63 protein-coding genes, 1 tRNA gene and 1 riboswitch (1 of these 65 running past the window's edge) are annotated in these 52868 nt (G+C 66.1%); of the genes, 33 read left to right on the top strand and 31 right to left on the bottom strand.

What is annotated here, in order from left to right; translation table 11 throughout:
- Window positions 1-374, bottom strand: the beginning of a protein-coding gene (locus ACSSV8_RS00320; RefSeq protein WP_454281144.1) for a class II aldolase and adducin N-terminal domain-containing protein. The gene continues 382 nt to the left of window position 1, outside the view; 374 of the gene's 756 nt are visible here — the first part of the coding sequence; its start codon is at window positions 372-374; the stop codon falls past the left edge of the window.
- Window positions 371-814 carry a VOC family protein gene (locus tag ACSSV8_RS00315; RefSeq protein ID WP_454281143.1) on the bottom strand — a complete coding sequence of 148 codons (444 nt, stop codon included), beginning with the start codon at window positions 812-814 and terminating at the stop codon, window positions 371-373. The genes ACSSV8_RS00320 and ACSSV8_RS00315 overlap by 4 nt, the downstream gene beginning before the upstream one ends.
- A gap of 69 nt (window positions 815-883) precedes the next feature.
- Between ACSSV8_RS00315 and ACSSV8_RS00310 the strand changes: the two genes are divergently transcribed.
- From ACSSV8_RS00310 to ACSSV8_RS00240, 15 genes are all read left to right on the top strand, one after another.
- A complete protein-coding gene (locus ACSSV8_RS00310; protein ID WP_454281142.1) occupies window positions 884-2347 on the top strand; it encodes an AMP nucleosidase in 1464 nt (487 codons plus the stop codon).
- A 135-nt stretch (window positions 2348-2482) separates the two neighbouring features.
- Window positions 2483-2770, top strand: a complete 288-nt coding sequence (locus tag ACSSV8_RS00305) for an HU family DNA-binding protein (protein WP_354539741.1) — start codon at window positions 2483-2485, stop codon at window positions 2768-2770.
- 211 nt (window positions 2771-2981) lie between these two features.
- Entirely contained in the window at window positions 2982-3191 is a 210-nt protein-coding gene (rpmC, locus tag ACSSV8_RS00300; protein WP_354539742.1) for a 50S ribosomal protein L29, read from the top strand.
- A gap of 3 nt (window positions 3192-3194) precedes the next feature.
- The gene (gene rpsQ, locus ACSSV8_RS00295; protein ID WP_210877704.1) at window positions 3195-3425 is read left to right on the top strand and encodes a 30S ribosomal protein S17; all 231 of its coding nucleotides are present in this window, start codon (window positions 3195-3197) and stop codon (window positions 3423-3425) included.
- 78 nt (window positions 3426-3503) lie between these two features.
- Window positions 3504-3872 carry a 50S ribosomal protein L14 gene (gene rplN, locus ACSSV8_RS00290; RefSeq protein WP_354539743.1) on the top strand — a complete coding sequence of 123 codons (369 nt, stop codon included), beginning with the start codon at window positions 3504-3506 and terminating at the stop codon, window positions 3870-3872.
- Window position 3873: 1 nt separating this feature from the next.
- Window positions 3874-4185 (top strand): 50S ribosomal protein L24, encoded by a 312-nt coding sequence (gene rplX, locus ACSSV8_RS00285; protein WP_354539744.1) that lies wholly within the window; start codon window positions 3874-3876, stop codon window positions 4183-4185.
- Window positions 4178-4741, top strand: a complete 564-nt coding sequence (rplE, locus tag ACSSV8_RS00280; RefSeq protein WP_354539745.1) for a 50S ribosomal protein L5 — start codon at window positions 4178-4180, stop codon at window positions 4739-4741. Before rplX ends, rplE begins: the two co-directional genes overlap by 8 nt.
- Before the next feature lie 19 nt (window positions 4742-4760).
- Window positions 4761-5066: a 30S ribosomal protein S14 gene (gene rpsN / locus ACSSV8_RS00275; RefSeq protein ID WP_354539746.1), complete on the top strand. Its 306-nt coding sequence runs from the start codon at window positions 4761-4763 to the stop codon at window positions 5064-5066.
- Between the two features lie 13 nt (window positions 5067-5079).
- The gene (rpsH, locus tag ACSSV8_RS00270) at window positions 5080-5472 is read left to right on the top strand and encodes a 30S ribosomal protein S8 (protein ID WP_454281141.1); all 393 of its coding nucleotides are present in this window, start codon (window positions 5080-5082) and stop codon (window positions 5470-5472) included.
- A gap of 13 nt (window positions 5473-5485) precedes the next feature.
- Window positions 5486-6019 (top strand): 50S ribosomal protein L6, encoded by a 534-nt coding sequence (gene rplF, locus ACSSV8_RS00265; protein ID WP_354539748.1) that lies wholly within the window; start codon window positions 5486-5488, stop codon window positions 6017-6019.
- A gap of 11 nt (window positions 6020-6030) precedes the next feature.
- Entirely contained in the window at window positions 6031-6390 is a 360-nt protein-coding gene (gene rplR / locus ACSSV8_RS00260; protein ID WP_354539749.1) for a 50S ribosomal protein L18, read from the top strand.
- A gap of 13 nt (window positions 6391-6403) precedes the next feature.
- Complete coding sequence (rpsE, locus tag ACSSV8_RS00255) at window positions 6404-6970, top strand: 30S ribosomal protein S5 (protein WP_354539750.1); 567 nt, start codon at window positions 6404-6406, stop codon at window positions 6968-6970.
- A gap of 13 nt (window positions 6971-6983) precedes the next feature.
- Window positions 6984-7172, top strand: coding sequence for a 50S ribosomal protein L30 (gene rpmD / locus ACSSV8_RS00250; protein ID WP_354539751.1), 189 nt, complete (start codon window positions 6984-6986; stop codon window positions 7170-7172).
- A 232-nt stretch (window positions 7173-7404) separates the two neighbouring features.
- Complete coding sequence (locus ACSSV8_RS00245) at window positions 7405-7839, top strand: GFA family protein (protein ID WP_454281140.1); 435 nt, start codon at window positions 7405-7407, stop codon at window positions 7837-7839.
- A 137-nt stretch (window positions 7840-7976) separates the two neighbouring features.
- The gene (locus tag ACSSV8_RS00240) at window positions 7977-8615 is read left to right on the top strand and encodes a MarC family protein (RefSeq protein WP_454281139.1); all 639 of its coding nucleotides are present in this window, start codon (window positions 7977-7979) and stop codon (window positions 8613-8615) included.
- On the opposite strand, the gene ACSSV8_RS00235 is transcribed toward ACSSV8_RS00240, so the two are convergent.
- Window positions 8599-9306 (bottom strand): vWA domain-containing protein, encoded by a 708-nt coding sequence (locus tag ACSSV8_RS00235; RefSeq protein ID WP_354539754.1) that lies wholly within the window; start codon window positions 9304-9306, stop codon window positions 8599-8601. The genes ACSSV8_RS00240 and ACSSV8_RS00235 overlap by 17 nt on opposite strands.
- A 133-nt stretch (window positions 9307-9439) precedes the next feature.
- Here ACSSV8_RS00235 and ACSSV8_RS00230 point away from each other — a divergent pair, with 133 nt between their 5' ends.
- From ACSSV8_RS00230 to rplT, 3 genes are all read left to right on the top strand, one after another.
- Window positions 9440-10069 carry a 2-hydroxychromene-2-carboxylate isomerase gene (locus ACSSV8_RS00230; RefSeq protein ID WP_354539755.1) on the top strand — a complete coding sequence of 210 codons (630 nt, stop codon included), beginning with the start codon at window positions 9440-9442 and terminating at the stop codon, window positions 10067-10069.
- A gap of 124 nt (window positions 10070-10193) precedes the next feature.
- A complete protein-coding gene (gene rpmI / locus ACSSV8_RS00225; RefSeq protein WP_354539756.1) occupies window positions 10194-10394 on the top strand; it encodes a 50S ribosomal protein L35 in 201 nt (66 codons plus the stop codon).
- 14 nt (window positions 10395-10408) lie between these two features.
- The gene (gene rplT / locus ACSSV8_RS00220; protein WP_454281138.1) at window positions 10409-10774 is read left to right on the top strand and encodes a 50S ribosomal protein L20; all 366 of its coding nucleotides are present in this window, start codon (window positions 10409-10411) and stop codon (window positions 10772-10774) included.
- 62 nt (window positions 10775-10836) lie between these two features.
- Here rplT and thiC read toward each other — a convergent pair whose 3' ends face one another.
- Window positions 10837-12651 carry a phosphomethylpyrimidine synthase ThiC gene (gene thiC / locus ACSSV8_RS00215; protein WP_454281137.1) on the bottom strand — a complete coding sequence of 605 codons (1815 nt, stop codon included), beginning with the start codon at window positions 12649-12651 and terminating at the stop codon, window positions 10837-10839.
- A 101-nt stretch (window positions 12652-12752) separates the two neighbouring features.
- Window positions 12753-12873, bottom strand: a riboswitch (TPP riboswitch).
- A 129-nt stretch (window positions 12874-13002) separates the two neighbouring features.
- Here thiC and ACSSV8_RS00210 point away from each other — a divergent pair.
- Complete coding sequence (locus ACSSV8_RS00210; RefSeq protein ID WP_454281136.1) at window positions 13003-13860, top strand: NAD-dependent epimerase/dehydratase family protein; 858 nt, start codon at window positions 13003-13005, stop codon at window positions 13858-13860.
- Window positions 13857-14462, top strand: a complete 606-nt coding sequence (locus ACSSV8_RS00205; protein ID WP_454281135.1) for a sugar transferase — start codon at window positions 13857-13859, stop codon at window positions 14460-14462. The genes ACSSV8_RS00210 and ACSSV8_RS00205 overlap by 4 nt, the downstream gene beginning before the upstream one ends.
- 56 nt (window positions 14463-14518) lie before the next feature.
- On the opposite strand, the gene ACSSV8_RS00200 is transcribed toward ACSSV8_RS00205, so the two are convergent.
- From ACSSV8_RS00200 to rimO, 7 genes are all read right to left on the bottom strand, one after another.
- Entirely contained in the window at window positions 14519-15277 is a 759-nt protein-coding gene (locus ACSSV8_RS00200; protein ID WP_454281300.1) for a TIGR02186 family protein, read from the bottom strand.
- Complete coding sequence (locus ACSSV8_RS00195; RefSeq protein WP_354539762.1) at window positions 15274-16194, bottom strand: sulfite exporter TauE/SafE family protein; 921 nt, start codon at window positions 16192-16194, stop codon at window positions 15274-15276. The genes ACSSV8_RS00200 and ACSSV8_RS00195 overlap by 4 nt, the downstream gene beginning before the upstream one ends.
- Window positions 16195-16330: 136 nt before the next feature.
- Window positions 16331-16732, bottom strand: coding sequence for a GNAT family N-acetyltransferase (locus ACSSV8_RS00190; RefSeq protein WP_454281134.1), 402 nt, complete (start codon window positions 16730-16732; stop codon window positions 16331-16333).
- On the bottom strand, window positions 16722-17291 hold the full coding sequence (gene tsaB, locus ACSSV8_RS00185) for a tRNA (adenosine(37)-N6)-threonylcarbamoyltransferase complex dimerization subunit type 1 TsaB (RefSeq protein ID WP_454281299.1): 570 nt from the start codon (window positions 17289-17291) through the stop codon (window positions 16722-16724). The genes ACSSV8_RS00190 and tsaB overlap by 11 nt, the downstream gene beginning before the upstream one ends.
- Complete coding sequence (locus ACSSV8_RS00180) at window positions 17278-17841, bottom strand: NifU family protein (protein WP_354539764.1); 564 nt, start codon at window positions 17839-17841, stop codon at window positions 17278-17280. Before ACSSV8_RS00180 ends, tsaB begins: the two co-directional genes overlap by 14 nt.
- A 99-nt stretch (window positions 17842-17940) precedes the next feature.
- On the bottom strand, window positions 17941-18396 hold the full coding sequence (locus ACSSV8_RS00175; RefSeq protein WP_354539765.1) for a universal stress protein: 456 nt from the start codon (window positions 18394-18396) through the stop codon (window positions 17941-17943).
- A 66-nt stretch (window positions 18397-18462) separates the two neighbouring features.
- Window positions 18463-19836, bottom strand: coding sequence for a 30S ribosomal protein S12 methylthiotransferase RimO (rimO, locus tag ACSSV8_RS00170; protein ID WP_454281298.1), 1374 nt, complete (start codon window positions 19834-19836; stop codon window positions 18463-18465).
- Window positions 19837-19942: 106 nt separating this feature from the next.
- Here rimO and ACSSV8_RS00165 point away from each other — a divergent pair, with 106 nt between their 5' ends.
- Both ACSSV8_RS00165 and ACSSV8_RS00160 read left to right on the top strand, forming a co-directional pair.
- On the top strand, window positions 19943-21886 hold the full coding sequence (locus tag ACSSV8_RS00165; RefSeq protein ID WP_454281133.1) for an AsmA family protein: 1944 nt from the start codon (window positions 19943-19945) through the stop codon (window positions 21884-21886).
- 45 nt (window positions 21887-21931) lie between these two features.
- The gene (locus ACSSV8_RS00160) at window positions 21932-23128 is read left to right on the top strand and encodes a class I SAM-dependent methyltransferase (RefSeq protein ID WP_454281132.1); all 1197 of its coding nucleotides are present in this window, start codon (window positions 21932-21934) and stop codon (window positions 23126-23128) included.
- On the opposite strand, the gene ACSSV8_RS00155 is transcribed toward ACSSV8_RS00160, so the two are convergent.
- Both ACSSV8_RS00155 and ACSSV8_RS00150 read right to left on the bottom strand, forming a co-directional pair.
- Window positions 23104-24270, bottom strand: coding sequence for a geranylgeranyl reductase family protein (locus ACSSV8_RS00155; protein ID WP_454281131.1), 1167 nt, complete (start codon window positions 24268-24270; stop codon window positions 23104-23106). The two genes, ACSSV8_RS00160 and ACSSV8_RS00155, sit on opposite strands and share 25 nt — an antisense overlap.
- Before the next feature lie 4 nt (window positions 24271-24274).
- Complete coding sequence (locus ACSSV8_RS00150) at window positions 24275-24730, bottom strand: Lrp/AsnC family transcriptional regulator (RefSeq protein ID WP_354539769.1); 456 nt, start codon at window positions 24728-24730, stop codon at window positions 24275-24277.
- Between the two features lie 119 nt (window positions 24731-24849).
- On the opposite strand from ACSSV8_RS00150, the gene ACSSV8_RS00145 reads away from it, so the two are divergent.
- Both ACSSV8_RS00145 and ACSSV8_RS00140 read left to right on the top strand, forming a co-directional pair.
- Window positions 24850-25896 carry a Glu/Leu/Phe/Val family dehydrogenase gene (locus ACSSV8_RS00145; RefSeq protein ID WP_454281130.1) on the top strand — a complete coding sequence of 349 codons (1047 nt, stop codon included), beginning with the start codon at window positions 24850-24852 and terminating at the stop codon, window positions 25894-25896.
- A 55-nt stretch (window positions 25897-25951) separates the two neighbouring features.
- Window positions 25952-26881 (top strand): orotidine 5-phosphate decarboxylase, encoded by a 930-nt coding sequence (locus tag ACSSV8_RS00140; RefSeq protein WP_454281129.1) that lies wholly within the window; start codon window positions 25952-25954, stop codon window positions 26879-26881.
- Window positions 26882-26887: 6 nt separating this feature from the next.
- Here the strand turns inward: ACSSV8_RS00140 and ACSSV8_RS00135 are convergent, their stop codons facing one another.
- The 6 genes from ACSSV8_RS00135 to ACSSV8_RS00110 form a co-directional block, all read right to left on the bottom strand.
- The gene (locus tag ACSSV8_RS00135) at window positions 26888-27853 is read right to left on the bottom strand and encodes an ABC transporter ATP-binding protein (RefSeq protein WP_454281128.1); all 966 of its coding nucleotides are present in this window, start codon (window positions 27851-27853) and stop codon (window positions 26888-26890) included.
- A complete protein-coding gene (locus tag ACSSV8_RS00130) occupies window positions 27850-28839 on the bottom strand; it encodes an ABC transporter ATP-binding protein (protein WP_454281127.1) in 990 nt (329 codons plus the stop codon). The genes ACSSV8_RS00135 and ACSSV8_RS00130 overlap by 4 nt, the downstream gene beginning before the upstream one ends.
- Before the next feature lie 334 nt (window positions 28840-29173).
- Complete coding sequence (locus ACSSV8_RS00125) at window positions 29174-30121, bottom strand: ABC transporter permease (protein ID WP_454281126.1); 948 nt, start codon at window positions 30119-30121, stop codon at window positions 29174-29176.
- On the bottom strand, window positions 30118-31104 hold the full coding sequence (locus ACSSV8_RS00120) for an ABC transporter permease (RefSeq protein ID WP_454281125.1): 987 nt from the start codon (window positions 31102-31104) through the stop codon (window positions 30118-30120). Before ACSSV8_RS00120 ends, ACSSV8_RS00125 begins: the two co-directional genes overlap by 4 nt.
- 52 nt (window positions 31105-31156) lie before the next feature.
- On the bottom strand, window positions 31157-32734 hold the full coding sequence (locus ACSSV8_RS00115) for an ABC transporter substrate-binding protein (RefSeq protein WP_454281124.1): 1578 nt from the start codon (window positions 32732-32734) through the stop codon (window positions 31157-31159).
- A gap of 263 nt (window positions 32735-32997) precedes the next feature.
- Window positions 32998-33192: a SlyX family protein gene (locus ACSSV8_RS00110; protein ID WP_454281297.1), complete on the bottom strand. Its 195-nt coding sequence runs from the start codon at window positions 33190-33192 to the stop codon at window positions 32998-33000.
- A 114-nt stretch (window positions 33193-33306) separates the two neighbouring features.
- Here ACSSV8_RS00110 and hisS point away from each other — a divergent pair, with 114 nt between their 5' ends.
- The 3 genes from hisS to hisG are packed head-to-tail and all read left to right on the top strand — an operon-like array spanning window position 33307 to window position 36694.
- Window positions 33307-34917, top strand: a complete 1611-nt coding sequence (gene hisS, locus ACSSV8_RS00105) for a histidine--tRNA ligase (RefSeq protein ID WP_454281123.1) — start codon at window positions 33307-33309, stop codon at window positions 34915-34917.
- Complete coding sequence (locus ACSSV8_RS00100; protein ID WP_454281122.1) at window positions 34917-36002, top strand: ATP phosphoribosyltransferase regulatory subunit; 1086 nt, start codon at window positions 34917-34919, stop codon at window positions 36000-36002. Before hisS ends, ACSSV8_RS00100 begins: the two co-directional genes overlap by 1 nt.
- The gene (gene hisG / locus ACSSV8_RS00095) at window positions 35999-36694 is read left to right on the top strand and encodes an ATP phosphoribosyltransferase (protein WP_454281121.1); all 696 of its coding nucleotides are present in this window, start codon (window positions 35999-36001) and stop codon (window positions 36692-36694) included. Before ACSSV8_RS00100 ends, hisG begins: the two co-directional genes overlap by 4 nt.
- 54 nt (window positions 36695-36748) lie before the next feature.
- On the opposite strand, the gene ACSSV8_RS00090 is transcribed toward hisG, so the two are convergent.
- From ACSSV8_RS00090 to ACSSV8_RS00080, 3 genes are all read right to left on the bottom strand, one after another.
- Entirely contained in the window at window positions 36749-37345 is a 597-nt protein-coding gene (locus ACSSV8_RS00090) for an outer membrane protein (protein WP_354539781.1), read from the bottom strand.
- 297 nt (window positions 37346-37642) lie between these two features.
- Window positions 37643-38332 (bottom strand): outer membrane beta-barrel protein, encoded by a 690-nt coding sequence (locus ACSSV8_RS00085; RefSeq protein WP_454281120.1) that lies wholly within the window; start codon window positions 38330-38332, stop codon window positions 37643-37645.
- Window positions 38333-38444: 112 nt separating this feature from the next.
- Window positions 38445-38870: a DUF1489 family protein gene (locus tag ACSSV8_RS00080; protein WP_454281119.1), complete on the bottom strand. Its 426-nt coding sequence runs from the start codon at window positions 38868-38870 to the stop codon at window positions 38445-38447.
- Window positions 38871-38968: 98 nt separating this feature from the next.
- Between ACSSV8_RS00080 and ACSSV8_RS00075 the strand changes: the two genes are divergently transcribed.
- From ACSSV8_RS00075 to ACSSV8_RS00065, 3 genes are all read left to right on the top strand, one after another.
- A complete protein-coding gene (locus ACSSV8_RS00075) occupies window positions 38969-41245 on the top strand; it encodes an adenosylcobalamin-dependent ribonucleoside-diphosphate reductase (protein ID WP_454281118.1) in 2277 nt (758 codons plus the stop codon).
- A 341-nt stretch (window positions 41246-41586) separates the two neighbouring features.
- On the top strand, window positions 41587-41985 hold the full coding sequence (locus ACSSV8_RS00070; protein ID WP_354539785.1) for a hypothetical protein: 399 nt from the start codon (window positions 41587-41589) through the stop codon (window positions 41983-41985).
- A 90-nt stretch (window positions 41986-42075) separates the two neighbouring features.
- Window positions 42076-42522: a hypothetical protein gene (locus tag ACSSV8_RS00065; protein WP_454281117.1), complete on the top strand. Its 447-nt coding sequence runs from the start codon at window positions 42076-42078 to the stop codon at window positions 42520-42522.
- Here the strand turns inward: ACSSV8_RS00065 and ACSSV8_RS00060 are convergent.
- The 4 genes from ACSSV8_RS00060 to ACSSV8_RS00045 form a co-directional block, all read right to left on the bottom strand.
- Window positions 42509-43801, bottom strand: coding sequence for a tyrosine-type recombinase/integrase (locus tag ACSSV8_RS00060; RefSeq protein WP_454281116.1), 1293 nt, complete (start codon window positions 43799-43801; stop codon window positions 42509-42511). The genes ACSSV8_RS00065 and ACSSV8_RS00060 overlap by 14 nt on opposite strands.
- An 11-nt stretch (window positions 43802-43812) precedes the next feature.
- Window positions 43813-44193, bottom strand: a complete 381-nt coding sequence (locus ACSSV8_RS00055; protein WP_454281115.1) for a hypothetical protein — start codon at window positions 44191-44193, stop codon at window positions 43813-43815.
- A 145-nt stretch (window positions 44194-44338) separates the two neighbouring features.
- Window positions 44339-44413: transfer RNA gene (locus ACSSV8_RS00050), tRNA-Gln, on the bottom strand.
- Window positions 44414-44493: 80 nt separating this feature from the next.
- Entirely contained in the window at window positions 44494-44985 is a 492-nt protein-coding gene (locus ACSSV8_RS00045) for an SH3 domain-containing protein (protein ID WP_454281114.1), read from the bottom strand.
- A gap of 109 nt (window positions 44986-45094) precedes the next feature.
- Here ACSSV8_RS00045 and ACSSV8_RS00040 point away from each other — a divergent pair, with 109 nt between their 5' ends.
- The 3 genes from ACSSV8_RS00040 (at window position 45095) to ggt (ending at window position 49038) form a co-directional block, all read left to right on the top strand.
- A complete protein-coding gene (locus ACSSV8_RS00040; protein ID WP_354540639.1) occupies window positions 45095-46081 on the top strand; it encodes a 2-hydroxyacid dehydrogenase in 987 nt (328 codons plus the stop codon).
- 4 nt (window positions 46082-46085) lie between these two features.
- On the top strand, window positions 46086-47186 hold the full coding sequence (locus ACSSV8_RS00035; protein ID WP_354540638.1) for a THUMP domain-containing class I SAM-dependent RNA methyltransferase: 1101 nt from the start codon (window positions 46086-46088) through the stop codon (window positions 47184-47186).
- A gap of 82 nt (window positions 47187-47268) precedes the next feature.
- Entirely contained in the window at window positions 47269-49038 is a 1770-nt protein-coding gene (gene ggt, locus ACSSV8_RS00030) for a gamma-glutamyltransferase (protein WP_454281113.1), read from the top strand.
- Between the two features lie 5 nt (window positions 49039-49043).
- On the opposite strand, the gene ACSSV8_RS00025 is transcribed toward ggt, so the two are convergent.
- From ACSSV8_RS00025 to ACSSV8_RS00005, 5 genes are all read right to left on the bottom strand, one after another.
- Entirely contained in the window at window positions 49044-49445 is a 402-nt protein-coding gene (locus tag ACSSV8_RS00025) for a helix-hairpin-helix domain-containing protein (protein WP_454281112.1), read from the bottom strand.
- Window positions 49446-49477: 32 nt separating this feature from the next.
- Window positions 49478-49681 (bottom strand): hypothetical protein, encoded by a 204-nt coding sequence (locus ACSSV8_RS00020; protein WP_454281111.1) that lies wholly within the window; start codon window positions 49679-49681, stop codon window positions 49478-49480.
- A 114-nt stretch (window positions 49682-49795) separates the two neighbouring features.
- Window positions 49796-50182, bottom strand: a complete 387-nt coding sequence (cueR, locus tag ACSSV8_RS00015) for a Cu(I)-responsive transcriptional regulator (protein WP_454281110.1) — start codon at window positions 50180-50182, stop codon at window positions 49796-49798.
- Window positions 50179-52635 (bottom strand): heavy metal translocating P-type ATPase, encoded by a 2457-nt coding sequence (locus tag ACSSV8_RS00010; protein WP_454281109.1) that lies wholly within the window; start codon window positions 52633-52635, stop codon window positions 50179-50181. The genes cueR and ACSSV8_RS00010 overlap by 4 nt, the downstream gene beginning before the upstream one ends.
- A 26-nt stretch (window positions 52636-52661) precedes the next feature.
- Window positions 52662-52868: hypothetical protein (locus tag ACSSV8_RS00005; protein WP_454281108.1), on the bottom strand; the 207-nt coding region annotated here is incomplete at its 5' end.

The following is a 52868-nucleotide window of genomic DNA, read 5'->3' as shown; positions in this document are numbered from 1 at the left end:
GGCAGGCGGCTGTCGGCAAGGCTGGCCAGAACCGTGGCGTGGATCGAGTGGACATGCATGGCGCAGCGCGCTTGGCGGCAATGCCGGTGCAGCCCGCCATGCAGCCCCCAGGCGGTCGGGTCCGGGGCGCCGGGCCGGCTCAGCGTCTTGGGATCGTTCGCATCCACCTCGATCAGGTCGCTGGCGCGGATGCGGGCGAAATGCATCTGGTTGGGGTTCATCAGGAAGCGCGTGCCATCCTCGTTGACCGACAGGCTGAAGTGGTTCGCCACCGCCTCGTGCATGTCGAGCCGCGCGGTCCAGCGGAACGCGGCGGCGAGGTCCACCCGTTCCTGCCAGTGGTCCATGTTGGGGCGCAGGTTGGTCACGGTCATGTGTCGCTCCTTTCAAGATCGGTCAGCGGGCGCGAGGCGACCCAGGCATAGCCTGCGGGGCTGAGGATGCAGCATTCGCGCAACCCGTGGGGCTTGTTGGCGGGCGCTTGCAGGACATGGCCGCCTGCGGCGTCGGCGCGCGCGGCGGCCGCGTCCGGGTCAGTGTCAAATAGATGCAGCGACGCGCCTGCACCGCGCGGTGCGTTCTCGGGCAGAAGCGCATGCAGCGGATGGCGGGCATAGGTCGCATCTGCGTGCAGTTGCAGGACCTCGTCACCATAGGTCAGAATGGCGAAATCGGCGCTGAGGCGATGCGCCCTCATGTCGAAGACGGCCCCGAGGAACGCCGCCTCGGCGCGCACGTCCCGCACCAGAAGGTTGAGGCCGAGGCCGCGCAGGCGGCTGCCGAAATCGGCGGGAGAGATCGTGTCATAGTCCATGGATCGGCAGCTTGATTGCGGCTGTGGCCCGTGTCAACCTGCGCCCGACTCCTCTGGAAGGACCGCCCCATGAATCCCCCGTTGCTCCGCCCGCCCGCGCGGGCACCGCAAAGCTTTACCGAGGCGCGTCCGGCGGTGGATATGCTCTGTGCGCTTTACGCCGAGGCGGTGGCGTTTCTCACCGCGCGCTTTGACGAGGCGTTGCACGGCGTTTTGCCCGCCGCCCGCGTGCGCGCCTTTTACCCCGAGATACGCCTTGTCACCACGAGCCATGCCAAGATCGACAGCCGGCTCAGCTTTGGCCATGTCTCGGGTCCCGGCACCTATGCGGCGACGATCACGCGGCCCGATCTCTTTCGGGGCTATCTCGAACAGCAAGTGGCGCTCTTGCTTGAAAACCATGGCGTGCCGGTGACGGTGGCGGTCTCGGACACGGCGATGCCGGTGCATTTCGCCGTCGCTGCGGGCGAGGGGCCGGGTGTGCCGCAGGAGGGGGCGGCGGAATTCCCGCTGCGCGATCTTTTCGACGTGCCCGACCTTGCGGCGATCAACGACGACATCGTCAATGGCACATGGGTGGGGACGGGCGCGCGCCCGCTTGCGCCCTTCACCGCGCAGCGGGTGGATTACTCGCTGGCGCGGCTCGCGCATTACACCGCGACCGATCCGGCGCATTTCCAGAATTACGTGCTGTTTACGAACTATCAGTTCTACGTCTCGGAATTCGAGGCCTTCGCCCGCCGCGCGCTGGCCGATCCGGCCAGCGGCTATACCGCCTTTGTCAGCACCGACAATGCCGAGATCACAGACCCCGATGCAGCCCTGCCCGCGCCCGAGCGCCTGCCGCAGATGCCCGCCTATCACCTCAAGCGCGCGGATGGGTCCGGCATCACGCTGGTGAATATCGGAGTCGGCCCGTCGAACGCCAAGACCGCGACCGATCATGTTGCCGTGCTGCGGCCCCATGCCTGGGTGATGGTCGGCCATTGCGCGGGGCTGCGCAATTCGCAATCGTTGGGGGATTTCGTGCTGGCCCATGCTTATTTGCGCGAGGATCGCGTGCTCGATGCCGACCTGCCCGCCTGGGTGCCCATTCCGGCGCTGGCCGAAATCCAGATCGCCTTGCAAGAGGCGGTGGCGGCGGAAACCCAGCTTGAGGGGTTCGACCTCAAGCGGATCATGCGCACCGGCACCGTGGCCAGCGTGGACAACCGCAACTGGGAATTGCGCGACCAATCGGGGCCGGTGCAGCGCCTGAGCCAGTCGCGCGCCATCGCGCTGGACATGGAAAGCGCCACCATCGCGGCCAACGGGTTTCGCTTCCGGGTGCCTTACGGCACGCTGCTTTGCGTGTCGGACAAACCCCTTCAGGGCGAGTTGAAACTGCCCGGCATGGCCTCGGATTTCTATAAATCGCAAGTCGCACGCCACCTGATGATCGGGATTCGCGCCATGGAATCACTCCGCCGGATGCCGCTGGACCGCATCCACAGCCGCAAATTGCGCAGCTTTGAAGAGACGGCCTTTCTCTGAAAGGGCAAAAAACCGCACAAAATAAGTGGAAAGCCCTTGCTTTTGCCCACCAGACGTTGTGTTTGACCACATCATGACGTTTAATTGACGGTGCGAGGCCCCAGTTACGGGCAGTGATACGAAGGAGACCTGAAAATGGCGAAACCGATGACCAAGACCCAGCTTGTGGCCGCGCTGGCGGAAGAGATGGGCAGCGACAAGAAATCCGCCGGCGGCGCGCTCGATGCCGTCGTGGCGATCATCACCCGCGAAGTGGCGGCGGGCGGGGCGGTCACGCTTCCGGGCGTGGGCAAGTTCTATTGCCGCGAGCGCCCCGAGCGCATGGTGCGCAACCCCGCCACCGGCGAGCAGATGAAAAAGCCCGCTGACAAGCAGGTGAAGGTAACCGTCGCCAAGGCGCTCAAGGACAGCGTCAACGGCTGAGACCCCGCGCCGCCCGGCCTGACCGGGCGGCCCGATTCGCGCGGGGGCGCAATTCAACGCTTGCCCTTCGCGCGCACCTCTTCTATAGCAACAAAATTCGCGTCGCCCCGCCTGTCGGGGATTCGCGTGTTGAAATCCCATCCACCGGGGAACAGGTGACCCTGAGCCAACCGTCAGGGGCCAACCGGTGTATTGAGAAAAGGAAAAGGCGATGAACGCCAGCGAACTGCGTGACAAGACCCCGGATCAGCTCCGGGACGAGCTTGTCCGGCTCAAGAAAGAGCAATTCAACCTGCGCTTCCAGGCGGCCACCGGCCAGCTTGAGAATGCAGCCCAGATGCGCCGCGCCCGCCGCGATGCGGCCCGCGTCAAGACGATCCTCAATGAAAAGGCCCGTGTGGCCGCCGTGCAGGGAGCCTGACCCATGCCCAAACGTATCCTGCAAGGCACCGTCACCTCGGACGCCAACGCCCAGACCGTGACCGTCTCGGTCGAGCGTCGCTTCAAGCACCCCGTGCTTCAGAAGACGATCCGCAAGTCCAAGAAATACCGGGCCCACGACGAGAACAACACCTTCAAGAAGGGTGATGCGGTGCGCATCATCGAATGTGCGCCGAAATCCAAGACGAAACGCTGGGAGGTGCTGGAGGCGTAAGCCGTCAGCGCCTTTCGACATTATCGAAACCCTGGGGACAAGGCATTGCATCGCCCCCCATAGGTCGGGAGAAACCAAATGATCCAGATGCAGACCAATCTGGATGTAGCTGACAACTCCGGCGCGCGCCGGGTTCAGTGCATCAAGGTTCTCGGCGGTTCGCACCGTCGATATGCCTCGGTCGGCGACATCATCGTGGTGTCGGTGAAAGAGGCCATTCCGCGCGGTCGCGTGAAAAAGGGCGACGTGCGCAAGGCCGTCGTCGTGCGCACCGCCAAGGAAGTCCGCCGTGAAGACGGCACCGCCATCAAGTTCGACCGCAACGCCGCCGTGATCCTGAACAACGCGGGCGAGCCTGTCGGCACCCGTATCTTCGGGCCGGTCGTGCGCGAATTGCGCGCCAAGAACTTCATGAAGATCATCTCGCTCGCCCCGGAGGTGCTGTAAGATGGCCGCAAAACTCAAAAAAGGTGACACAGTCATCGTCCTTGCCGGCAAGGACAAGGGTCAGAAGGGCATGATCACCAGCGTCGATCCCAAGGCCGGCAAGGCCGTGGTCGAAGGCGTGAACATGGCCATTCGCCACACCCGCCAGAGCCAAACGAGCCAGGGCGGCCGCATCCCCAAGGCGATGCCGATCGACCTCAGCAACCTCGCCATGCTCGACAAGAACGGCAAACCCACGCGCGTCGGCTTCAAGATCGAAGGCGACAAGAAGGTGCGTTTCGCCAAGACCACGGGGGACGTGATCGATGCTTGATACCGCAACCTATACCCCGCGCCTCAAGACGCATTTCCGCGAGGTCATCAAGCCTGCTCTGAAAGAAGAGTTCGGCTACAAGAACGACATGCAGATCCCGCGTCTGGACAAGATCGTGCTCAATATCGGCTGCGGTTCCGAAGCGGTGCGCGATTCCAAGAAAGCCAAGTCGGCGCAGGAAGACCTGAGCACCATCGCGGGCCAGAAGGCCGTGACCACCATTGCGCGCAACTCGATCGCGGGATTTCGTGTCCGCGAAGGGATGCCGCTGGGAACCAAGGTCACGCTGCGTGGCAACCGGATGTATGATTTCCTCGATCGCCTGATCACCGTGGCCATGCCGCGCATCCGCGACTTCCGCGGTGTGTCGGGCAAGGCCTTCGACGGGCGCGGCAACTATGCCATGGGCCTCAAGGAACACATCGTTTTCCCCGAAATCAACTTCGACAAGGTCGACGAAGTCTGGGGGATGGACATCATCATCACAACCACGGCGCAGACCGACGCTGAAGCCAAGGCGCTGTTGAAGCTTTTCAACATGCCCTTCAACAGCTGAGCCGGGGGAGGATAGATTAATGGCTAAGAAATCCATGGTCGAGCGCGAGAAGAAGCGCCAGAAACTGGTGGACCGTGACGCCGCCAAGCGCGCCGCGCTCAAGGCGATCATCAGCGATCAGTCCAAGCCGATGGAAGAGCGTTTCCGCGCCTCTCTCAAGCTTGCCAAATTGCCGCGCAACGGGTCGGCCACGCGCCTGCACAACCGCTGCCAGCTTACGGGTCGTCCGCACGCCTATTATCGCAAGCTCAAGATCAGCCGGATCATGCTGCGCGAGCTGGGTTCCGCCGGGCAACTGCCCGGTGTCGTGAAATCGAGCTGGTAAGGAGGGCAGAGACATGAACGATCCTATCGGCGATATGCTCACCCGTATCCGCAACGCCCAGATGCGCGGCAAGTCCACGGTGATGACCCCCGGCTCGAAGATGCGCGTGCGCGTTCTCGATGTTCTGGCCGCAGAGGGCTATATCCGCGGTTACGAGATGAGCACCGATGAAAATGGCCATTCCGCCATTGAAATCAGCCTCAAGTATTTCGAGGGCACCCCGGTGATCCGCGAGATGAAGCGGGTCTCCAAACCCGGTCGCCGCGTCTATCTGGGCGTGCGTGACATTCCGTCGGTCCGTCAGGGCCTCGGCGTGTCGATTGTCTCCACCCCCAAGGGTGTGATGTCGGATGCAAGCGCGCGCGCAGCCAATGTTGGCGGCGAAGTGCTCTGCACGGTATTCTGAGGAGGCGCTGCAAATGTCTCGTATCGGCAAACAACCCGTGGCCCTGCCGGATGGTGTCTCGGCCACGATCTCGGGCCAGACCGTCGAGGTGAAGGGGCCCAAGGGCACAAAGACCTTCACCGCGACCGACGATGTGACGATCACCGTTGCGGATGGCGTCATCTCGGTCACGCCGCGCGGCAGTTCCAAGCGCGCGCGCCAGCAATGGGGTTTGACCCGCACGGTCATCGCCAACATGGTGCACGGTGCCAAGGACGTGTTCCGCAAGGAGCTTGAAATCCGGGGCGTCGGTTATCGCGCCGCGATTCAGGGCAATGTGATCCGGCTCAACCTCGGATATTCGCATGACGTGGATTTCCCGATCCCCGACGGCGTGACCGTCACGGCGCCCAAGCAGACCGAACTGGTGATCGAGGGCACCGACAAGCAGCTCGTCGGACAGGTCGCGGCCAATATCCGCGACTGGCGGCGTCCCGAGCCCTACAAGGGCAAGGGCATCCGCTACAAGGACGAGTTTATCTTCCAGAAGGAAGGCAAGAAGAAATAAGGACGCGACAGATGGCAAACAGCAAGAGAAAACTGTTCCTCAAACGCCGCCTGCGCGTTCGGAGCAAACTGCGGCAGGTGAATGCGGGGCGCGTGCGCCTCTCGGTTCACCGGTCCAACAAGAATATCAGTGCGCAGCTCATCGACGATGTGCAGGGCGTGACGCTGGCTTCGGCCTCGACCCTCGAAAAGGATCTTGGCTTTGTCGGCAAATGCACCGTCGAGGCGGCTGCCAAGGTCGGCGAGATCATCGCCGAGCGGGCGAAGAAGGCCGGCGTGAGCGAGGCCTATTTCGACCGTGGCGGGTTCATCTATCATGGCCGTGTCAAGGCCGTGGCCGATGCCGCGCGCGACGCCGGCCTGAAGATCTGAGGAGACGAGAGTTATGGCAAGAGAAGACAACCGCCGCGACCGTCGCGACCGCGACGAAGCCCCGGAATTCGCCGACCGTCTCGTCGCGATCAACCGCGTGTCGAAGACCGTGAAGGGCGGCAAGCGCTTCGGGTTCGCGGCGCTCGTGGTCGTGGGCGATCAGAAGGGTCGCGTGGGCTTTGGCAAGGGCAAGGCCAAGGAGGTCCCCGAGGCCATCCGCAAGGCCACCGAAGCCGCCAAGCGAGCGATGATCCGCGTGCCGCTCCGCGAGGGGCGCACGCTGCATCACGATATGGAAGGCCGCCATGGCGCGGGCAAGGTCGTGATGCGCACCGCCCCGCAGGGCACGGGCATCATCGCCGGTGGTCCGATGCGTGCCGTGTTCGAGATGCTGGGCGTTCAGGACGTGGTCGCCAAGTCGAACGGGTCGCAAAACCCCTACAACATGATCCGCGCCACGCTGAATGGTCTCCACAAGGAGACCAGCCCGCGCATGGTCGCGCAGCGGCGTGGCAAGAAGGTGGCCGACATCCTGAGACGGGGTGACGAGGCGCCGACCGCGCAAGCGGCAGAAGCGTAAGGAGACCTGAGACATGGCAAAAACCATCGTGGTCAAGCAGATCGGCTCGCCGATCCGCCGTCCGGACGTGCAGCGCCGCACGCTGATCGGTCTGGGACTGAACAAGATGCACAAGACCCGCGAGCTTGAGGATACGCCCTCGGTGCGCGGCATGGTCAACAAGATCCCGCATCTGGTCCAGATCATCGAAGAAAAGGGCTGACCGCCGTTTTCTTGAAAAGATAACGTCCCGGAAACTTTTCAAGTTTCCGGCAGCGTGGCAATGCGCCCCGGCCTCGCAGGCCGGGGCGCTTTACGTTATACCATTACGCGAGTCTTTTGTCGCGCTGCCCGCATCGGGGGCGGGCATGATACCCTCTGACGGTGTCGGGGTGGTGGCGCGCCGCCGACGCGTTCGCGCGGCCCGGTCCGCGCCCGCTCAGGGAGGAGCCTCGATGTCCAGATATTCCGGTGGATGCAGCCATATCCACACCCATGCCGATCACGAACCGGTCGACAACCACACCTGCCATTGTTCCGTCTGCAAGGGCGTGACCGGGCAGGACACCACCCATGTGGTGTTTTTCCGCCACGGCGATGTGGTGGTCGATAACGAGGCGGGGCTGAAGCGCCAGCCGTTCAACGCCAAGAACCCGGACGGCCCGCTGGAGCTTTGCACCTGTGGCGAATGCGGCGCGCCGATCATGCTGGATGACAAGCAAAGCCGCATCCGCGTCATCGTGCCGAACCTCATGGGCTATGGTGATCAGATCGCGCCCGCGCCCTATCATGCCTTCTACGATCCGGCGAGCGGGGTGCCGCGCCCCGATGACGGGCGGCCCGTGCATGAGGGGCTGCGCCCCGATTTCGTCTGGCCCGCGCCGTCCTGAGCGCGCGGGTATCCGCAACAATCATGCCTTTTGCCCCGGTCAGCGATGGCCGGGGCAGTTTTCTTCCTGTATGACATCAACGCGGGTTGGTTCCGGCCCGGCGCGTGTGTCACCAGAGCCTGTCGTGAAAGACGCAGATGCCCACAGTTGATGTTGCCTCTCTCGTCCGGGAATTCATCACGCTTTTCGTGGTGATCGACCCGATCGGAACCTTGCCGGTTTTCTATTTCGTCGCCGCGAGCGTCCCCGAGGCGCTGCATTGGCGGCTGGCGGTGCGGGCGGTGCTGGTTGCGGGTGCCGTGCTTGTGCTGTTTCTTGTCGGCGGGCAGTTCGTGCTGGAAGGGGTGGGGTTGCGCCTTGGCTCGTTCCAGATCGCGGGCGGGATGATCCTCTTTCTGTTCGCGCTGACGATGATCTTTGGCGATGCCAAGCCCGCCCGTGAAATAGAAGAGGCAGAGCGCGATCACATGGCAGGTGCGGTTTTTCCGCTGGCGATTCCCGCCATCGCCTCGCCCGGTGCGATGCTGGCCATCGTGATCCTCACCGACAACAACCGCAATTCCATCCCCGAACAGGCGCTGACCGCAGGTTTGTTGCTTTTGGTGCTCGGGATCACGCTGCTGCTCTTGCTGCTGGCTGGGCGGCTCAGGCGGGTGCTGGGCAATACCGGGGCGAGCATCATCAGCCGGGTGATGGGCATGATCCTTGCCACGGTTGCGGTCGATTCGGTTCTGAGCGGGCTGGAGCTGGTCGGCGCGGTCACGCTTTTGTCCTGACGGGGGCTGTCCCGGTCTGCCCGATCAGCGCGCATCCCAGGGTCACGCGTAGCGCCTCGACCAACTCGCCCACCGTTTCGGTCGCCACGTAAAGCCCGCCCGTGGCGTCCGAGAGGCATTTGGCCACGGTCTGCCCGTCGAAAAGCCCGGCCTCGGGGCTGTTCCACGAGAACGGATCATGCACCACGCGAAAGCCGATCACATGAACGGTAAGGCCGGGCCGTTCTGCCGCCAGCCGCGCACCAAGCGCGCAGGGCGTGCCGCCGCAGGTTTCATTGCCGTCCGTCACGAGAACCACGATGCCGTCGGGCCCGAGCACCTCGGCGGCCGCTGCCACCGAAGCCGCCAGAGGGGTCAGCCCGCCGGGGGACAGCGCGTCGATCCCCCTGGTCACCGCCGCCGCGGCACCGGCCATGGGCGCGAAGTGCAGCGTGAGGCCCGAACAGCTATCTGCGCCGCCCGGCCCATAGGTCAAAAGCCCGATCCGGCGCAATGGCGCGATATCGGGCAGGGCGTCCTGCACCGCCTGCCGCGCCTCCATGATGCGGGTGGGCGCGGTCGGGTCATGGCCAAGCTCGCCCATCGAGGCCGACCCGTCAAAGACCAGCATCGCATCGCGCGCGCACCCCGCCGAGGCAACGGCAGAGGGCAGGGCGGCCAGCAGGCCAAGAAAAAGGGGCAGGGCGCGCATCGGGTCTCCTCCGGGTGCCGTCAGTGTAGGCCCCGCGCGCGCCCGGTCCAGAACAATCCCGCGTGACCCCGCCACCCCGGGTGCCGTCATCCTCACGCTTGCCTCCGGCTCTCCTCCGCCATAGGCTCGGGGCATGAGCGTGATCCACTATTACTACTCGGCCCATTCCGCCTATGCCTGGCTGGGGGCGCGGCGGCTGCATGAGATATGCGCGGCCCATGGCGTGCGGCTCGAACACAAGCCGATCGAGCTGTCTCCGGTGGTCGAGGCGGCGGGGGGCCTGCCCTTTGCCGCGCGCACGCAAGGGCATGTCGATTACTTCTTCGGGCGCGAGATCGAACGCTGGTCCGAACTGCGCGGCGTCGAGATCATCCGCCACCGCCCCACCCATCACGACGCGCCGCTCTCGCTGGCCAGCGGCGCGATCATCGCCGCCGGGGACCGGGCCGATGCGCTCTCCTACGCCATCCTTCAGGCCCATTGGCGCGACGATGCCGACATTTCCGATCCCGGAACGCTGATCCCGCTGGTCGCGGGCTGCGGCCTCGATCCCGACACGATCCTGAGCGCCGCGCGCAGCGAGGACATACAGGCGATATACCGTGCCAATACCGCCGAGGCGATTGCCCTGCCGGTCTTTGGCTCGCCCACCTATGTGGTGGCGGGCGATCCGTTCTACGGGCAGGACCGGCTGGACCTGGTGGAGCGCGCGCTTGTCACCCCCTTTGCTCCCTCCTGCTGGCGCAATCCTCCGGTCGGTTGAGGTGTGGCGCAGGCCCTCTTGCACTCTTCGGGCGGAGCGCGTATAGCACCCGCTCATTCCGCCGGTCCGGCCAGATGTGGCATGCCGAGGCTGGCGATTCTACCGACCGAAAGAGGAGCCGGAAATGCCCAAGATGAAGACCAAGTCGAGCTGCAAGAAGCGGTTCAAGATGACGGCCTCTGGCCGCATTGTGGCCGCACAGGCCGGCAAGCGCCATGGCATGATCAAGCGGACCAATAAATTCATCCGCAACGCGCGTGGCACCACCACGCTCAGCAAAGCCGACGAGGGGATCATCAAGCCGATGATGCCCTACGCGCGTTAAGGAGGAATCAGGATATGTCACGCGTCAAAGGTGGGGTTGTCACCCACGCCCGTCACAAGAAAGTCATCAAGGCCGCCAAGGGCTACTATGGCCGCCGCAAGAACACCTTCAAGGTGGCCGCTCAAGCCGTCGACAAGGCCAACCAATACGCCACGCGCGACCGCAAGAACCGCAAGCGCAATTTCCGCGCGCTGTGGATCCAGCGGATCAACGCCGCCGTGCGCGCCCATGACGAGGGGCTGACCTATTCGCGCTTCATCAACGGTCTGGCGCTGGCCGGGGTCGAGGTGGATCGCAAGGTTCTGGCCGATCTCGCCGTGCACGAACCGGCGGCGTTCAACGCCATCGTCGATCAGGCAAAGCAGGCGCTGACCGCCTGAGGCCAGTCGCGGATGAGGGACAAGGATGCGCCGCCCGGATAAACCGGGCGGCGTTTTCCGTTTCAGACTTTGTCGGTCTCGGCCACGGGCACGTAAAGATCGCCGCCTTCGCGGAATTTCTCGGCCATCGCCGCCATCCCCTCTTTCTGCGCCTCGGCGCGGATGTCGTGGCTGATCCGCATGGAGCAGAATTTCGGCCCGCACATCGAGCAGAAATGCGCCACCTTGTGGGCCTCTTTGGGCAAGGTCTGATCATGGAAATCGCGCGCGGTTTCGGGATCGAGCGAGAGGTTGAACTGATCCTCCCAACGGAATTCGAAGCGGGCGCGGCTGAGCGCATCGTCGCGCCGCTGCGCTCCCGGCAACCCCTTGGCGAGGTCGGCGGCGTGGGCGGCGATCTTGTAGGTGATCACGCCGGTTTTCACGTCGTCGCGGTCGGGCAGGCCCAGATGTTCCTTGGGGGTGACATAGCAGAGCATCGCACAACCGAACCAGCCGATCATCGCAGCCCCGATGCCGCTGGTGATGTGGTCATAGCCGGGTGCAATATCGGTGGTGAGTGGCCCGAGCGTGTAGAACGGGGCCTCGTGACAGCACTCAAGCTGCTTGTCCATGTTCTCCTTGATCTTGTGCATGGCGACATGGCCGGGGCCTTCGATCATCACCTGGCACTCCTTGGCCCACGCGATTTTCGTGAGTTCCCCCAATGTCTCCAACTCGGCGAATTGCGCGGCATCGTTGGCGTCCGCAATGGAGCCGGGGCGCAGCCCGTCGCCCAGTGAAAAGCTCACGTCATACTGGCGGCAGATGTCGCAAATCTCCTCGAAATGCTCATAAAGAAAGCTCTCGCGGTGATGATGCAGGCACCATTTGGCCATGATCGACCCACCGCGCGACACGATCCCCGTCACCCGGTTCACCGTCATCGGCACCATGTGCAGGCGCACGCCCGCGTGGATGGTGACATAATCCACCCCCTGTTCGGCCTGCTCGATCAGCGTGTCGCGGAACACTTCCCATGTGAGGTCTTCGGCAATGCCATTCACCTTTTCCAAGGCCTGATAGATCGGCACGGTGCCGATGGGGACGGGGGAATTGCGGATGATCCAGTCGCGGGTGTTGTGGATATTGCGCCCGGTGGAAAGGTCCATCACCGTATCCGCCCCCCAGCGGATCGCCCAGACCAGTTTTTCCACCTCCTCCTCCATCGAGGAGGTAACGGCAGAGGTGCCCATGTTGGCGTTGATCTTCACAAGGAAATTGCGCCCGATGATCATCGGCTCCAGTTCCGGGTGGTTGATATTGGCCGGGATGATGGCGCGGCCCGCCGCGATCTCGGCGCGCACGAATTCGGGGGTCACATGGTCTGGGATGCTGGCCCCCCAGTCATTGCCGTCGCGCGGTGCCGCATCCGCCTCGCGCAACTGATTCTCGCGGATGGCCACGAATTCCATCTCGGGCGTGATGATGCCCGCGCGCGCATAGGCCAGTTGCGTGGGGGCCGCACCGCCCGTGCCACGAAGGGGTTGCCCCCGCACCGGGAATTCCGGCACCAGCCGGTCGCCGGTGACAAAGCCGTTATCCTCGGGCCTCACATGGCGGCCCTCATAGGCCGCCACATCGCCGCGCGCCATGATCCAGCCGCGCCGCAGCGCGGGCAGGCCGCGCGCGATGTCGGTTTGCGCCTCGGGATCGGTATAGGGGCCGGAACTGTCATAGACCGGCAAGGGGGCCTCGCCCGCCGTGGGATGGGTGGAAATCTCGCGCATGGGCACGCGGATATCGGGGTGCAGGCTGCCCGCCACGTAAATCTTGCGCGACGCGGGCAGGGGGCCGGTGGTCACGCTGGGGGCGATGGTCTGGGTGGGGATGTTCATGTTGGTGCTCCTCGAGCCAAGCTTTACAAAGACACCAGATGAGCCGTGGACGGGGAGGCGTGGGGAAGGGTCCCCCTTCGGAACAGACAGACCGCCATGCGGCGCGCGGTTCCCGAGCTTCCTACGCCAGTATCAACTGGATCAGGTTCAAAGGGTCGCCTCACCGGTGTCACCACCTGTCAGCCTCTCAGTCCCCAAGGCGGGACTCCCCTGCAAGGGTGAGGGTAGAACGACGATCTGCGCAGTTCAAGCGAATGTGGCGTCCCGACGGCGGTCTCTTGTCGAGAGGCGGCATTGATTGATAGACCGCGAGGGGCCGGGGCGGGTCATGTCCCCGGAAAGAGGGGGCGCATGACGGACAGGGCGCGCGCGCCGGTTCTTCTGACCGGGGCATCGGGACGGGTCGGACGGATGGTGTTGTGGCACTGGCCGGTTTCGGCTGTGCCTGTCGTGCCACAATATCGTCGGATGGTGCCGGCGGGGGCGCTTCTGTGGGACCCGATGGAGGGGTCGCGCGCACTCATCGACCATCAGGCGCGGAGCGGACAGACATTCCGGGCGCTGGTGGCGCTGGCGGGGGTCGTGCCGGGCGCGGGCCACGATCTGGCGCACAACCGGATACTTGCCGAGGCCACGCTTGCGGCGGCTGAAAGCGCGGGCATCACGCGGGTGTTGCTGGCCTCGTCTTCGGCGGTTTACGGATCGGGCGAGCATATCACCGAGGACACCGCTTGCGCGCCCGCCAATGCCTATGGCGCGGCCAAGCTGGAGATGGAAGCGGTGGGGCGCGCGTGGCGTGACCGGGGGCTTGAGGTCTGCGCGCTGCGGATCGGGAATGTGGCGGGCGCGGATGCGCTGCTTCTGAACGTGGCGCGGGGGACGGGGGAGATCACGCTTGATGTCTTCGCTGATGGCGCAGGGCCGCTGCGCTCCTATATCGGGCCGCGCACGCTGGCGCAGGTGCTGGTAACGCTGTGCCTGCGTGACGGAGCGTTGCCATCCGCGCTCAACATCGCGGCCCCCGCTCCCGTGACCATGGCCGCACTGGCACAGGCGGCGGGGGCAAGCAGCCGGCCCCGCCCCGCCTCTCCGACGGCGCATCAGCGCATCACCCTCGATTGCACCCGGCTTGCCGCGCTCCACGCCTTTGCCCCCGAGGACAGCACACCCGGCGAGATGGTCCGCCAATGGCGGGCGGTTGCCTCATGACGCCTGCGAAACGCGCCTTCGACCTTGTCTTTGCGCTGGCCCTCGGGGTGCTTCTGGCGCCAGTGATGGCGCTCACCGCGCTGGCCGTGCTGGTGCTGGATGGGCGGCCTGTCTTCTTCCGGTCCGAGCGGATGAAGACGCCGACCGAGGGGTTTTTCCTTCTCAAGTTCCGCACCATGACTCCGGCAGAGGCAGATCAGGGCGTGTCGGGCGGCGACAAGGCGCATCGCATCACCCGCGCCGGGCATCTTCTCAGGCGGACCCATCTTGATGAGGTGCCGCAATTGTGGAACGTGATCCGTGGCGATCTGAGCCTTGTCGGCCCGCGCCCGCCGTTGCGCAGCTATGTGGACCGCTTCCCGGAGACCTATGCGCAGGTCTTGCGCTCGCGTCCCGGCCTGACCGGGCTGGCAACCCTGCGCTATCACGCCCATGAGGCGCGGCTGCTGGCACAGAGCCGCAGCGCCGCCGAGACCGACGCCATATACTGCCGTGCCTGTGTGCCGCGCAAGGCGCGGCTCGACCTGATCTATCAGCGCCGCCGCACGCTCTGTCTTGATCTGCTGCTGCTCTGTCAGACCGTGGTCAAGGGCTGGCGGTAACGCGTTTTGGCGCAATTCCGGGCCGAAATGGTCCATCGGCCCTGTCTGAAATTTCCTTAACCCCGGCGCAGCAGCTGAAACGCCGCCGAGGCCCCCCATCCCGCCGCGATCGCGATGGCAATCGACAGAAGGCCATAGACCAGCGGCTGCTCGCGCGAGAGCGTGAAGAGCCAGCGTTCCAGCCCGACCTTGTGCACGTCGATGGCCGTCTCGAATTGCGACACGACCCGCCCCTCGCGCGTGAGGAAGATGCGCGTGGGATAGATGCCCTCGGTCAGGTTCGCAGGCAGCCGGATCGCGGTGCGGAACAGCGTCTGCTCGTCGAGAGCGACAGTGTTTTCCAAGAGTTGATAGGCGTCCTGCCCGCGCCGGATGCGAATGAGCGCCTCGGTGAAATTCTCGACATCCTCGGCCATGCTGGCCGCGCCCACGGAGCGTATCGCGCGCGGGATCGACACGCGGTGGCGCAGGTCCTCGGTATTGGTCAGAACCTGATCGAGCGGCCCGGTGGTGGCGACGGCGTAAAAGGTCGGGGCCGCATCCAGCCGCACCTCGTCGGTATTGACCCAGATGCCGAAGCGCCGATCCTTTCGCCGCACGCTCACCGGCAGGGATGGTCCCGCCACGGTGATCACCACGTCGAGCGGGATATCGGGAATCGCGACCTCGCGCTTGACCGCGCCGAACACAAGGATTTCCGACCCCTCGAAGGTGGCCGTGATCGCCACCTTGTCGCTCGACAGGCCCAGAACCACCTCTTCTGCCTTCAGGGGGAGGGCGGCAAGGCACAGGGCAAGCGCCAGCAGCCGCATCAGTGCCCCCCGCCCGCGCCGGAAGCAATGGAATAAAGCTCTGACGGCATCAGCAGCAGGTCAAGCGCCAGCTTGCCGCAGACCGCGAGCACCATGATCGCCAGAAGAATGCGCAACTGCTCTGCCCGCAGCCGCGTGCCGATCATCGCCCCGATCTGGGCCCCGATCACCCCGCCGACGAGCAGCAGGACCGCAAGCGCGATATCGACGGTGAAGTTGGTCGTGGCGTGCAGCAAGGTGGTAAAGGCGGTCACGAAAATGATCTGGAAAAGCGAGGTGCCCACGACCACCTTTGTCGGCATCCCAAGGATATAGATCATGGCCGGGACCATGACAAAGCCACCGCCCACCCCCATGATCGCGGCCAGGATGCCCACGCTCACGCCCACGATCATCGGCGGAATGATCGAGATATAAAGGCCCGAGGTTCGGAACCGCATCTTGAGCGGCAGGCGATGCACCCAACCGTGTTTCTTGCGCTTGGGGGCCACGCCGCGCCGGGTCTGGCGGATCGCGCGCAGGCTCTCGACGAACATCATCGCGCCGATCACACCCAGAAAGACGACATAGCAGAGCTTGACCAGAAGATCGACCTGACCCAGGGATTTCAGGTAGTTGAAGATGACCACACCGATCGCGGCCCCGATCAGCCCGCCGACAAGCAGCACCGTGCCCATCCTCAGATCGACTGTCTTGCGCCTCAGATGCGCCAGCACGCCCGAGAATGACGAGGCCACGATCTGATTGGCCTCGGTCGCCACGGCGACGGCGGGCGGGATGCCGATGAAAAAGAGCAGCGGCGTCATCAGAAAGCCGCCGCCGACGCCGAACATGCCCGACAGAATTCCCACGATTCCGCCAAGTCCCAGAAGCAGGAAGGCGTTGACCGATACCTCGGCGATGGGAAGGTAGATCTGCATGAATATCCATAGCCTTATCTGCGCGGGTCACGCAAGCGGGCGACGGCTGCGCGGGGCCTGGCGGGCGATCAATTCTTGTTATACGGATTCAGGTTTCGTGATTGCCGAAACTGTCGGGCGGGCGGCGCTTGCCGGATCACAGGTGCTTTTGCATCACCACGGCCGTGCGCCCGCCGGGGTAATAGCCCTCCCGCCGGGCGGTTTGCGCAAACCCGGCACCGGCATAAAGCGCCAGCGCCGCCGCGTTGTCCTCGGCCACCTCGAGGAACGCCGTTTCGGCACCGCGCGCGCGCGCCTCGGCGGCAAAGGCGCACAGGCAGGCGCGGGCGTGGCCCTGACGGCGATGGCCGGGATCGGTCGCCAGCGTGAGCAATTCCGCCTCATCCGCGATGACACGGCCAAGGGCAAAGCCGCGCGCATCGCCACTGACAAAGACATGGGGCGAGGCCAGCAGCGCGGCAAACTCGGCCGCCGACCATGCGCGCCCCTGACCGGCAAAGGCGCGGGCATGGGTGTCGGCCAATGCCTCAGGCGTCATCGAGAAGGGCCGGCGGCGCGTCGCGGGCAGGCGCGGCATCGGCGGGGCGCAGGTAGAGCGGTGCGGGCGGCGGGCTGTCGTTTGGCGCGTCTTGAGCAATCCGTGCAATGGCCTGGGCGAGAAGGGCGGGCGCAGGCGGCCAGAGCGGGTCCGCCACGCTCTCGACCGGCAGAAGCGCCGGGGTGGCGACATGCACCATCCCGTGCGGGGCCGGGACAGCGGGCGTGCCGGCCCCCCCCCCGGCACGGATCGCGTCAAATGTGCTCACACCGATGGCGGGTATGTCGAGCGCCAGCGCGAGGCCACGCGCGGCGGCGACGGAAATGCGGATGCCGGTGAAATTGCCGGGTCCGATACCCACGCCGATGCGGGCAAGGTCGCGCCATGTGACGCCGCCCTCGGCCAGCACCTCCTCCAGAAGCGGCATGAGGCGTTCGGCCTGCCCGCGCCCCATCTCCTCGGCGCGCGTCACCAGCACACGCCCGCCGCCAAGCAAAGCGGCCGCGCAATGCGCGGCCGATGTGTCAAAGCCCAGAACGAGGGGGTCAGATCCCGACAGGGCGCACCTCGGTCACTTCGGGGATGTAGTGACGCAGCAGGTTCTCGATCCCCATCTTGAGCGTGATCGTGGACGAGGGGCAACCTGCGCAGGCACCTTGCATATGAAGGTAGACGACGCCGCGCTCGAACCCGTGAAAGGTAATGTCGCCGCCATCCTGCGCCACGGCAGGGCGCACGCGGGTATCAAGCAACTCCTTGATCTGGTTGACGATCTCGGAATCCTCGCCGCTATGCGCGGCATGGCCCGAGGCACCGCCGCCCTCGCCCGACATGACCGGCTGGCCGGATTGGTAATGCTCCATGATGGCACCCAGAATGGCCGGTTTCACATGGTCCCATTCGGTCGCTTCCGCCTTGGTGACGGTGACGAAGTCATTGCCGAGAAACACGCCCGTCACCCCGGGCACCTTGAAGATGCGTGTCGCCAGCGGCGAGGCATCGGCCCCCTCTGCGCTCGGGAAATCGGCCGTGCCCGTGCCAAGCACCGCCTGACCGGGCAGGAATTTGAGCGTGGCCGGATTGGGGGTGGATTCGGTCTGGATGAACATGGCAACGCCCCTTTTTGTTCGCTTCTTGAGATATGCGCGCCGCGGTGCCCCGAGTCAAGGTTTGGAACGGTTCTAAACTCTGTCCGCTCAGGTGCCCGCTCAGGTGATTGCCTCAAGCCGTTCCTTGGACAGGTCGCCGGGCACGATGGTGATCGGCACCGGCAGCGTGCCCGCGTTGCGCGTCAGTTGGGTGACAAGCGGGCCCGGCCCCTTCTTGCTTGAGGCGGCCCCAAGAACGAGCACGCCGATGTCCGGGTCGTCCTGCACATGGGCGATGATCTCGGGCACGGCCTCGCCCTCGCGGATCACAAGTTCGGGGTCGATGCCCTGCTTGTCACGCATCCACTTGGCAAAGACCTCGAAATGCGCCTCGATGCGCTCGCGCGCCTCCTGCCGCATGAGATCGCCGACACCGATCCAGTGGTTGAACTCCTCGGGCGCGATCACCGACAGGATCGCCACCCCGCCACCGGTATGGGCAGCGCGCATCGCGGCGAACCGCATCGCGTTGAGACATTCGCGGCTGTCGTCGAGCACCACCAGAAACTTGCGCATGATCCGATCCCCTCAGGCGCGCATCATGACGCGGAACGCGCGGCAGGGCAACAGAGGTGATGGGTCTCAGACGAGCACGCCCCAGAGGTCATAATCTCCGGCCTCGTCCACTTCGACGGTGACCATATCGCCGACACTCAGCGCCTCGGTGCCCTCGTCGATGAAGAGATTGCCGTCGATCTCGGGCGCATCGGCCTTGGTGCGGCAGGTGGCCACGCCATCCTCGTCGATATCGTCCACGATCACCGCTTGTCGGGAGCCAACCTTCGCCGCAAGTTTATCCACGGAAATGGCCTGCGCCCTTTCCATGAAGCGATCCCAGCGGTCCTGCTTGATCTCTTCGGGCAGATGATCGGGCAGGGCGTTGGAGCGGGCCCCGGCGACGTCCTCGTATTTGAAGCAGCCGACCCGGTCGAGCTGCGCCTCATCGAGCCAATCCAGAAGTGTCTGGAATTCCGCCTCGGTCTCGCCGGGATAGCCCACGATGAAGGTCGAGCGCAGGGCGATGTCGGGACAGATGGCGCGCCATGCGGCAATCTCGTCCAGTGTCCTGGCCGCCGCCGCGGGCCGCGCCATGCGCCGGAGCGTGTCGGGATGGGCGTGCTGGAAGGGAATGTCGAGATAGGGCAGCACCAGCCCTTCCGCCATCAGCGGGATGAGGTCGCGCACATGCGGGTAGGGGTAGACGTAATGCAGCCGGACCCAGGCGCCCAATGACCCCAGACCGCGCGCCAGATCGGTGATATGGGCGCGGTGGCCGTTCGCTTCGGCGTGTTTGATATCGACGCCGTAGGCGGAGGTGTCCTGGCTGATGACCAGAAGTTCGCGCACGCCGCTTTCAACCAGCTTTTCAGCCTCGCGGATCACCGCATGAGCGGGGCGGCTGACCAGACGCCCGCGCATGTCGGGGATGATGCAGAACTTGCACTTGTGGTTGCAACCCTCTGAAATCTTGAGATAACTGTAATGGCGCGGGGTCAGGCGCACGCCGGAGGCGGGCAGCAGGTCAATGAACGGATCGGGCGAGGGCGGGACCGCCAGATGCACGGCATCGAGAACCTGTTCATATTGATGCGGGCCGGTCACGGCCAGAACGCGGGGGTGCGCCCCGGTGATATAGTCAGGCTCTGCCCCGAGGCAGCCGGTGACGATCACACGACCGTTCTCGCGCAGCGCCTCGCCGATGGCCTCAAGGCTTTCGGCCTTGGCGCTGTCGAGAAAGCCGCAGGTGTTGACGATCACCGCATCGGCGCCCGCGTAATCGGGCGAGATGCCGTACCCCTCGGCGCGCAGGCGCGTGAGGATGCGCTCGCTGTCAACAAGCGCCTTGGGACAACCGAGCGAGACCATGCCGATCCTCGGCTGGCCCTCGCGGGCCATCTCGGGCAGGCGCGCGCGCGGCGCGAGGTCGGGGCGAAGATCGGGCGGGTTTTGCGACATGAGGCGCGATATAGCGGTCACGACCGCGCGCGGGAAGGGCAAAAGCGGTTGCCGTCCGGGGGTCGCCGGCCCTAGACTCAGGGGGGCTGGCAAGAAGGGGTGTCTCATGCGGTGGATCGTGCGGTTGATGGGGCTTGTGGCGGTGCTCGCGGCCTTTGTGCTGGGGGCGCTGTTTTTCCTGCCCGGAGAACGGATCGCCAGGATCGCCGCCGAGCAGATCACCAAGGCCACGGGCCGCACCGTCACCATGAGCGGCGAGACGCGGCTGAGCCTTTATCCGGTGCTGGGTGTCTCGACCGGCGCGGTGGAGATCGCCAATGCGGACTGGTCCGACAGGGGTCCGATGCTGCGCGCCGAAAGCTTCAAGCTGGGCGTCGATCCACGCGTGCTTTGGGGCGGGGATATCCGCATCACCGGGCTGGAGGCGGTCAATCCCGAGATCCGGCTGGAGCGCGCCGCCGACGGGCGCGTGAACTGGGCGCTTGGTGTCGAGGGGGTGGCCCCCTCGGGGCAGTCCGAGGCGGGCACGCCGGCGCAATCCAAGCGGCTTGGCCTGACGCTCGACCGGGCGCTGATCACCGGCGCGCGGCTCTCGCTCATCGATCACGGCACCGGCGAGGTGCAGGAAATCTCCGATCTCGATCTCGATCTGCGCTGGCCGGACTATGACGGCACCGCGACGCTCAAGGCCGCATTCCGGCGCGGCGGCGGGCCGGTGGCGGTCTCGGGTCATCTGGATGAGGTGGGCGCATTTCTCGACGGCGGGGTGACCGGGGTTTCGGCCACGCTCTCGGCGGGGGGCGGTTCCGTGGCCTTTGCCGGGCGCGCGGGGCTGCGCCCCGAGGCGCAGGGTCGGCTTGATCTCGATATCGGCGACACGGGCGCGTTTCTGGCGGCACTTGGTGTCGGCGGCGTGGATCTGCCGCAGACTCTCGGGCAGAGCGTCAAGGGCCGTGCCGACCTGACGGTGACCGAGGGCACGCAGGTGGCGGTGCGCGACATGGCGCTTGGCCTTGGCGGCAACAGCCTGAGCGGGGCTGTCGATCTTGACCTTTCGGGCGACGTGCCGCGCTTCAACGCGCAACTGAACGCCGGTGCGCTCGATCTGTCGAAACTGGCCGGGGCGGATCAGACCGGCGGAGGTGGCGGCAGCGCCTCGGGCTGGTCAACCGAGCGGATCGACGCAAGCGGGCTGGCGGCCGCCAATGGCGAGATGGCCCTTGTCGCCGAAAGCGTCAATCTGGGCGATCTGAAACTGGGCAAGACCCGTGCGCTGATGACGCTTGATCGGTCGCGCGCGGTGTTCGAGCTGCGCGAGGTGCGCGCCTATGACGGGCTGGTGACCGGCGAGTTCGTCGTCAACAACCGGTCGGGCCTGTCGGTGGGTGGCACGACGCGGGCCGAGGACATCAACCTCGAGCGGTTCCTCGCCGATGCGATGGGGATCACGCGCTTCGCCGCCTCCGCCTCGGGGGAGGTCAGTTTCCTCGGGGCGGGCGCGTCGGTCGATGCGATCATGAAAAGCCTCAGCGGCAAGGGGCGCGCGGCCACCGGGCGCGGCGTGATCTCGGGCTTTGATCTCGACCGGCTGATGCGGTCGGGCGATGTGACGGGCGGCACGACGATATTCGACGCGATGAGCGCGTCCTTTACCATGGAGGGCGGCAACCTCCTCAATCAGGATCTGGCGATGACACTGCCGCTGGCGCGGGCCGAGGGCCGGGGGCGCATCGGACTTGGGGCGCGCGATATCGACTATCTCTTCACCCCGGTGCTGCTCGAGGGGGAGACCACGCGCGGTTTTGCCATTCCGGTGCGCATCAAAGGGTCATGGGACAACCCCAAGATCACGCCCGATCTGGAAAAGGCGCTCGAGATGAACCTCAAGGCCGAGCGCGAGGCGCTGGAAAAGGAGGCCGAGGAACGACTGGAACGCGAGGTGCAGCAGCGGCTTGGCGTCACCCCCGAGGAGGGCCAGAGCACACAGGACGCGATCCAGCAGAAGATCGAGGACAAGGCGATCAAGAAGCTGCGCAAGCTTTTCGACTGAGGGGCGGGAGTTGAGTATTTTCGGAACGATGAACCGGGGCGCGCAATGAGCGGGGTCCGCGCGCAATACGAGGCCTATCCCTATCCGGCGCGCGATCCCGAGGACGAGCGCAAGCGGCTGATCACCGGCTCGCCCTCGCATGTGCTCGAGGTGGATCATTTCGTGTTTCAGGGCGCACGCGACTGGTCAAGGCCCCTGCGCGTGCTGGTGGCGGGCGGCGGCACCGGCGACGCGCTTGTTCAACTGGCGCAACAGATGACGGATGCCGGGCGGGTGGCCGAGATCATCTATCTGGATCTCTCGACCGCGTCGCGCGCCATCGCCGAGGAACGGGCGCGGGTGCGGGGGCTCACGGGGATAGAGTTCGTGACCGGCAGCTTGCTGGACGCTGCCGAGTATGGTGCGTTCGATTATATCGACTGCTGCGGGGTGCTGCATCACCTGCCCGACCCGGCGGCGGGGTTTCGTGCGTTGCTGGCGGCGCTGGCACCGGGGGGCGGGATGGGCTTCATGGTCTATGCGCCCTATGGCCGGTCAGGCGTCTACCCGTTGCAGGAGGCATTCGGAACCCTCTTCGAGGGCATGGCCCCCGAGGCGCGGCTGAGGGCTGCGAAGAAACTGGTGGCGGGTTTGCCCGAGGGGCATCCCTTTGCCTGCAATCCCAATCTGGGCGATCACAAGCAGAGCGACGCGGGGTTCTACGACCTGCTGTTGCATTCACAGGACCGCGCCTTTGACGTGGCGGCGCTGATGGCGATGCTGGAAGGGACGGGCTGGCACCTGTCGGGCTTTACCATGCCCGCGCTCTACGATCTGGCGCGGATTGCCGACGCGCCCGCGCCTCTCGATCCGGTGGCGCGCATGGCGGTGGCCGAGAAGCTCAACGGCACGATCAAGACCCATGTGGGCTATGCCGTGCGCGCCACCGAGGCGCGCGGCCCCGCGAAAGGCACCAACCGGGCGTTGGTGCCGCATCTCAAGGGCGCGCGCGCCGCCGATCTGGCGCGCGCGGTGGCGGCGGGCCAAGGCCCGAAGCTGGGGTTTGGCGGGTTGAACGCGCGGCTGACGCTGCCGCGCGAGGCCGCGCGCCTGATCGCGGCGGTGGACGGGCGGCGCAGCCTGAGCGAGATTGCGCAGGCCACCGGCACCGACCCGTTGGCGATGGGGGCGCTCTGGGCGCGGATCGAGCGGGAATTGGGCGATTACGGGCTGATGCTCTATTCCTCGATCCTGCGGCGCTGAAGCATGGTGAGGCCAAAGCGCGGCAGGCGCAGCGCGAGCCGCCAGAGGATGCCCGAATACTCCGCCTCGCCGGCCATCTGCGCAAGAAACATCCGCCGCAGCGTGGTGGAGCGGGCGAAGGCATGGGCAAAGGCCGGTTCGGTCGCGGGCAGATAGAGGAGCGGGCGCAGGAGCCGGGCCATCCGCAGATCGCGGTGCAGCGGGCGCAGCGCCGTGCTGTAGAGCGTGATCGCCGTGTCGGGACGACCACGGCCAAGCGCGTCGACGGCTGCGTGTGCTGCCATGCCGCCACTGGCCATGGCATGACCGATCCCCTCGCCGGTGATCGGATCCACGAGCCCCGCCGCGTCGCCCGCAAGCAGCACCGCGCCGCGACCGGGATGGGCGCGCACATCGCCGAAGGGCAGGAACTGGCCCTTGAAACCGGCCTCGGGGACCTTCAGTCCGAGCATGTCGCAATAGGCGGCCATGGCGCGTTTCAGGTCGGGGTTTTTCCCCAGAAGGCCGCCCACGCCGATGGTGGTGGACTGCCGCTTGGGGAAGGCCCAGCCATACCCCCAAGCTGCGGCGGCAAGGTCGATGCGGATGGTGTCGCGGTCGATCTGCGGCGCGTCCGCCTCGATTTCCAGCCCGAAGCCGATGCGCGCGTGATCGAAGCTCTGGCCGAAAAGCGCGCGTGCGATCTGGCTGTTGACCCCGTCCGCACCGATGAGCACGCCGTAGCCGAGCACCGGGCCGGTGCTGAGGGTGAGGCGGCGCGTGGCGGTATCGAGCGTCGCCACACCCTGCCCGGTGAAGTCCTGCGCCCCGGCGCCAAGTGCCTGGGCGCAAAGTGCTGCATCCATCTCGCGGCGCATGGTGGCGCAGAGCGGGGGCGCATCGGCGATGACCCCGGCTGGGCGGCCGCGATGGTGGAACGCCACCACCGTCTTGCGCTCCTCGGGGGCAAAGGGCATGGGGTGTCCGAAGATATCGGCATAATGCGCACGTGCGCGACCGGTCACAAGGCCGCCGCAGAGCTTGTCGCGCGGAAATGTCTTGCGGTCCACGAGGGCCACGGAAAGCCCCGCACGCGCCGCACGGAACGCCGCCGCAGCGCCCGCGGGACCCGCCCCCACCACGATCACGTCAAAATGCACCATCGCCTCAGACCTCGGGCAGCGCATCGCGCCGGATCATGGTGCGCAGGGCAAAGCTTGACCGCAGGGCGCGGATGCCGGGCGTCTGCATCAGGCCATCCTCCAGAAACCGGTCGAAAGAGGTGAGGTCGGCGGCCACCACGCGCAGGAGAATATCGCGCGTGCCGGTCATGAGGTAGCATTCCATCACCTCGTCGAAGCGCCGCAGCCGGTCCTCGAAGGCGCGGATCGCGTCGCGGCTGTGATGTTCAAGCTCCACGAAAACGAAGATGTTGAGCGGCAGGCCGAGCCGCGCCTGATCGACGCGCGCGCCATAGCCGGTGATCACGCCGTCAGCCTCCAGCCGGGCAATGCGGCGCGCGAGCGGCGTGGGCGAAAGCCCCGCCTCGGTCGAGAGATCGGCGAGACGCGCGCGCCCGTCGCGTTGCAGCGCGGCGACGATCCTGCGGTCGATCCTGTCCATTTTTTCCAATTCTCCGGGCCTTCTTGGCGGAAATCCCCAAAACTCACGCCGAATTGAGCAAGGTTTGCAGTTTTTCGGCGCTGCTTTGCTTCTACCTTGGATGCAAGGAGGATTCCACCATGCTGACACGTCTGGCATCTGCCACCCATGAAGAAGTTTACCGCGTCGAGGATCGCGACAGCGGCCTTTGCGGGTTCATCGCGCTGCACTCCACCCGGCTTGGGCCGGCGGCGGGGGGCCTCAGGATGCGCGCCTATGAGAGCGACGAGGCCGCGCTTGCCGATGTGCTGAACCTTGCGCGCGGGATGAGCTACAAGAACGCGGCCGCCGGTTTGCCGCTTGGCGGGGGCAAGGCGGTGATCATGGGCGATGCGGCGCGCGACAAGACCCCCGCGCTCTTGCGGGCCATGGGGCGGGCCATTGATGCACTTGGCGGGCGCTACTGGACCGCCGAGGATATGGGCATGTCGCCCGAGGATATGGCCGAAATCGCGCGCGGCACGCGCTTTGTCGCGGGGCTCGACAGCGGGGCGCATGCCAGCGGTGATCCCTCGCCGGTGACGGCGCGGGGGGTGCTGGGGGCGATGCGCGCAGGCGCGGCGCGGCTCTGGGGCAGCGATGACCTCGCGGGGCGCACGGTGGCGGTGCAGGGGCTGGGCCATGTCGGCTGGCATCTGTGCCGGTTGCTTGACGAGGCGGGTGCGCGGCTGATCGTGGCGGATATGGACCCGGTGCGCGTGGCCGAGACGGTGCGCGCCTTCGGCGCGCGGGAGGTGTCGCCCATGGCGATCCACGCCGTTGAAGCGGATGTATTCGCGCCCTGCGCCATCGGCGGGGTGCTCAACGCGGCAAGCATCGCGGAGATCCGCGCGGCCATGGTCTGTGGTGCGGCCAACAATCAGCTGGCCACGCCCGAGGACGCGGACGCGCTCCATGCGCGCGGCATTCTCTATCTGCCCGATTACGTGGCCAATGGCGGCGGGATCATCAACGTGGCCGCCGAGATTCTGCGCATCGGCGACCGGGGGCCCTGGGTCGAGGAGCGGTTGGCGGCGATGCGCGCCACGATGGAGCGGCTCTTGGCGCGCGCGGCGGGCGAGGGGACAAGCCCCGCGCCGATGGCCGACCGCATGGTGGAAGAGGCGCTTCTGGCGCGTGCGGGATGAATTGAGGGGCGGGCGCGGGTCTGCTAGGCTGAAGGCTGATGCCGGAGGACCCGCCATGCGCCTGCTCTCGATGATCGGATTGATGGCCGCCCTTGGCAGTGCAGCGGCGGCATCGGAGGTGCGGCTGAGCGAGCACGTCACGCTGGCCCATGGCAGCTATGACATCGGTGGCGGCATGACCGTGGCGGCGGAGTTGCGGCGCACGGCAAGCGGCGGCACCGCGCTGTGCGGGGTCTGGGCAGAAAGTGCGGCGCTCGCCGCCGTAACCGTGGGAGAGGCGCGCCGGAGCCTGTCCCTGGCCAGCGTCTATGTGGACGGGCGGCGAACCGCGCAGGATCTGGGCTTCATGCCGAAGGTTGCGCCGCGCCTTGATTATGCGGGCGCGCCCGCAGTTTGCCGCCGCGTCGATCTGCCCTGGCGCGCGGGGCTTGTGCCCGAGGTGTTCCTGCCGCGCCGGACGATCCAGCCGGGAAACCGCGACACGCTCGGCAACCGGGTGGGGTTTCGCCAGACCGGCACGGGTGCGATGAGCGGCGCGCTCGAGGTGATCCCGCTGCTGCGCCGCCAGATCGGAACGGTGCCGCTCTCGTCGCTGGCGACGGTGGTGGAAGGGCGTTACAACAGCGGCGGCGGGCTGCGGCTGGCCGCCGAGATCGTTGCGGTGAACGGAGAGGCCGCGCTTTGTGGCGCGTGGTCGGACCTGCCGGTGCAGGTGGCGCAGACCGGGCCGCTGGGGCGTGCGGTTCTCGCGGAGGCGGCTGTGACACTCGGGCGGCAGCGTCTCGATGTCGATCCTGGCGCGTTCCGGCGGGTGCGGGCGCGCGGTGATTACACGGGTGCCACCGCGAATTGCCTGGCCACGGGCCTGCGCTGGACGCCCGAACTTGGGCGCGCGCGGCTTGGCATCGCCTTGCCGGACCTTGTGGTCTATCGCACCACCACGCCACGGGGCGCGCAGCTTATCCGCTTTGCCCCGCGCCGGTAGGGCGCGCTATTCCGCCAGATGACAGGCCACGCGCGCGCCGCCCAGTTTGCGCATCTCCGGGCGCTCGCGCCGGCAGCGGTCGACAGCGATGGGGCAGCGCGGGTGAAAGGCGCAGCCCGAGGGCGGGTTGATCGGGTCGGGGATCTCGCCCTTGGGCGGCTCGATCTCGCGGCCGAACCCGTCCATGCGCGGTGCTGCGGCAAAGAGCATTTGCGTGTAGGGGTGGCGCGGGCTGGTGAAAAGCTCTTCGCGCGGCGCTTCCTCGACCAGCCGCCCGAGATAGAGCACGCCGATCACATCGGCCATGTGCTGCACCACGGTCAGATCGTGGCTGATGAAAAGATAGGTCAGGCCAAACTCCTCGCGCAGGTCGCTCATCAGGTTGAGAACCTGCGCCTGCACGCTCACGTCAAGCGCCGAGGTGGGTTCGTCGCAGACGATGATGCGCGGCTCGGACGCCAGTGCGCGGGCGATGCAGATGCGCTGTCGCTGGCCACCGGAAAACTCGTGCGGGTATTTGTCGGCATCAATCGCCGCAAGACCCACCTGCTCCAGCAGCCGCTCGGCAAGGCCCTGCGTGTCGCCGCCCTGCACCGACACCGGCTCTTCGATGATGCTGCGCACCCGCCAGCGCGGGTTGAGCGAGGCGAAGGGATCCTGAAAGATCATCTGGATATCCGCGCGCACCCGCGCCACGGCCCCGGTATCATGCGAATTGGCCAGATCCACCCCGTCCACCTCGACCGCGCCCGACGAGGGCCGCAAGAGGCCCACCACCATCTTGCCGATGGTGGATTTGCCCGATCCGCTTTCGCCCACAAGCGCATAGACGGATTTTTCCGGCACCTCGAAAGAGACATCCGAAACGGCCGTGAGATGCGCCTTCGGCAGCCGCTCGATCACCCGGTTGAGCCAGGGTTTCGACACGTCGAAAACGCGGGTAAGGTTTTTCACCGAAATGAGCGCGCTCATGCCACGTCCTCGGCGGCGGAGTGTGTCAAAGGATGCCAACAGGCCGCGCGTCCACCGCAGCCCGTGACCGTGGGCGCAGGGTCCTGGAGGCATTGCGCATCGGCCCGCTCGCAGCGCGGGTGAAAGGCGCAGCCATCGGGCAGCGCATCGAGGCGCGGCATGGCACCGGGGATCTGCCGCAGGCGCTCCCGCCCGACGCTCGCCAGCGGGGTCGAGGCCATCAGCCCCGCCGTGTAGGGGTGCGCGGCGTTCTGGATCACCGCGCGCACCGGCCCGATCTCGGCCAGCCGTCCGGCATAGACCACCGCCACCCGGTCGACGGCCTCGGCGATCACGCCCATGTCATGCGTGACCAGCATCACCGCCAGCCCCCGCTCGCGGCAGAGCCGCCGCAGGAGGGCCACGATCTGCGCCTGCACGCTCACATCGAGCGCGGTGGTGGGCTCGTCGGCAATCACAAGTTCCGGCTCGGCGCAGAGCGCGAGCGCGATCACCACACGCTGCCGCATGCCGCCCGAGAACTCGAACGGGTAAGAGCCAATCCGCGCTTTCGCCGCCGGAATGCCCACCTCGTCAAGTGCGGCCACCGCGCGGCGCAGGGCCTCGGCCTCGGACACGCGAAGGTGCAGGCGGATCGTCTCCGAGAGCTGCTCACCCACCGTCAGGAGCGGGTTGAGCGAGGTGAGCGGGTCCTGAAAGATCATGCCGATCCGCTTGCCGCGAATGCGCCGCATCTCCTCGGTGGGCAGGTTGTCGATGCGCGCGCCCTTGAGGCGCACCTCGCCCCCGGTGATCCGCGCGGGACGCTCCAAGAGGCCGATGACGGCATTGCCGGTCATGGATTTGCCCGCGCCGGATTCGCCGACCACACCCAGCGTCTCGCCCGCCGCGATGTCAAAGCTCATCCCGTCCACGGGGCGCAGAACGCCGCGCCTTGTGGGGATTTCCACGGTGAGGTTTCGGACGGAGAGGATGGGGGTGGTCATGTGCGGCAAACCTTGGATTGTGCATATTTGGCGTGACGCTCAGGAATGCCGCGGACGGATCGTGATAACCTCGCAACAGGCCTGCACGGGTCGGCGGATACTGGACCCCGCGCGGAATCAAGGCGTGCTTGCACGCCGCCGCGCGAGCGCCCGACCGCCCCCTCGGGCGGGCGCTTTTGCAACGGTGCGATCCGCTCAACCGTCGAAGTATGTGGCACCATAAAGCGCGAACCAATTAGGTTGCTGCGCCCACCCGGCGGTCGGGCCCCCGCGCGACTATGCCACACCGCTTGATCCAGCGGAGATGTGGCTATGTTCTGCCGGATAGACAACACTACCTCAACCTCGGGTTCAGCGCATCGCGCAGCCAGTCGCCAAGCAGGTTCACCGAGAGCGCCAGCGCCAGCAGGGTGATCGCCGGGAAAAGCAGGATCCACCACTCGCCTGAAAAGAGGAACCCCTGACCGATGCGAATGAGCGTGCCGAGCGAGGGTTGCGTGGGCGGCGCGCCGACGCCCAGAAACGACAGCGTCGCCTCGGCGATGATCGCCAGTGCCAGCGAGATCGTGGCGATGACCAGCACCGGGTTGAGCACATTGGGCAGGATATGGCGCAGCATGATCGAGACGGGCGTGCGCCCGATGAGCCGCGCCGCCTGCACGTATTCGCGGCTTTTCTCCACCATCGTCGCGCCGCGCACCACGCGCGCGAACTGCACCCAGTCGCTGAGGCCAATGGCGAGGATCAGCACCCAGATCGCCATCTGGTCGCGGTGCTCGGGCGGGGTGATCCCCTTGGCGATGCCGAAGATCAGCATGGCGACAAGGATCGCCGGAAAGGTCAGCTGCACATCGGCCACGCGCATGATGATGGTCTCGGTCCAGCCGCCGAGATAGCCCGCCAGCAGCCCCAGCGTGACCCCGATCAGCAGCGCCAGCATCACCGCGGCGAAGCCCACGAAAAGCGAGATCCGCATCCCGTAAAGGATGGTCGAGAACACGTCGCGGCCCTGATCATCGGTGCCCATCAGGAACACCTCGCCGGTAAAGGCATTGGGTTCCATCGGCGCGGTAAACCCGTTCATCAGGTTGAGCGTAGCGGGGTTGAACGGGTTGTGCGGCGCGATGAGGGGGGCGAAGACGGCCGCCAGAACAAGGATCAGAACCACCGCAGTTGCGGCCATCGCCACCGGCGCGTGGCGGAACGACCAGATCAGATCGCTCTCCCAGGCGCGGCGCAGGCGCGAGGGGGCGGCGGGGGGTGTCAGGGCCTCGTCGCTCATGCCTTGGCCTCCGTGCCGCGATCGAGCCGCAGGCGCGGGTCAATGGCGAAATAGAGCAGATCGACGATGAGGTTGATGCCCACGAACATCACCGAAATCAGCATCAGATAGGCCGCCATGACGGGGATATCGACGAATTGCACCGCGTTGATGAAAAGGAGCCCCACGCCGGGCCATTGAAACACGGTCTCGGTGATGATCGCAAAGGCGATGATGGACCCCAGTTGCAGCCCCGTCACGGTGATCACCGGCACCATGGTGTTCTTGAGCGCGTGGCGGAAATTGACCGATTTCTCGCGCAGGCCCCGCGCACGGGCAAAGCGGATATAGTCCATGCGCAGCACCTCCAGCATCTCGGTGCGCACCAGCCGCATGATCAGCGTCATCTGATAAAGCCCCAGCGTGATCGCAGGCAGGATGATCGCCTTGAGGCCGCTTTCGGTGAGAAACCCGGTGGTCCAGCCACCGATGCGGACCACCTCGCCGCGCCCGAAACTGGGCAGCCATTTCAACTCGACCGCGAAAATATAGATGAGCAGGATACCGATAAGGAAGGTGGGCAGCGACACGCCGATCAGCGACACGGTCATGATCACATTGGCGGCCACGCCCCGCCGCCTTATCGCGGTAAAGACGCCAAGCGCGATGCCCCCCACCAGCGCCATGATCCCCGACACGAAGGCCAGCTCCAGCGTGGCGGGCGCGCGCTCCAACAGGATATCGGTGACGGGCCGCCCCTGCCGGTAGCTCAGCCCGAAATTGCCCTTCGCGGCCTGATTGAGGAATTTCCAGTATTGCACCGGAAAGGGCCGGTCGAGGCCAAGCTCGGCGGTCAGCCGCTCGATATCGGCCTGGGTGCGCTCCTGCCCCAGCATCGCGTCGACCGGGTCGCCGACAAAGCGGAACATGGCAAAGGCCACCAGCCCCACGACCAGCAGCACCAGCACCGATTGCCCGACACGGCGGAGGATATAGGCCAGCATCGCGCACCCCTTCCAAGGATCGGGCGGCGGGGTGTCCGCCGCCCGGTTTCGATCACTTCATGGTGAAGTATTTCATCTTCGGGTCGTCCTCGGGGCTGACCTCGATGCCAACCTTGTCCGTCATCCCCCAGTTCAGAACCTGGTGGTGGATCGGCAGATAGAGCACCTCGTCCTGAACCGTGCCCCAGATATCGGCGATGGTGGCGTTGCGCTTGTCCAGATCGGTTTCCGACGACAGGCTCACGATCTTGGCGTCAAGCTCAGGGTTGGAATAGCCGGTGCCGTTCCAGCTTCCGCGCTGCTCACCGCGCGTGTGCACGAGGAAGTTGAAGATATACTCGCTGTCATAGGTCGGAACACCCCAGCCCAGCATGTAGAAATCCGTCCCGCCGGAAGAGATCAGCGGGAAATGCTGCGCCTTGGGCTTGGCATCGAGGTTCACCGTGACACCGATCTGGCCGAACATGCCGACGGCGGCCTGACAGATCGCCTCGTCGTTGATGTAGCGGTCATTCGGGCAATCAAGCTGGATCGAGAACCCGTCGCCATAGCCCGCCTCGGCCATCAGCGCCTTGGCCTGCGCGACATCGGTCTCGATCCGGTCCATCTCCTCGGTCCAGCCGTTGACGAAGGGGGGCGAAATGATGCCTGCGGGCTGGCTCTGGCCGCGCATCACCACCTGTTTGATGGCGTCGCGGTTGAGCGCAAGGTTCATCGCCCGGCGCACGCGCACATCCGACAGCGGGTTCTTGCCCTCGACATTGTCGTTGGCGATATCGTCCGGCCCGAGGTTCAGCCCGAAAAAGATCGTCCGGTTCTGCGGGGCGGTCTTGACGACAAGGCCGTCGGTGGCGGCCACGCGCTGGAGATCCTGCACCGGCACGTCCTGGATGAAATCCACCTCGCCCGAGAGGATGGCGGCCACCCGCGTGGCGGCGTTCTGGATCGGGGTATAGACGATCTCGCTCACGTCGAGCGGGAACTGGCCCTTGCCCCAATAATCCTCGTTGCGCGTCAGCACCGTCTTCACGTCCGGTTCGCGGCTCACAAGCTTGTAGGCGCCGGTGCCGTTGGTGTTGGTGGCGGCGAAGGTGCTTTCGCCCGCATCCATGTTCTGCACCTCGACCGCGCCATTGGCCTCGGTCCAGCCCTTGTCCATGATGAAGAGGTTGGTGAGGTTCGACGGCAGGATCGGGTTCGGCCCGTCGGTGACGAATTCGACGGTGTGATCATCCACCGCGCGCACCTCGACGACCGAGGACAGCAATTCCTTCATCCGCGAATTGTCGGATTTGGCGCGGTTGATGGAGAACACGACATCCTCGGCGGTGAAATCCGCGCCATCGTGGTATTTGACGCCTTGCCGCAGGGTGAAGACCCAGACGGTCGGATCGTCCGCCTTGGGCGCCCAATCGGTCGCAAGTGCGGCCTCGAAGGCGCCGGTCATGTCGCGGATGATCAGCGGTTCGTAGATCTGGTGGGCCAGCGTATGCGTCGGCCCCTCGTTCTGCGCGTGCGGATCGAGCGTGAGCGAATCCCCCGCGCGTGCCCATCTCAGGGTCTCGGCGGTGGCAGGCAGGGCCGTCGAGGCCATCAGCGCGGCAAGCGCCAGTCCGGTCAGTCTGGTCATGGTGATCTCCCTTCCTTGTTTCCTGGGCTCATCCGGCCCGGTGTGAGGCAGAGCCTAGCCGCGCCCCGGCCCCGGGGCAAGCGCTAGCTGGGGGCGTGAAGGCTGGGGGAAAGACGCGCGCGAAACCGGTGCCCCGTCATCCCCGCGCAGGCGGGGATCTGGCGGGGATCTCTTGCGGGCCAGAGACCCTCGGACCACGCCCGAGGGTGACGCGCACGGCGTATCTCGCGGGGCGACGAAGCGGCAGTGGCTGAAAACCCCGCTCAGTAATGCGGCGGGCGCTCGTCGCCGAGCATGATGCCGCCTTCGCCCTCGCGCGACCGCTCCGCCTCGCGGCGGCTGAGCAGGGCCACCGTCGTGCGCAGCCGCTCGATCTCGCGGTCCTGCCGCGCGACCACCTCGGAGAGGTCATCGACGGCACGGATGAGATGGGCCAGTCTTTCCTCGATCCCGGTCATGGCGCGGGCATACGCGCCTGCCACGTCCCGGTCAACTGTGCCCCGGTCAACCTTGCCCCCGCCTGTCCCTTCGGCTAGACCGCGCCGCGAGTTCCCCGCGAAGGACCAGACCCCATGGCCAAACCCGCCAAGACCCCCCGCCCGAGGGCCGAAACCCCCAAGGGCTTCCGCGATTATTTCGGCGCCGACGTGGTTGAGCGCGCCGAGATGCTGCGCGCCATCGCCGGGGTCTATCATCGCTACGGGTTCGACGCGCTGGAAAGCAGCGCGGTGGAGACGGTCGAGGCGCTTGGCAAGTTCCTGCCCGACGTGGACCGGCCCAACGAGGGCGTCTTTGCCTGGCAGGACGAGGACGAGAAATGGCTGGCGCTGCGCTATGACCTGACAGCGCCCTTGGCCCGCGTCTACGCGCAGCACCGCAACGACCTGCCCACCCCCTACCGCCGCTACGCCATGGGCCCCGTGTGGCGCAACGAGAAGCCGGGGCCGGGGCGGTTTCGGCAGTTCTATCAATGCGATGCGGATACGGTCGGCACGAGCAGCATGGCAGCGGATGCCGAGATCTGCGCGATGCTGGCGGATTGTCTGGAAGAGGTGGGGATCGAGCGCGGCGATTACGTGGTGCGGGTGAATAACCGGAAGGTTTTGAACGGGGTGTTGGAGGTTGCGGGGTTGCTTGATCCCGCTGAGCCAGAACGCTTTGCAGAAGAACGTGGGATTGTTCTTCGCGCGATTGACAAGCTGGACCGTTTAGGGACCGAGGGTGTCAGTGCTCTTTTGGGTGCGGGTCGAAAAGATGATAGCGGTGATTTCACCGCAGGCGCAGGACTCGATTTTAAGCAAATAGAGACAATACTGCTGTTTGTTCAAGCGACCGAGGCGCTCTCGTTTGCATTCGAAGGGAAGTTTTCACTTTCGGATGCAAAGGACGGTATCGAGGCAATCGCAGCGAGTGCAGTTGAAATGGCAACCACAGCGACGAAAGATCCCCAAAAAGCTTGGAATTTCGCAGTAATATCTTATCTCAAATCCCTATGCGGTGAGTCAAGTGTGGGTAGTGAGGGCGTTAATGAGTTGGTCGCAATCGGTGATCTCCTCGCTGCTCAAGGCTACCACTCCGACCGCATCTTGATCGACCCCTCCGTCGTGCGCGGCCTCGGCTACTATACCGGCCCGGTCTTCGAGGCGGAACTGACCTTCGAGATCACGGACGAAAAGGGCCGCCCCCGTCAATTCGGCAGCGTCGCGGGGGGCGGGCGGTATGACGATCTGGTGGCGCGGTTCACCGGGCAGCAGGTGCCGGCCGTGGGGGTCTCCATCGGCGTCGATCGCCTGCTCGCCGCGCTTCAGGCCAAGGGGCGCGCGGGCGGTGAGGCGCAGGGGCCGGTGGTTGTCACCGTCATGGACCGCGCGCGCATGGCCGACTATCAGGCCATGGTGGGCGAATTGCGCCGCGCGGGTATCCGCGCCGAGGTCTATCTCGGCAACCCGAAGAATTTCGGCAACCAGATGAAATATGCCGACCGGCGCGGCAGCCCGGTGGCGATCATCGCGGGCGAGGATGAGTTTGCGCGCGGCGTGGTGCAGGTCAAGGACCTGATCCTTGGCGCGAAAATCGCGCAAAACGCGACGCTGGAGGAGTGGAAGGACCGCCCGAGCCAGTATGAGGTGCCGCGCGACGCCCTTGTGGACAAGGTGCGCGCACTGCTTGCGGAGCAGGGCTGATGGCCCCACGCGCCGCGATCCTGGCCGAGGCCGCCCGCCTGCGCGGCATTTTCGAGGCGGCGGGGGCCGTGCCGGTGGAAACCGCGATCCTGCAACCCGCCGAGGTGCTGCTTGACCTTTATGGCGAGGATATCCGCGCGCGCGCCTACGTGACCTCGGACACGCTGCGCGGCGAGCAGATGCTGCGCCCCGATTTCACCGTGCCGGTGGTGCAGATGCACATGACCGACGGGGCCGAGCCCGCCCGCTATACCTATGCCGGCGAGGTGTTCCGCCGTCAGGAGGAAGATGCGCGCCGCGCCAACGAATATATTCAGGTGGGCTTCGAGATTTTCGCGCGGGAGGCGCCCGAGGCCGCCGATGCCGAGGTTTTCGTGCTCTTTTGCGACATCCTGCGCCCCTTGGGCCTGCGCGCGGCCACCGGCGATATCGGTATCCTGATGGCCGCCGTCGCGGGGCTGCGCACGACCGGGGCGCGCAAGACGGCCCTTTTGCGCCATATCTGGCGTCCGCGCCGGTTTCGCGCGCTGATCGACCGTTACGCGGGCCGCACGCCCGTGCCCGAGGCGCGCGCGGCGCTCCTGGCGGCGAGCGACCCGATGGCCGGGGCAGCACCCCTGATGGGGCTGCGCGGCCCCGACGAGATCGCCGCGCGCATCAAGGCCCTGCACGAGGATGCCGCCGCAGGCCCGCTCTCGGGCACCGAGGTGGAGCTGCTCGACGCGCTGCTCGCGGTGCGCGAGACCTGCCCCAACGCGCTCGAAAACCTGCGCGACATCGCCGTGGACCTGCCCGCCATCGTCCCCGCCGTGGACCGTCTGGCGCGCCGCCTCGACGCGCTTGCCGCGCGCGGGCTTGACGTGACGCAGCTTGATTTCGAGGCCAGCTACGGGCGCACGCAGATGGAATATTACGATGGCTTCGTCTTTGGGTTCCATGCGGAGCAACGCCCCGACCTGCCGCCGGTGGCGACCGGCGGGCGCTATGATGCGCTGACCCGGCAGTTGGGCCGGGGCCGCGAAATCCCCGCCGTGGGCGGCGTCATCCGCCCCGGTCTGGTGCTCGATCTCGGAGGTGCGGCATGAGCCTAAAGCTGGGCGTGCCCTCCAAGGGGCGGCTGATGGACAAGACCGTGGACTGGTTCGCGCGCCACGGGATCGACCTTGGCCGCTCCGGGTCCGAGCGCGAATATGCGGGCTATGTCCGGGGGATCGAGGGCGTGGAACTGGTGCTGCTCTCGGCGGGCGAGATCCCGCGCGAACTGGCCGCGGGGCGCATCCATCTGGGCGTGACCGGCACGGATCTGGTGCGCGAAAAGCTGGGCCAATGGGAACAGCAGGTCGAAGAGTTGGCCGAGCTGGGTTTCGGTCAGGCCGATCTGGTGATCGCGGTGCCGCGTTGCTGGGTGGATGTCGCGCGGCTTGACGATCTCGACGCCGTGGCAGCCGCGTTCCGCGCGCGCCACGGGTTCCGCCTGCGCATCGCCACCAAATATCACCGTCTTGTCCGTGATTTCCTGCGCGAGCAAGGCGTGGCCGACTATCAACTGGTGGACAGCCAGGGCGCGACCGAGGGCACGATCAAGAACGAGACCGCCGAGGCGATTGCCGATATCACTTCATCGGGCGACACGCTGCGCGCCAACCATTTGAAAATCCTCGAGGACGGGCTGATCCTCAAATCGCAGGCGACGCTTTACCGCGCGCGCTCTGCCGCGCTGGACGAGACAGGGCGCGCCACGCTTGGCGCGCTCAGGGCGCGGCTCGGGATCGACTGAGCGGAACGGGCGGCCCGAAGGCCGCCCGCTACAAGGGTCGTGGTGCCCGAAGGCTCAGAACCGGAACGTCGCGCGGGCCTGCACGGTCGTTGCGTCCACATCGGTGTTGGCGTTCCCGAACCCGTCGAATTCGTGATAGAGCGCCTCCAGACCAAGCGAGACCTGGTCGGTGATCCGGTGCTCATAGCCGCCGCCGAGGAACCAGCCGTCGTCGCTGCCGAGATTGTCGGTGTCGGCCCAGGCATAACCGCCAGTGCCGTAGAGCAGCCCGCGACCGATCTTGTAACCGCCGCGCAGCTTGGCGCGGAACACTTCCTCGACGCTGGCATTGACGCCCGAGAGGCCGATATCGGCGAAATCGTAGTCGAGGCCGACGCCCACCACCCAGTTGCCGAGATCGTAATCATAACCGCCGACGATACCGCCGATGATGTCATCGCCATCCACGTTGTTGATGTCGGTATCGACCCAGGCATAGCCAAGCTGGCCACCGGCGTAGAAGCCGGTCCAGTTCGGCGTGAGCGGCGCGGCCGGCACGGGGGCCGGGGCGGCGATGACCGGCTCGGGTGCGGCCGGGGTGATGTTGCCCGCAAGCGCCGGGGCGGCGAAGAGCGATGCCACGGCGGCAAGAGCGGTTGTGTGTTTCAGCATGATGCGTCCTTTCCTGTCTGTTCTGCGGTGCCGTCCGAGCGAAAGCGCGATCCGGCACTACGGCTTTCACCGTTGAGCTTCATGTCGGTGCGGGATGCTGAAGGGACAAGGGTGCCGCCGGATGACGCAACCGTGAGTGGCGGGATATTGCTGAATTTACGGGATAAACCGGGGGATTGTCGCCAAATTTGTTGCGGGCTTGCAACATTTGGTTGCCAATATTGGCCATGGGGTTGAACGAAAAGGCGGACCCGCTGGAGGACGGGCCCGCCTTCGCTGTCGCACGCCCGTTCCCGGTCAGAAACGGAAGGTGGCGCGGACCTGCACGGTGGTGACATCGACATCGTTGTCGGTGCCGTCAAAGCTGTCGAACTCATGATAGAGTAATTCGCCGCCGACCGACCAGCGGTCGTTGACCATGTATTCGTAGCCGCCACCGATGAACCAGCCGTCCTCGTCGCCCATGTTGTCGCTGTCGGCATAGGCATAGCCGCCGGTGCCATAAAGCAGCCCGCGTCCGATCTTGGGACCGGCCCGCACCTTGAGGCGGAAAATCTCCTCGAGCGAGCTGCCCGGCGCGATGTCGATATCGGTAAAGTCGTAATCGAGCGCGCCGCCAAGGACCCATTGGCCGAAATCATGGTCATAGCCGAGGGTGATACCGCCGATCACGCTTTCGTCGCTGCTTGCGAAATCGGCATCGCCGAAGGCCACGCCCAACTGGCCGCCGACATAGAACCCGGTCCAGTCGACGGGGCCGCCAATGGCGCGTCCGCGGCTGGAGAAGATCGAATTCGTGTTGCGCGTGACCTCGGGGCCACCGTCGGGGCCACCGCCGGGGCCGCCGTCAAAGCTCAGGTCGGCCGAGACGGGATAGCCGGTCGCCTCAGGGAGGGCCGGGGCAAGGGCGGTGTCCTCGACGCTCTGGGCAAGGGCGGGAGAGGCGAGGGCGAGGGCGGCGGCAAGGGCCGGGAGCGGGAAGCGCATGGGTCTGTCCTTTCCATTCTGCATGGCACAAGGATGGGACCCGAGGCGGATTGTCGCAATGAACGATGCGGTCGCGGCGGATCAAGCCGGGGTGAGGCGCGCGTGTGCGGCCTCAGATCACGCCGATTTCGGCCAGCGCGGCGGAGAGGGCAGGGGGAAGGCTCTCCTCGTTGCGGTGCGCGCGGCCAAGATCGGGCGGCGCGTCGCGCGGGTCGAGATAGCGCCAGCCCTGAAAGGGCCGTTTCTGTGCCGTGGCGGTGCGGATGAGCCCCGGCTCCAGCACGATGGCGCAGCGGCGGATACCGTCGCCGCCGATCACTTCATCCAGCCGAAGGATGCGCTGACGGCATTGCACGAGGCCCTGTATCACCCAGTAGATCGAGCCGCCGTCGAGCACCTCGGCCTCGCGCCGGGGCCACATCCGCGTGACATGACGCGGCAGCCCGTCGGCACCTTGTGCACGCGGGTCGTGGTGCCAGGCGTCGAGGTCGTCCACGCCCGTGGTGCCGACGCTGAGTTTGATGAGATGCAAGGCCAAGATACGATTCCCCCGATGCGCAGATAGGGTAGTGGAAATGGTGCGGGCTTCAAGCTATTGTAGGTCTCTGGCCCTCCCCACCGCCCAAGGAACCGCCGATGACCCGTTTCGCCGCCCCGATCGCCGAACAGATCTGGAACATGAAATACCGCTTCAAGGCGGCAGATGGCACACCCGTGGATGCCAGCGTCGAGGATAGCTGGCGGCGCATCGCCCGCGCGCTGGCAGAGGTCGAGGCCGAACCGGCGCAATGGGAAGAGCGGTTCTATGCGGCGCTGGAGGATTTCAAATTCCTGCCTGCGGGCCGGATCACGGCGGGGGCGGGCACGGCGCGCAAGGTGACGCTCTTCAACTGTTTCGTCATGGGCACGATCCCCGACGACATGGGCGGGATTTTCGACAATCTGCGCGAGGCGGCGCTGACCATGCAGCAGGGCGGCGGGATCGGCTATGATTTCTCGACCATCCGGCCCAAGGGGGCGGTGGTCAAGGGCGTGTCGGCGGATGCCAGCGGGCCACTCAGCTTCATGGATGTCTGGGACGCGATGTGCCGCACGATCATGAGCGCGGGCAGCAGGCGCGGCGCGATGATGGCCACGATGCGCTGTGACCACCCCGATATCGAGGCCTTCATCGCCGCCAAGTCGGACCCCGCGCGCCTGCGGATGTTCAATCTCAGCGTTCTGGTGACCGATGCCTTCATGGCGGCGGTGACGGCGGACGGGCCGTGGGATTTGCAGTTCGATGGCCGCGTCTATCACACGGTGCAGGCGCGCGATCTGTGGAACCGGATCATGCAGGCCACCTATGACTATGCCGAACCTGGCGTGATCTTCATCGACCGGATCAATCAGGCCAACAATCTGAATTACGTGGAAAATATTGCGGCTACCAACCCTTGCGGCGAACAGCCGCTGCCGCCCTACGGGGCCTGCCTGCTGGGCTCCATCAACCTTGCCAAGCTGGTGATCGACCCGTTCGGGCCGCGTGCGCGGCTCGATGCGGCGGCGCTCAAGGATCTGGTGCGCGTGGCGGTGCGGATGATGGATAACGTGGTGGATGCCAGCCGCTTTCCGCTGCCGCAACAGCAAGCCGAGGCACAGGCGAAACGCCGCATCGGGCTGGGCGTCACGGGGCTCGCGGATGCGCTGGCCATGGTGGGGCTGCGCTACGGAGACGACAAGGCCGTGCGCCAGACCGAGATCTGGATGCACAAGATCGCCGTTGCCGCCTATCTCGCCTCGGTCGATCTGGCGCGCGAAAAGGGGGCCTTTCCGCTCTTTGACGCGGAAAAATTCCTCGCCTCCGGCACCATGCAGGGCATGGATGAGACCGTGCGCGAGGCCGTGGCCCGGCACGGTATCCGCAACGCGCTCTTGACCAGCGTGGCCCCCACCGGGACGATCAGCCTTTATGCGGGCAATGTCAGCAGCGGAATCGAGCCGGTCTTTGCCCATGCCTATACCCGCAAGGTGCTGCAAAAGGACGGCAGCCGCACCGAAGAGGAGGTGGTGGATTACGCCGTCGCCATGTGGCGCGAGGTGATGGGCGATGCGCCCCTGCCCGAGTGGTTCGTCACCGCACAGGACCTTGCGCCGCTGGACCATGTGCGGATGCAGGCGGCGGCGCAGAAATGGGTCGACAGCAGCATTTCCAAGACGATCAACTGCCCCGAGGACATTTCCTTCGAAGCGTTCAAGGATGTCTACATGCAGGCTTGGGAAACCGGCTGCAAGGGCTGCACCACCTATCGCCCGAACGATGTCACGGGCAGCGTGCTGAGCGTGTCGGAGACCACGGAGAAGCGGCCCGAACAGGTGGGCAACATGCCGTCACAGGGCGGCGAAGTGATCTACATGGCCGACCCGCTCGACCGCCCCACAGAGCTTGAAGGCGCGACCTACAAGCTCAAATGGCCCGACAGCAACCATGCGATCTATGTCACCGTCAACGACATCGTCCTGAATGGGCACCGGCGGCCTTTCGAGGTGTTCATCAACTCCAAGAACATGGAACATTACGCCTGGACGGTGGCGCTCACGCGGATGATCTCGGCGGTGTTCCGGCGCGGCGGCGATGTCTCGTTCGTGGTGGAGGAGTTGAAGGCGGTGTTCGACCCACGCGGCGGGGCCTGGATGGGGGGCAAATACGTGCCCTCGATCCTAGCGGCCATCGGCGGGGTTCTGGAGCGGCACATGGTTGCGATCGGGTTTCTTGCGGGCGAAGGGCAGGGCCTCAAGGTAGACCCGCAAGCGCAGGCCATGGGCCTTGACGCACCGCGCGGCCCCGCCTGCCCGGCCTGCGGCAGCTATGACATGCGCATGATCGAGGGGTGCATGACCTGCGCCAGCTGCGGCCACAGCAAATGCGCCTGAGGGGGCTCTGCTGCATGTTGTGTCGTTGCGGGCGTAGTTATGCCAAATCGGCGGATTTTACTGCCACGCGTCGGCGAAAGTTTTGCCATCGCCCGTAAAGCACTGTAAAATATAGACTTTTTACGAAGCAGATTTTGACCCCCAAAATCTGATCCTTCAAGCTGAGTTTGCGCGCCTCTGGCATCACGGATTGCCCGGCACGGCCCTCTTGATGAGGCCGCGCCGGGAAACCCCGTGCCGGCGGTAATGCGGACACCAGATACGAAATCATTTGACCGGAGCAGGGATCTTCTGACGCGGCCCATGGCGGGCCCGCGCATTCCACCAGGAAAGGTGATCCCATGAAACACATTCCCGATATCCGTGCCCTGCTCCGGCACATGAACAGGGCCAGCGATTTCATGCGCTGGCTGCGCGCAGAGGGTGACACCCTTGTCGCCTCGGCCGACCTGCTGGGCGGACGCAAATGGGCCGCACGGGCTCGCGCCGTCGTCGAGGCAGCGAAAGCTGGCAACGACCTGGCCGCCCGCCGCGGCGAGCTTCATGAGATCAACCGCCTGCTGCGTCTCGAATTCTCCACCGACATCAAGAGCGTCGAAGCCCGGCGCTTCGCAGCCGTCCACCCAGACGATCCCCGGGCGGATATCGCGCGGCGCTGCGCGGAGGCACTGGGCCGCGGAGTGCGCGCCCTCGAGGCGCTGCGCTTGGCCGGTATTGTCGGCATTCGGGAGGCCGCATGATGTTTGAGACGCAACCGGCGGCAGTGGCTCGGGCGCGGGCGGTGGTAACCATGACGGCAGTCGACAAAAGCAACGTTGGGAGACGAGAAAATGAAAATCGTTAGTGAACATTCTGCGCGCCAGATCGAGAAAAACGAGATGGCTAAGGAGGCCGAGAGAGCGGTCGCGGAAATGACCTCGAATCTTTTGCGCTGCTGTGCGGGCAGTGGCAAAAGATATCTGCTCCACGACCAGATCGTCAGGGCGGCCGTGGCTTTGGAGCGCATGTCCACGGCAGGACATTGCGCCGACAGTGTTTGGTATCCTGCGCTGATAGAGGGCAAGTATGGGGAGGATTGCTTTTATTTCGGCGAGAGCGACATCATCGACTACGCCATGCAGTGCCACGCATCAAATATCGCGGGGCAGCTCTCGCAATTGAGTAATGCGCGAGCACGGCTCTCTTGCGCCCTGAGGACATGGGCCGATGACAGGGCGCGCGAGTCGAGAGGGCAGACTGGAGCGCCATTCACCGCAGCCGCCCCTAAAAAGCGATGAGCCCCAGCGCCGCCGCGCGCCCCGCCAGCGCCCCGCCCGCACCGTAAAGCGGGCGCGGATAGCGGTGGCCGAGGATGTCGGCGCGCACCCGGTCATCCACCCCCGCCGCCAAGAGCGCATCCTCGACATAGTGGCGCAAGCTGTAGGCCACATGCGCAGGCGTCTCGCGCAGCCCGTGATCGGCCAGATACTTGTTGACCGTGGCCGACCACGCGCCCGCCTTGTGCCGGTATCGCCCTGCGCCACCGGCCTCGGCCAGCCGCCGCGCCGCCTCCAGCGACACGCCCAGGAGCGGCACGTCGCGCCGCGTGTGACGCACCTTCAATTCCCGACCATGCGCCGCCACGCGCAGGAAGGGCACATTCGCCGTCACCTCCAGATCGCTCACCGGCGCGTCGGTGATCTCGGACGGGCGCAGCCCGGTATTGATCATCATCAGGAACACGTCGCGCGCCTGCGCGTTGAGCCCGTCCAGCGCACCGGGGGCCAGAAGCCGCCCCGCCACCCAGTCGCGCGAGAAGGCCGGGCGCTGCACGGCGTCATTGCCCTCAAGCCGCAACCCGCGAAACGGGTTGTCGAGCGCGGTCTCGGTCAGCCGCGCCCAGGTCCCGAGGATCTCTGACAGGTGCCCGATATCCTTGTTGGCGCTCTCGATCTTCATCCCGCCCGCCACCCGGTCCGACCACCAGGCGCGAAACCGCAGCGCCATCGCGCGGTCGATCCCGCCCACGGGCATCGCGCGGCCAGCACCGCAGACGGTGATGAAATTCTCCACCGCGCGGCGGCGCGGCAACTCCCAGCGATGCCGCTGTGCGTCGGATTTCTGCGTGTGCCGGGTGGCCGTCAGCCGGACATATTCGGCAAAAACCTCGCGCAGATCGGGCAGGATGGGGGGCACGGTGCCCAGAACCGCCTCGGCCAGCGGCCGCGCGGGCGCGGGCGGCAGGCCGGTGAGACGCGCGACCAGATCAGACAGATCGCCCTCGGCCAGCACCTGCGCCGGGCGGTAGGGCAGGCCGCGCGCGGCGGCGATCCGGCGCGCGGCCTCGTAATGCGCGCGCGCGGCACCCGCCTCACCCGCGCGCAGCGCCTCCCATTGCGCCAGCCGCTCGACCTCGATCTGCGCGGCCTTGACCTGCGCCTCGGCGCGGCTGTCGGTGTGCAGCGCCTGGCGCACCTGCTGCACCGCCCGCCCGTCCGCGCCCAGCACGAGGCCGAGGTAGCGGCGCGGCACGCGCTTGACCCAATACCACCGGCCCCGGTCGCAGGTGATACCCACGCCGCTCAACCTCAACGCGGCTTCAGGCTGCGCAGGCCGTCATGCCGGATGGTCAGATACCAGTCCCAGCCATCGAAGGGTGGCGACATGATCATCTCGACCGCCGCCGCGCGGCTTTTCTCCGTGGTGAGCAGAAGCCCCGGATCGCGCGCCTCCGGCCCGTAAATCACCGCCCATGTCGTGCTGCCGGGGCTATGCATCACCCCCGCCAGAGCCGCCTCGGCTGCGCTCTGGTCCAAATGTTCTTCTGCGCGAAACGCCATCACGCGATACCGGTCATCATCCTTGAAATATCCCGTCTGCTCGACCCCAGAACCGCCGCCGGACATGAACAGGAAAGCCATGATCCCGATCAGAACCGCCCCACAGCCCGCCAAAACACCCTTCGCCATCGCAACGATCCTCCATCATATTCGCCAGATTTGCACTGTTGCGGGAAATGTTGCGGGATTCGCGAACTCAATCAATGCCTATTTCTGGAAAAAGCCGTTTCCAATAGGCACCAAAAGGCATTTTGAGGTTGCCGACTTCTGCAATTGGCTGGGGTGGTAGGATTCGAACCTACGGTACACGGTACCAAAAACCGTTGCCTTACCACTTGGCTACACCCCAGTGTGGAGTGCTCATTACTCCGGGGGCTGGGACGGTTCAAGAGTGATGTGCAAAAAATTCGGTCTCTCTCGACGCGGGGCTCATTTTAAGACTTCGTCCACGCCGACCCCCCAGAGCGCGGCCTTGCGCGCCCAGCCCCGGTGGCCGTCCGCAGACAGCGCGCACCACTCCGGCACGCATTCCGACAGCCGGGCTATCACGCCTGCTTCGAGCCGCGCCATCACCATCGTGCCGGGGTCCGGGCGCGCGAAGAGATCGAGCATGTCCTCCTGCACGATCACCGTGCGCACCCCCGACAGAAGCGTGTAATGCACCCAGCCACCTGCGCCGTCGCGGTCTTCGACCCGTCGCCAATGGCCGAATTCGGCGGTGATGCGCAGCGGCATGTCGCGATGCTTGAACACCCAGTCGATCCGGTGCGTCAGGCTCGGACCGCGCCGCACATTGGCCTCCGACGCCTTGAGCGAGACAAAGCGCGGCAGCGGCAGGCCGGTCACCGTTCCGCGCTCTGCGGCCATGGCCACAATAGGCCAGAGCGCCAGCATGATCAGGGTCAGTCCTGCTCGCCGCATCGTGTCTCTCCGATTTCCGTCCGGGCCTGCAAAGGGTTCTTGTGCCCCGCTCTTTCCTGCGCCACTCTGGCAGCAACGCGCGGAAAAGAAAAGCCAGAGGAGGGGCTTCATGCCGTCTCAACGCCTGAGTGTTGTCGTGACGCGACGCTTGCCAGAGCCGGTGGAACGCCGGATGCAGGAACTTTTCGATGTGCACCTGCCCGAAGATGACCGGCCGATGAGCCGCGAGGCGCTTGCCGCCGCGATGGGGCAGGCCGATGTGCTCGTGCCGGTGATCACCGACCGCATCGACGCAGGGTTGATCGGGCAGGCGGGCGAGCGGCTGCGGCTCATTGCCAATTACGGCGCGGGTGTGGATCATATCGACGTCGAAACGGCGCGCCAGCGCGGCATCCTCGTGTCGAACACGCCGGGTGTGCTGACCGATGATACCGCCGATATGACCATGGCACTTATCCTCGCCGTCACGCGGCGCCTGCCCGAGGGGCTTGCGGTCATGCAGGAGGGGGGGTGGCACGGCTGGTCGCCCACGGCGCTTCTGGGCGGTCGGATCGCTGGTCGGCGGCTGGGGATTCTCGGGATGGGCCGGATCGGGCAGGCCGTGGCACGGCGCGCGGCGGCCTTCGGGATGCAGGTGCATTACCACAATCGCCACCGGTTGCGGCCCGAGATCGAGCAGCCGCTTGGTGCGACATGGTGGGAGAGCCTCGATCAGATGGTGGCGCGGATGGACGTGATCAGCGTGAACTGCCCGCACACGCCCTCGACCTTTCATCTGATGAACGCGCGGCGATTGAAGCTGATGAAGCCCGATGCGGTGATCGTGAACACGAGCCGTGGCGAGGTGATCGACGAGAACGCGCTGACCCGTATGCTGCGCGCGGGAGAAATCGCCGGCGCGGGGCTCGATGTCTACGAGCGCGGGGCCGAGATCAACCCGCGCCTGCGTGACCTGAAGAACGTCGTGCTCCTGCCGCATATGGGCTCTGCCACGGTCGAGGGGCGGCTTGAGATGGGCGAGAAGGTGATCATCAACATCAAGACCTTTGACGACGGCCACCGTCCGCCTGATCTTGTCGTTCCGGCGATGCTGTAAGCGGGTGTCATTCGAGATTTTCCTTGCCACCGCGCCGGGGCTGGAGGCGGCCCTGGCCGAAGAGGCGCGTGCTCTTGGCTTTGCGCCGGTGTCCGAAGTGCCGGGCGGCGTGACGCTGACAGGCGGCTGGCGTGATGTGTGGCGGGCCAATCTTGCGCTGCGCGGGGCCTCCCGTGTGCTTGCGCGGATCGGGGAATTCCGCGCCTTTCACCTTGCGCAGCTCGACAAGCGGGCGCGCAGGTTCGACTGGGCCGGGGTGCTGCGCGCCGATCTGCCGGTCAAGGTCGAGGTGACGTGTCGGCGCTCGAAAATCTACCATGCAGGTGCCGCGACCGAGCGTATCGGGCGCGCGATTTCCGAGACGCTCGGCGCGCCGGTGTCGGCCGAGGGGGCGATCCGGATTATGGCGCGGATCGAGGATGATCTGGTGTCGCTCAGTGTCGATACCTCGGGCGAGCCGCTGCACCGGCGCGGCCACAAGGAGGCTGTGGGCAAGGCTCCGCTGCGCGAGACGATGGCCGCGCCCTTCTTGTGGCAGTGCGGGTTTGAGGGCGGTGAGCCGGTGCTTGATCCGATGTGCGGCTCTGGCACCTTCCCGATCGAGGCCGCCGAGATCGCGGCGGGGCTGATGCCGGGCCGCGACCGGCGCTTTGCCTTCGAGGATCTGGCGACCTTCGACGCGGAGGCTTGGCAGGCGATGAAAGCGGGCGGCGCGCCGCGAGAGGTTTGCGCGATCTTTCAAGGCTATGACCGCGATGCAGGGGCGGTGCGCATGGCCACGGCCAATGCCGCGCGCGCGGGCGTCAACGACCATACGCGCTTTGCCTGCCAGCCGATTTCGGCGCTCACGCGCCCCGACGGCCCGCCCGGCCTCGTCATGGTCAACCCGCCCTATGGCGCGCGGATCGGCGAGCGCAAGCTGCTTTTCGGCCTTTATGGCAGTCTGGGCGAGGTGCTCCGGCGCGAGATGCGCGGCTGGCGCGTGGGGCTGGTGACCAGCGATGGCGGGCTGGCAAAGGCAACGGGTCTGCCGTTCTTGCCACCGGGGCCGCCTGTGGCGCATGGTGGCCTGAAGGTGACGCTCTGGCGCACGGGGCCGCTCTGAACGGCCGGGTTTCCGGCGGGTGGTAACCGGGCGTTAAGTCGACCGCGACAGGCTGCGGGGCAGGGATTGAAGGAGGCGATGCATGCGCGCGCTGATTCTCGTTCTGGCGTTTCTGGCCGCACCGCTGATGGCGCAACAGGCGGCGGACAGGCTCGCGCCCGAGGGGCGCGGGGCAGGGGGGGTGCTGGTGCCGCCCGCTCTGGCCGATGCGGCGCGCGCCAAGGCTGAGGGGCGACCGGTCGAGGCCGGTCGCTGGATGATCGCCGCGGCGCATCCGCTCGCGGTCGAGGCGGGGGCGCGTGTGCTGCGGGCGGGCGGCACGGCGGCGGATGCGGTCGTGGCGGTGCAGGCCGTGCTGGGTCTGGTCGAGCCGCAAAGCTCCGGTTTGGGCGGGGGCGCGTTCCTGCTCTGGCATGACGCGGCGACGGGCGAGATCACCACGCTTGACGGGCGCGAGACCGCGCCGCTGTCCGCGACGCCCCGGCTTTTCCTCGACGAGACGGGTCAGCCGCTCGCGTTCTTCGAGGCGGTGGTGGGCGGGCGCTCGGTTGGGGTTCCCGGCACGCCCGCGCTTCTGGCCGAGGTGCAGGAGCGGTGGGGGCGCGCCGATTGGGCGTGGCTTTTCGAGGACGCCATCGGGCTGGCGGAGACGGGGTTTCCGGTCAGCCCCCGGCTGGCGGTGCTGGTCGCAGGCGACGCCGCCCGCCTCGCGCGAGACCCCGGGACGCGCGCCTATTTCCTGCCCGAGGGCCGCCCGCTGCAAGCGGGCAGCGTGCTGCGCAATCCCGCCTATGCCGAGACGCTGCGCCTTTTCGCGCGCGAGGGGCCGCGCGTCTTTTATACCGGCGAGATCGGTGCCGATATCGTGGCGCGGGTGCGCGGCGCGGCGGGTAATCCGGGGCTGCTCAGCCGGACCGACCTCGCCATCTATCAGGTGCGCGCGCGCGCACCTTTATGCGTGCCCTATCGCGGGTTCGAGGTCTGCGGCATGGGCCCGCCCTCTTCGGGCGGGGTTGCTGTGGGGCAGATACTGGGCCTGCTGGCCCCTTTTGATCTGGGATCGCTCGGGCCGAAAAGCGCCGAGGCGTGGCGGCTCATCGGGGATGCCATGCGTTTGGCCTTTGCCGACCGTGGACGCTACCTTGCCGATAGCGATTTCGTGCCGGTGCCGGTGAAGGGGCTGCTTGCCCCCGACTATTTATCCGCGCGCTCCACCCTCTTGCGGGGCAAGGGCGCGCTGCCCGAGGTGGCCGCTGGCACACCCGAATTCGACCATGCGCTGAACTGGGAGGAGGGGCAGGACCTCGCGCAGCCCGCCACCTCGCACGTCTCGATCATCGATGCCTATGGCAATGCGCTGGCGATGACGTCGAGTATCGAGAACGGTTTCGGCGCGCGGCTCATGGTGCGCGGGTTCCTTCTCAACAACCAGCTTACCGATTTTTCCTTTGCCAGCCATGCGGACGGCCTGCCGCTCGCCAATGCCGTGGCGCCGGGCAAACGGCCGCGCTCCTCGATGGCGCCCACGATCCTGCGCCGCGATGGCGCGCCGGTGCTGATCCTGGGCAGTCCGGGGGGCAGCCGGATCATCCCCTATGTGGCCAAGACCATCGTGGCCATGGTCGATTGGGGCCTTGATCCGCAGGCCGCGCTCGATCTGGCGCATCTCGTCAACCGGTTCGGGACATATGATCTTGAGGAGAGCGCCTCCCACCTTGCCCCCGATCTGCGCGCCTTGGGCTACGAGGTGGAAATCCGCGACCTGACCTCGGGGCTGCATGTCATCGACATCGGCGTGCGCCTGCGCGGCGGGGCAGATCCGCGCCGCGAGGGGCTCGCCTATGGCGAGTAGCAGGCTCAGCCCTTCTTTGTCTTGCCCTTCTTCTTCTTCGAGGGTTTAGCTTTCCGTGCCTTGCCGGATTTCCCCGACTTGTCTTTGCCGGACTTCTTTTCTTTCGTTTTCGGCTTGGCTGCCTTTTTCTTCGTGCCCTTCGATGTGTCCGCAGCCTTCGATGTCTTGTCCGGACTCTTGGGCTTGGCTGTCTCTGTCTCGCGCGCCGTTTGCTCCGGGTCAGCCGCCGCGGCCAATCTTTTCGCTGCGGCAATGAAGGTTTCGGCACGCGCCGGGCTGATGCCGCGGACCTGCGTGATCGTTGCCACATCCGCTTTGGCGAGAGCGGCTGCATCCGCGATGCCGAGCGTGTCCAATCCGCGTCGCAGCGCCGGGCCGATGCCCGGAATGTTTTCCAAGGTGCTCATTTCCGTCTGTCCTATGACCGGGGCCAAATGCATCACGCCTTGCCTGTGCGCTTGGCTTTTTTCTTCTTTGGTTTCTTTTCGGTGGGGTCGGTTGTCTCTGCGTCATGTGCCGATGTGATCCCGTGCTCTTCGGTGAACGCCCGGATGAAGCGGCGGATCTCTCGCGCGGCGCTGGTATCGAGCGCCTCGCAAAGCTCGACAAAGGCATCGCGGTCCGCCTTTTGAATGCGGATCACGAATTGGCTGTCCTTGGCTTGCTTCTTTCTGCGATCGTTATCCGGCAACACCTGCCCTCCCGACGCATGAGCATAGGGCAGATCAAGGATTTTGTATATACATTGTAATGCAAACTATTCCTTCGCGAGATCGCGCAGGATGGGGCAATCGGGCCGCCTGTCTCCGGCGCATTCCTCGACCAACTCGCGCAAGGTGGCCTGCATCGAGCGCAATTGTGCGATCTTGCTGTCAATCTGCGCCAGATGCTCCTCGGCAAGCGCCTTGACATCGGCGCTGGCACGGCACTGATCCTCGTAAAGTGCAAGAAGCCGTCGGCAATCTTCGATGGAGAAGCCGAGAGCGCGGGCGCGTCCCAGAAAAGCAAGCTTGTGAACGTCCGAGACGCGGAACATACGATAGCCATTGGTATCGCGCAGCGGCTTGATAAGGCCGATTTCCTCGTAATAGCGGATCGTCTTTGCCGGCAGGCCGGTCTCTCGGGCGACCTCGGAAATATTCATTGTGAAACCTCCATGACCGGGCGCAGGCGGCGAAGCCTGAGCGCATTGCTGAGCACGAAAACGGACGAAAGCGCCATCGCCCCCGCCGCAAGCACGGGCGAGAGCATCAGCCCCGCCACCGGATAGAGCAGCCCCGCCGCCACCGGGATCAGGGCCGCGTTGTAGGCAAAGGCCCAGAACAGGTTTTGCCGGATGTTGCGCAGGGTGCGGGTCGAGACGTCACGCGCGTTCAGAACCCCGCGCGGATCCCCCGACATGAGCACCACATCGGCCGCCTCGATGGCGACATCGGTGCCGGTGCCCATGGCGATGCCCACATCGGCCTCTGCGAGGGCAGGGGCATCGTTGATCCCGTCGCCGACAAAGGCCACCGGGCCAAAGCGCGCGCGCAGCGCGGTGACGGCGGCGACCTTGCCCTCGGGCAGGACCTCGGCCTCGACATGGTCGATCCCGAGATCGCGGGCCACGGCGCGGGCGGTGGCGATGCTGTCGCCTGTGACCATGGCGACAGCAAGGCCGCGGGCATGAAGCGCCGCGACGGTGGCGCGGCTGGCCGGTTTGGGCGCATCGGCCACGCCCAGCACGGCGGCAAGCGCGCCATCGAGGGCGATGTAGATCGCGGACTGGCCGTCCCGGGCCAGATCTGCCGCGACAGGGTCGAGCGCGCCGGTGGCCACAGTCTCGCGTACCATCAGCCGGGACGCACCGATGGCGACGCGCCGATCGCCGACCGTGGCCAGGATACCGTATCCCGGCACCGCCTCGAAGGCGCTGACCTCGGGCAAGGCAAGGCCGCGCCGCGTGGCTTCGGCCATTATGGCGCGGGCGATCGGATGCTCGGAGCGTTGCTGCGCGGCGGCCGCGATGGCAAGGATCTGCGCCTCGTCATGCTCCCCGGCGGTGGCGATCCGCGTGACCACGGGCCGCCCCTCGGTGAGCGTCCCGGTCTTGTCGAAGGCCACGACGCGCACCTCGTCGAGGCGTTGCAGCGCCTCGCCCTTGCGAAAGAGCACGCCGATCTCGGCGGCGCGCCCGGTGCCCACCATGATCGAGGTGGGTGTCGCAAGCCCCATGGCACAGGGGCAGGCGATGATCAGGACCGAAACGCCCGCGACAAGCGCATGGCTGAGCACCGGCGCGGGACCAAGGGCCAGCCACAGGATGACCGCCCCGAGTGCGATGGCGATCACGACCGGCACAAACACCCGCACCACCCGGTCGGCCAGCGCCTGCACCGGCAGTTTCGCACCTTGCGCCTCGGCCACCATCTCGACGATCCGCGCGAGCACCGTGTCATGGCCCACGGCGGTGGCCCGGAATACGAGCGCGCCGCTGCCATTGATCGTGCCGCCGACCACCTTGGCCCCGGCGGTCTTGTCCACCGGCATCGATTCTCCCGTGATCATCGACTCGTCCACATGCGATTGGCCGTCAGTCACCTCGCCGTCGACCGCGATCCGCTCGCCGGGGCGGACATGGATGAGGTCGCCGGGGGCGATGTCCGCGATGGCCACCTCCTGCACCGCACCACCGCGTTCGACGTGCGCCGAGGCCGGTTGCAGCCCGATGAGCCGCTCGATGGCCGCCCCGGTCCGGCCCTTGGCGCGCGCCTCGAGCCAGCGGCCCACGAGGATCAGCGTGACGATGACGGCGGCGGCCTCGAAATAGACCGCGCGCGCGCTGTCGGGCAGAAGCCGGGGCAGAAACAGCGCAACAACCGAGTAGAGCCACGCCGCCGAGGTGCCAAGCGCGACGAGGCTGTTCATGTCGGGCGCGGCCCGCATCAGCGCGGGCAGGCCAAGACGAAAGAACTGCCGCCCCGGCCAGACCAGCACCAGCGTCGTCAGGACGAATTGCACAAGCCACGATGCCTGCATCCCGATGCGCCCATGGATCAGCTCTTGCAGTCCGGGGATGACATGGCCGCCCATTTCCAGAACGAAGACCGGCAGGGTCAGCGCGCCGGCGATCCAGACAAGACGGCGGCTGTGGCTCACCTCTTCGGCACGGCGGCTGGCCTGATCGCCGGTCTGCCTGTCAATGGGCCGGGCCGGGTATCCCGCATCTGCAAGCGCACGGGCAAGGGTCCCGCTGTCGGTGCTGCCTGGCAGATAGCGCACGCGCGCGGTCTGCGTGGCAAGATTGACATTCGCGTCAAGCACCGCAGGCAGCGCCATCAGGGCGGCCTCGGCGCGGGATACGCATGTGGCGCAGGTGAGGCCTTCGAGGTCGAGCGTGAGGGTCTCTTCGCGGGCGGGGTAATTGGCCGCTTTCAACGCATCGGCGATGGCGGCGGCGTCCGTGCCATCGACCAGCATGCGCGCTTCACCATTGGCAAAGTTCACGGTGACATCGTGCACGCCCGCAATCCGCGAGAGCGCACGCTCGGCCCGTCCGGCACAGCCCGCGCAACTGAGGCCCTGAACGCCAATTCTGATGGTTTGCGTGCGCATCTTGATGCTCCAGAGGTATAGGTAGATCAACAAATGGGGGTTCCGGCTGCTGGAGGGTCAAGCACCCCGTTGCGAAAATCTTTGAAAAACCGGGAAAAATCATCGCGGCGGAAGAAATTTCGTTTTTTGGGAAAAAAGCTCTTGCGACTCTTTGGTGCTGCTCGTAAATACGCCTTCACCAGCGGCGCTGAGGCGGTGTTTGGTGGTTCTGGGGATTGAGGCGCGGATGTGCT

It is taken from the genome of Roseovarius sp. MBR-79, assembly GCF_053628555.1.
Note: the sequence above shows the minus strand (reverse complement) of the source record. Positions and strands in the feature narration are given on the sequence as shown.

Coding starts and splice junctions, on each gene's coding strand:
- ACSSV8_RS00010 (WP_454281109.1), bottom strand. CDS start 52,635: ATGCGCACGCAAACCATCAGAATTGGCGTTCAGGGCCTCAGTTGCGCG.
- rpmI (WP_354539756.1), top strand. CDS start 10,194: ATGCCCAAGATGAAGACCAAGTCGAGCTGCAAGAAGCGGTTCAAGATG.
- hisG (WP_454281121.1), top strand. CDS start 35,999: ATGAGCCTAAAGCTGGGCGTGCCCTCCAAGGGGCGGCTGATGGACAAG.
- hisS (WP_454281123.1), top strand. CDS start 33,307: ATGGCCAAACCCGCCAAGACCCCCCGCCCGAGGGCCGAAACCCCCAAG.
- ACSSV8_RS00195 (WP_354539762.1), bottom strand. CDS start 16,194: ATGCAGATCTACCTTCCCATCGCCGAGGTATCGGTCAACGCCTTCCTG.
- ACSSV8_RS00315 (WP_454281143.1), bottom strand. CDS start 814: ATGGACTATGACACGATCTCTCCCGCCGATTTCGGCAGCCGCCTGCGC.
- ACSSV8_RS00090 (WP_354539781.1), bottom strand. CDS start 37,345: ATGCTGAAACACACAACCGCTCTTGCCGCCGTGGCATCGCTCTTCGCC.
- ACSSV8_RS00205 (WP_454281135.1), top strand. CDS start 13,857: ATGACGCCTGCGAAACGCGCCTTCGACCTTGTCTTTGCGCTGGCCCTC.
- rplE (WP_354539745.1), top strand. CDS start 4,178: ATGCTTGATACCGCAACCTATACCCCGCGCCTCAAGACGCATTTCCGC.
- ACSSV8_RS00070 (WP_354539785.1), top strand. CDS start 41,587: ATGAAACACATTCCCGATATCCGTGCCCTGCTCCGGCACATGAACAGG.
- ACSSV8_RS00245 (WP_454281140.1), top strand. CDS start 7,405: ATGTCCAGATATTCCGGTGGATGCAGCCATATCCACACCCATGCCGAT.
- ACSSV8_RS00130 (WP_454281127.1), bottom strand. CDS start 28,839: ATGACCACCCCCATCCTCTCCGTCCGAAACCTCACCGTGGAAATCCCC.
- ACSSV8_RS00065 (WP_454281117.1), top strand. CDS start 42,076: ATGAAAATCGTTAGTGAACATTCTGCGCGCCAGATCGAGAAAAACGAG.
- ACSSV8_RS00210 (WP_454281136.1), top strand. CDS start 13,003: ATGACGGACAGGGCGCGCGCGCCGGTTCTTCTGACCGGGGCATCGGGA.
- rplT (WP_454281138.1), top strand. CDS start 10,409: ATGTCACGCGTCAAAGGTGGGGTTGTCACCCACGCCCGTCACAAGAAA.
- rplX (WP_354539744.1), top strand. CDS start 3,874: ATGGCCGCAAAACTCAAAAAAGGTGACACAGTCATCGTCCTTGCCGGC.
- ACSSV8_RS00305 (WP_354539741.1), top strand. CDS start 2,483: ATGGCGAAACCGATGACCAAGACCCAGCTTGTGGCCGCGCTGGCGGAA.
- rpmC (WP_354539742.1), top strand. CDS start 2,982: ATGAACGCCAGCGAACTGCGTGACAAGACCCCGGATCAGCTCCGGGAC.
- ACSSV8_RS00190 (WP_454281134.1), bottom strand. CDS start 16,732: ATGACGCCTGAGGCATTGGCCGACACCCATGCCCGCGCCTTTGCCGGT.
- ACSSV8_RS00085 (WP_454281120.1), bottom strand. CDS start 38,332: ATGCGCTTCCCGCTCCCGGCCCTTGCCGCCGCCCTCGCCCTCGCCTCT.
- ACSSV8_RS00145 (WP_454281130.1), top strand. CDS start 24,850: ATGCTGACACGTCTGGCATCTGCCACCCATGAAGAAGTTTACCGCGTC.
- ACSSV8_RS00120 (WP_454281125.1), bottom strand. CDS start 31,104: ATGCTGGCCTATATCCTCCGCCGTGTCGGGCAATCGGTGCTGGTGCTG.
- ACSSV8_RS00110 (WP_454281297.1), bottom strand. CDS start 33,192: ATGACCGGGATCGAGGAAAGACTGGCCCATCTCATCCGTGCCGTCGAT.
- ACSSV8_RS00040 (WP_354540639.1), top strand. CDS start 45,095: ATGCCGTCTCAACGCCTGAGTGTTGTCGTGACGCGACGCTTGCCAGAG.
- ACSSV8_RS00075 (WP_454281118.1), top strand. CDS start 38,969: ATGACCCGTTTCGCCGCCCCGATCGCCGAACAGATCTGGAACATGAAA.
- ACSSV8_RS00150 (WP_354539769.1), bottom strand. CDS start 24,730: ATGGACAGGATCGACCGCAGGATCGTCGCCGCGCTGCAACGCGACGGG.
- ACSSV8_RS00240 (WP_454281139.1), top strand. CDS start 7,977: ATGCCCACAGTTGATGTTGCCTCTCTCGTCCGGGAATTCATCACGCTT.
- cueR (WP_454281110.1), bottom strand. CDS start 50,182: ATGAATATTTCCGAGGTCGCCCGAGAGACCGGCCTGCCGGCAAAGACG.
- rplN (WP_354539743.1), top strand. CDS start 3,504: ATGATCCAGATGCAGACCAATCTGGATGTAGCTGACAACTCCGGCGCG.
- rpsQ (WP_210877704.1), top strand. CDS start 3,195: ATGCCCAAACGTATCCTGCAAGGCACCGTCACCTCGGACGCCAACGCC.
- rpsN (WP_354539746.1), top strand. CDS start 4,761: ATGGCTAAGAAATCCATGGTCGAGCGCGAGAAGAAGCGCCAGAAACTG.
- ACSSV8_RS00310 (WP_454281142.1), top strand. CDS start 884: ATGAATCCCCCGTTGCTCCGCCCGCCCGCGCGGGCACCGCAAAGCTTT.
- ACSSV8_RS00155 (WP_454281131.1), bottom strand. CDS start 24,270: ATGGTGCATTTTGACGTGATCGTGGTGGGGGCGGGTCCCGCGGGCGCT.
- ACSSV8_RS00115 (WP_454281124.1), bottom strand. CDS start 32,734: ATGACCAGACTGACCGGACTGGCGCTTGCCGCGCTGATGGCCTCGACG.
- ACSSV8_RS00055 (WP_454281115.1), bottom strand. CDS start 44,193: ATGGCGAAGGGTGTTTTGGCGGGCTGTGGGGCGGTTCTGATCGGGATC.
- ACSSV8_RS00135 (WP_454281128.1), bottom strand. CDS start 27,853: ATGAGCGCGCTCATTTCGGTGAAAAACCTTACCCGCGTTTTCGACGTG.
- rplF (WP_354539748.1), top strand. CDS start 5,486: ATGTCTCGTATCGGCAAACAACCCGTGGCCCTGCCGGATGGTGTCTCG.
- ACSSV8_RS00235 (WP_354539754.1), bottom strand. CDS start 9,306: ATGCGCGCCCTGCCCCTTTTTCTTGGCCTGCTGGCCGCCCTGCCCTCT.
- rpsE (WP_354539750.1), top strand. CDS start 6,404: ATGGCAAGAGAAGACAACCGCCGCGACCGTCGCGACCGCGACGAAGCC.
- thiC (WP_454281137.1), bottom strand. CDS start 12,651: ATGAACATCCCCACCCAGACCATCGCCCCCAGCGTGACCACCGGCCCC.
- ACSSV8_RS00160 (WP_454281132.1), top strand. CDS start 21,932: ATGAGCGGGGTCCGCGCGCAATACGAGGCCTATCCCTATCCGGCGCGC.
- ACSSV8_RS00100 (WP_454281122.1), top strand. CDS start 34,917: ATGGCCCCACGCGCCGCGATCCTGGCCGAGGCCGCCCGCCTGCGCGGC.
- ACSSV8_RS00125 (WP_454281126.1), bottom strand. CDS start 30,121: ATGAGCGACGAGGCCCTGACACCCCCCGCCGCCCCCTCGCGCCTGCGC.
- ACSSV8_RS00045 (WP_454281114.1), bottom strand. CDS start 44,985: ATGCGGCGAGCAGGACTGACCCTGATCATGCTGGCGCTCTGGCCTATT.
- ACSSV8_RS00025 (WP_454281112.1), bottom strand. CDS start 49,445: ATGAGCACCTTGGAAAACATTCCGGGCATCGGCCCGGCGCTGCGACGC.
- rplR (WP_354539749.1), top strand. CDS start 6,031: ATGGCAAACAGCAAGAGAAAACTGTTCCTCAAACGCCGCCTGCGCGTT.
- ggt (WP_454281113.1), top strand. CDS start 47,269: ATGCGCGCGCTGATTCTCGTTCTGGCGTTTCTGGCCGCACCGCTGATG.
- ACSSV8_RS00180 (WP_354539764.1), bottom strand. CDS start 17,841: ATGTTCATCCAGACCGAATCCACCCCCAATCCGGCCACGCTCAAATTC.
- ACSSV8_RS00175 (WP_354539765.1), bottom strand. CDS start 18,396: ATGCGCAAGTTTCTGGTGGTGCTCGACGACAGCCGCGAATGTCTCAAC.
- rpsH (WP_454281141.1), top strand. CDS start 5,080: ATGAACGATCCTATCGGCGATATGCTCACCCGTATCCGCAACGCCCAG.
- ACSSV8_RS00140 (WP_454281129.1), top strand. CDS start 25,952: ATGCGCCTGCTCTCGATGATCGGATTGATGGCCGCCCTTGGCAGTGCA.
- ACSSV8_RS00230 (WP_354539755.1), top strand. CDS start 9,440: ATGAGCGTGATCCACTATTACTACTCGGCCCATTCCGCCTATGCCTGG.
- rpmD (WP_354539751.1), top strand. CDS start 6,984: ATGGCAAAAACCATCGTGGTCAAGCAGATCGGCTCGCCGATCCGCCGT.
- ACSSV8_RS00165 (WP_454281133.1), top strand. CDS start 19,943: ATGCGGTGGATCGTGCGGTTGATGGGGCTTGTGGCGGTGCTCGCGGCC.
- rimO (WP_454281298.1), bottom strand. CDS start 19,836: ATGTCGCAAAACCCGCCCGATCTTCGCCCCGACCTCGCGCCGCGCGCG.